This window comes from Cupriavidus pauculus, from assembly GCF_002858765.1.
GTDB classification, from domain to species: domain Bacteria; phylum Pseudomonadota; class Gammaproteobacteria; order Burkholderiales; family Burkholderiaceae; genus Cupriavidus; species Cupriavidus pauculus_B.
Genome location: NZ_PJRP01000006.1, coordinates 56,091 through 113,063, shown reverse-complemented (window position 1 = coordinate 113,063; position 56,973 = coordinate 56,091). Strand labels below are relative to the sequence as shown.

The following is a 56,973-nucleotide window of genomic DNA, read 5'->3' as shown; positions in this document are numbered from 1 at the left end:
TGCTGGCGCGGAATTGAAGAATCGGCCATGGCGGCAGGCTACTCCCTGATGCTGGTCACGAGCAACTACGAACCGGCCCGCGAACGCGAACGCGTCGAATACCTGTTGCGCCACCGCGTCGACGGCATGGTCCTGACCGTGGCCGACGCCAGCAACAGCACCGTACTAGACCAACTCGACCGAGAATCGGTGCCTTATGTGCTGGCCTACAACCAGGTGTCGCGCGACGCCGCAGGGCATGGCCGGCATTCCGTCTCGGTGGACAACCAGACCAGCGCCTGCGAGGGTGTGAACGCGCTGATCGCTGCGGGCCACCGGCGCATCGCCGTGATTTCGGGCGCCTTTACGGCATCCGACCGCGCCCGGCAACGCTTTGCCGGCTATGCCGATGCCATGCGCGACCACGGCCTGCCGATACGCGAACCGGTCAACCTGCCGTCCCACACGGCCAGCAACGCGCCGCAGATCCAGGCGCTGATGGCCCAGCCCGACGCGCCCACCGCATTCTTCTGCACCAACGACCTGCTCGCCATCGGCGTGATTTCCGATCTCAAGCGCCTGGGCCTGCGCGTGCCGCGCGATGTCTCGGTACTGGGCTACGACGGTATCGCCCTGGGCGCGCTCGTGGAGCCGCCGCTGGCCACCGTGGTGCAGCCCAATGCCGATATCGGCACGCAGGCCATCACGCAGCTGTTGCACCGGCTGGACGTTGGCTCGGCCGGCGCCGATGGCAACGCCACGCTGCTGCCGCACGCATTACGTATCGAGGGCACCGTCAGCGCGCCCGCAGTTCCTGCCTGATCCGACCGACCACCGACTGACCGACTGACCTAACCAGGGAGCCTTACATGTCGACGCAATCCTTCTGGCGCCGTCCGCTGCGCTGGCTGGCCACCGCCGCCGCTGTCGCCACCATTTTTGCCGCCTTCAGCCAGGGCGCCGCCGCGCAGACGGCCATCTGCTACAACTGCCCGCCCGAATGGGCCGACTGGGCCGCACAGATCCGCGCGATCAAGGAAAAGACCGGCGTCACCGTGCCGTTCGACAACAAGAACTCGGGCCAGTCGCTGGCGCAACTGGTGGCCGAAAAGGCCGCCCCGGTGGCCGACGTGACCTACCTGGGCGTGACGTTCGGCATCCAGGCCAAGGCTGATGGCGTGACGCAGCCGTACAAGCCGGCCCACTGGAACGACATCCCCGACGGCCTGAAAGACCCGCAAGGCAACTGGTTCGCCATCCACTCGGGCACGCTGGGCTTCATGGTCAACGTCGACGCGCTGCGCGGCAAGCCCGTGCCGCAGTCGTGGGCCGACCTGCTCAAGCCCGAATACAAGGGCCTGGTGGGCTATCTCGACCCGGCCAGCGCCTTTGTCGGCTATGTGGGCGCCGTGGCCGTGAACCAGGCCATGGGCGGTTCGCTCGACAACTTCGGCCCGGCCTTCAAGTACTTCCGCGACCTGCAGAAGAACCAGCCCATCGTGCCGAAGCAGACCGCCTACGCGCGCGTGCTGTCTGGCGAGATCCCCATCCTGCTGGACTATGACTTCAACGCCTACCGGGCCAAGTACAAGGACCGCGCCAACGTGGCCTTCGTGATCCCGAAGGAAGGCACGCTGGTGGTGCCCTACGTGATGAGCCTGGTCAACAACGCCCCGCACGCCGCCGATGGCCGCAAGGTGCTGGACTTCGTGCTGTCCGACCAGGGCCAGGCGCTGTGGGCCAACGCCTACCTGCGTCCGGTGCGCAATGTGCCGATGCCGGCCGAAGTGCAGTCGCGCTTCCTGCCCGCCGCCGACTACGCCCGCGCCAAGCCGGTGGACTTCGGCAAGATGGCCCAGTCGCAGAAGGCTTTCAGCGACCAGTACCTGAAGGAAGTGCGCTAAGCCAGCCGGCCCGCACCCCCATCATGACCCAGCGATCCCCCGCCCTCTTCCTGTTCGCGCTGCCCGCGCTGCTCGTGTTCCTGGCGTTCTTCTGCCTGCCGATGGCACGGCTGATCGAAGTCAGCCTGACCGGCAGGGACGGCGCGGGGGTCTACTGGACCGTGCTGACCAGCGCCCGCTATCTGCACAGCCTGATGGTGACCGTGGTGCTGTCCGCGCTGGTCACGCTGGCCACGCTGGTGATCGCCGGCATCGCCGGCACCTTCCTGCAGCGCCACCCGGTGCCGGGCAAGCCGGTGCTGGTGGCCATGCTGACCTTCCCGCTGGCCTTCCCCGGCGTGGTGATCGGCTTCATGGTCATCATGCTCGGTGGCCGCAACGGCCTGCTGGCCAGCATCGGCGATTTGCTCACGGGCGAGCGCTGGACCTTTGCCTACGGGCTGGCCGGACTGTTCGTCGGCTATCTCTATTTCTCGATTCCACGCGTGATCCTGACCGTGATGGCCGCCGTGGAAAAGCTCGACCCGTCGCTGGAGGAAGCCGCGCGCTCGCTGGGCGCCAGCCCCTGGCGCGTGGTGCGCGACGTGATGCTGCCCGCGCTGATGCCAGCCATGCTGTCCAGCGGCGCCATCTGCTTTGCCACCAGCATGGGCGCGTTCGGCACGGCCTTCACGCTGGCCACGCAGCTCGACGTGCTGCCGCTGACGATCTACAACGAATTCACCAACTACGCCAACTTCGGCATGGCCGCCGCGCTGTCGATCCTGCTTGGCGTGGTGACCTGGGCCCTGCTGGCGCTGGCCCGCTGGTACTCCGGCGATACCGTCGCCGCCACCGCCTGAGAGGCCATCCGGTCAAACGCACATTGCCGAGGACTATCGATGACCGCCCAACCCCGCCGCGCCGGCTACTGGCTGCAACTCACGCTGACCCTGCTGGTCTGCGCCTTCATGACCGTGCCCGTGGTGCTGTCCGTGCTGGCCGGACTGACCAACAACATCTTCGTGGGCCTGTCGAGCGGGCTGACCACGCGCTGGCTTGAGGAAGTCTGGTCGCTGTATCGCAATACCATCTTCCTGTCGCTGGGCATCGCGCTGGCCTGCGTGGCCTGCACGCTGGTGATCGGCGTGCCCGCCGCGTACTACATGGCGCTGCGGCGCAACCGCGTCACCCGGTTGATCGAGGAACTGCTGATGCTGCCCGTGGCGCTGCCCGGGCTGGCCACAGCGCTGGGCCTGATCCTGCTCTACGGCAGCTGGCAGGGCCTGCGCACGAGCTGGGTGTTCATCCTGATCGGCCACGTGGTGTTCACGCTGCCGTTCATGGTGCGTGCCGTGCTGGCCATCCTGTCGGCCATCGACATCCGCACGCTCGAAGACGCCGCCGCCAGCCTGGGCGCCACGCGCCTGCAGCGCTTCTTCACGGTGGTGCTGCCGAACTGCCGCCAGGGCATCCTGGCCGGCGCGCTGATGGTGGTGACGCTGTCGGTGGGCGAGTTCAACCTGACCTGGATGCTGCATACCCCCACCACGCAGACACTGCCCGTGGGCCTGGCCGACAGCTACGCATCGATGCGCCTCGAAATCGGGTCTGCCTACACCATCGTGTTCTTCGTCATGATCATTCCGATGCTGGTGTTCATGCAGGCCGTCAGCGCGTTGGGGGCCCGCACGCGCCGCCACGCGACCGTTGCCGAACCCGTCCAGGACGCACCCGTCGCCCTGCCCCAGACCGCCCCCACCGTAGCCGAAAGCCGCCATGCATGAGCCCACCCCCATCCGCCTGCGCCAGTGCGCCAAGACGTTCGCAGACGGCACGCTGGCACTGCAGCCGCTGGACCTGGATATCGGCGCCGGCGAAACCGTGGTGCTGCTGGGGCCGTCGGGCTGCGGCAAGACCACCACGCTGCGCATCATCGCCGGGCTGGAGCAGCCCGATGCCGGTGGCGACGTCTTGTTTGGCGACACGCGCGTGACCGACCAGCCCATCGAGCAGCGCGGCGTGGGCATGGTGTTCCAGAACTACGCGCTGTTCCCGAACATGAGCGTGGCCGAGAACATTGCCTACGGCCTGCGCGTGCGGCGTGTGGACGGCGCCGTGTGCCGCCGCCGCGTGGACGAGATGCTGGCCATGATGCATCTGGAGCCGTTTGCGGACCGCCGCATCGACCAGTTGTCGGGCGGCCAGCGCCAGCGCGTGGCGCTGGCGCGCGCCATCGCCGTGCAGCCGCGCGTGCTGCTGCTGGACGAACCGCTGACCGCGCTCGATGCCAAGCTGCGCGATGCGCTGCGCGCCGACATCAACCAGTTGCTGCGCAGCCTGCACATCACCGCCGTGTACGTCACGCATGACCAGGCCGAAGCCATGGCGCTGGGCGACCGCATCATCGTGATGGACAAGGGGCGCATTGCCCAGACCGGCACGCCGCAGGAAATCTACCGCGCCCCGGCCAACGCGTTCGTGGCCGACTTCATCGGCACCATGAACCACCTGCCGGGCACGGCCGAGGCGGGCCGCTGGCGCGTGCCGGGCGGCACGGTGCCGATGGGGCCGCCCGACGATGCGCCGACGACGTCGACCGCGCGCCTAATGTTCCGGCCCGAGGACGTAGCACTGGTGCACGCCGACGATGCCCATGTGGAAGGCACGGTCGTCACCGCGCTGTTCCTGGGCAACCACACGCGGCTGCTGGTGGACGTAGGCGCCACCACGCCGCTGATCGTCGACACCGCCCGCCGCGATGCCTGGGCCGCCGGCACCCGCGTGGGCCTGCGCATCGATACCCAACACCTGATTACGCTTTGCCAAGCCGCATGACCCTCGCAAACCCGGCGCCCTACCTGGTGGCGCAACTGACCGATCTGCACATCAAGGCCGGCGGCAAGCTGTCCTACCGCATGGTGGACACCGCCGGCGCGCTGCACACCGCCATCGACACGCTGCTGGCCGCCCCGCAACTGCCCGATATGGTGGTGGTCACCGGCGACCTGGTCGACTTTGGCGACGTCCACGAATATCGCTTCCTGCGCGACATCCTGCAGCGCCTGCCGATGCCGGTGAAGCTGCTGCCCGGCAACCACGACCACCGCTCGTCGCTGCGCAGCGTGTTTGCCGATCACGACTACCTGTTCGCCAATGGCGACGGCGAGGCGCCGGTGCACTACGCCATCGATGCCGGCCCGCTGCGGCTGGTGGCGTTCGACTGCACCGTGCCCGGCAAGCCGGGCGGCCGCGTCGACGCCGATGGGCTGGCCTGGCTCGATGCCGCGCTGTCCGCCGCGCCGCAGCGGCCGACGCTGGTCATGCTGCACCATCCGCCGTTCCATACCGGCATCGGCCACATGGACGTGCAGGGGCTGGACAACGCGGCTGGGCTGGAAGCGGTCATCGCCCGCCATCCGCACGTGGAACGCGTGATCTGCGGCCATCTGCACCGGCAGATCACGCGCCGCTTTGGCGGCACTATCGCCATGACAGCACCCGGCCCCGCGCATCAGGTGGCGCTGGACCTGGACCCGCAGGCGCCGTCGTGCTTCCGCATGGAGCCGCCGGGCTACCTGCTGCACTGGTGGCATCCGCTGCACGGCCTGGTCACGCATCTGGCCGCCATCGGCGACCACGGGGCGCGCCACCCGTTCTTTGACGCGGACGGCAAGCTGATCGACTGACAGCAGCGGCGCACGCACCGTGCGCGTTGCAGTGCCATTGGCGTACCATTGTCGGCTTCTATCGATTTACGGACCAATGTTCCGCCAGGCGGAACTCTGCGACACCCCGACATGGACCTGCTTCTGCTCAGCAACTCGACCTCGGACGAGGGCTACCTCGTTCACGCCGCCCAAGCCATCGCCGAACTGGCCGAAGGCCGCACAGACGCCCTGTTCGTTCCCTACGCGGGCGTGACACGCGACTGGGACGGCTACGCCGCCCAGGTGCGCGAGGCCTTTGCGCAGGGCGGCATCGCGGTGCAGTCGCTGCACGAGCAGGCCGACACCCTGGCCGCGGTCAACGCCGCCACGCTGATCGTGGTGGGCGGCGGCAATACCTTCCGCCTGCTGCAGGTGCTGCGCCAGCAGGGCCTGCTGGCGCCCATGACCGCCCGCGTGCGCAGCGGCGCCGCGCGCTATATCGGCTGGAGTGCCGGGTCCAACCTGGCCACGCCGACCATCCGCACGACCAACGACATGCCGGTGGTAGACCCGGGCGGCTTCGACGCGCTGAACCTGGTGCCGTTCCAGATCAACCCGCACTACTACAACCTGGAAATCGAAGGTTTCCGTGGCGAAACGCGCGACCAGCGACTGGCCGAGTTCACCACGCTGTCGCCGGACACCCCGGTACTGGGCCTGCCGGAAGGCAACTGGCTGCGCGTGTCGGACGACCGCTGCGTGCTGCATGGCCCGCACGCGGCGCGCTGGTTCCTCGACGCCACCACCTGGGACGTAACGGCCGGCCCGCTGTCGATTCCGGTCTGACCACACCGGCCTGGCTGGCCTGATTGGCCTGGGTCGGGACAAAAAAATACCCGCAGCCGGGAGGAGCGGGTATCAGAAGTGGTATGGACAAGTCGCGGAATTCGTCCACGGGAAAATGCTGGCACCGCCCAACTACGCTGCCAATAATCTTTCCGGACTAGAGGCCGATATCCATGGCATGGGCAGGCGCCGCCGATCCCCGGCGCGCCCCCAATGCTGGCGATGGACAACGCGCGTCGAATCCAGTCCAATCAATCCCAATGTCGCCCCCTGCACTTTGTGCATCTTTCCATGTCGCGTGCCCGACTTCTGCTGATCGATGACCACACCCTGTTTCGCACGGGGCTGAAGCTGCTGCTGGCCGACAGCCCCAGCGTGGCGTCGATCATCGAGGCCGGATCGGTCATGGAGGCCGTGCAGGCCCACGCCAGCCAGCCCGTGGACATCCTGCTGCTGGACATCCAGATGCCCGGCCTGAACGGCATCGAAGGCATCAAGGTGCTGCGCCGGCACTTTGCCGCGGCGCGCATCCTGATCGTCTCGGGCACCTCGCATATCGATGCGATTCCGGCCGAATCGCGTCGGGAGATCGCCGGATTCCTGCCCAAGTCGGCCGATGCGGTGGACATCGAGCGCGCCATCGCCTGCTGCCTGTCGGGCGGCACGCATTTTCCGGCCGATGGCAGCGGCTACGGCCCCGGCACGAGCAACCCTGCCTCCGGCAATGCCCCGGCCTACGAACCGAGCCAGCTCACGCCGCGCCAGCTGGAGGTACTGACGCAACTGAGCCTGGGCCGATCGAACAAGGTCATCGCCTATCACCTGGGCTTGTCCGAAAACACCGTGCGCGTGCACGTGGCGGCCATCCTGGACCATCTTGGCGTGGTCAGCCGCGTGGAGGCCATCCTCGAAGCGCAGCGCCGCGGGCTGGTACAGACGCTTCGCTGAGCGCCATCTCAACCCGCCCCGCCCGCCGCGCGACCATGGCGTTGCCCTTCCTTCCGCACTACGACGAGCCGCGGCTGCTGTCCGCGCAGATGGAACTGATCGACCAGAGTTTCGGCATGGCCATGCTGGGCTGCGCGCTGGCGGCGATCATCCTGGGCACCGGCCTGTCGCTGACCGACGGCCATCCCGGCGCGCTACCCTGGGCGGCGACGATGGCGGTGCTCTGTGCCGTGGCCCATTTTGGCCGGCTCGCCGTGCGCGACCGGCTGACCGAGGCGCGCTCCGGCCTGTATGCGCGCGGCATGACCGCAATGCTAGTCCTGATCGGCAGCCTGTGGGGGCTGGCAGGCTGGCTCTACCTTGATATCCGGTCGCCGGCCGTGGTGATCTGCGTGCTGTCGCTGATCGCCGGCATGAGCGCGGCAGCGCTGGCCGTGTTCTCGGCCTGCCTGCCCGTGGCGGTGGGCTTCTTCATCCCGGCCATCGTGCCGGTGTGGGCGGTCTTCATCGTCACGCGCGATATCGCCTACCTACCGATGTTCCTGGGCACGCCGCTCTACCTGTTCGTGCTGATCGTGTTCGCGCGCAACTACTCGCACATGGCGCGGCATTCGCTGGCGCTGCGCTTCGAAAATGTGGAACTGATCTCGCAGCTGCGCGACCAGACCGCCCGCGCCGGCCACGCCCAGCGCGAGGCCGAGGAAGCCAACCGGGCCAAGTCGGTGTTCCTGGCGTCGGCCAGTCACGACCTGCGCCAGCCGCTGCACGCGCTGGGGCTGTTCCTGGTGTCGCTGGGCCGTACTCCGCTGGACGCGCGGCAGCGCCAGTTGCTGGACCACATCGAGGCGTCGTCCGGCGCGGCGCGCGAAATGCTGAACACGCTGCTCGATTTCTCCAAGCTCGACGCCGGCGTGGTCACGTCGCGGCCGCGGCCCTTCCGGCTGCAGCCGCTGCTGCACAAGCTCGAAAACGAATTCGCCCCGCAGGCCAATGCGCGCGGGCTGGTCTATCGCACGCGCGATACCATGGTCACCGCCTTTGGCGATCCCACGCTGACCGAACTGATCCTGCGCAACCTGATTGCCAACGCCATCCGCTACACGCGCACCGGCGGGGTGCTGGTGGCCTGCCGCAAGCGCCGGTTCCATGTGTCGGTGGAAGTCTGGGATACCGGCATCGGCATTCCGGTCGTCCAGCATCGGGCAATCTTCCGCGAGTTCCATCAGCTGGGCAATCCCGAGCGCGACCAGCGCAAGGGGCTGGGCCTGGGGCTGGCCATCGTGGACGGCCTGGCGCGGACGATGCAGACGTCGGTAACGCTGGGGTCGACGCCGAACCGGGGCTCGGTGTTCCGCCTGCAGCTGCCGCTGGCGTGGACCGCGCCCGAGGAATCGGTCCTGCCCGGCGCCGCCACGCGCCTGGACGGGCTGCGCGTGCTGGTGATCGACGACGATCCGGCCATTCGGGAGGCCATGTCGGGCCTGCTGACGGTCTGGAACTGCCCGAACCGCACCGCCGAAACCGAGGACGAAGCCCTGGCGCTGCTTGCCGGCTTCGCGCCGGACCTGATCCTGGCTGACTACCGCCTGCGCGGACACCGCACCGGGCTGGAGGCCATTGCCGCCATCCGCGAACACACGGGCCGTGACCTGCCCGCCATCGTCATCACGGGCGATACCGCCGCCGACCGTCTGCGCAACGTCCACGCCGGCGGCACCGCCCTGCTGCACAAGCCGGTGGTGCCGGGCGAGCTGCATGCCGCGATTGGCGACCTGCTGCGCGGCGCCGACTGAAACCTGCCCCTGCCCGCCGTCGTGGCGGCCGTTGCGCTGCCACACCTGAATGGCATCGGCCCGCATGATAAGCACAGCCCCCATTCATGCATAAATAGTATGAATGAATCATTCCTATTAATTGGACTTAGGTCTGAGGCCCGCCCACACTCCAAAACAAAGCGGGCCTGATCGTTGTGATGCTTCGGCCACCGCGCCCGTCATTCCAGAACCATGACCCAAGCGAGGAGCCTTTCATGACCGCCTCACGTTCCGACCTGCCCAAGCATGACCTGCTGATCGACGGCAAGCGCCTGCCGCCTGGCACCGGCGAATACTCCACCGACATCAATCCCGCCACTGAGGCGCCCATTGCACTGGTGGCGCAAGGCAGCGCCGCCGACGTGGACACGGCGGTCAAGGCCGCGCGCACCGCGCTGAAGGGCTGGGCCGGCATGCGCGCGGCGGACCGCGCACGCATCCTGAACCGCTTTGCCGACCTGCTCGAAGCCCATGCAGAGGAACTGGTAGCACTGGAAAGCCAGGACGCCGGCAAGCCGCTGGCGTCCGTGCGCCGCCAGGACATGCCCGCCGTGATCGACACGGTGCGCTACTACGCGGGCTGGTGCGACAAGATCCACGGCAGCGTGATCCCGGCCCGCCCCGACGCGCTGACCTATACGGTGCGTGAGCCCGTGGGCGTGGTGGCGGCCATCGTGCCGTGGAATTTCCCGCTGATGATCGGCATGTGGAAGATTGCCCCGGCCCTGGCCTGCGGCTGCACGCTGATCGTGAAGCCTGCCGAGATCACCCCGCTGACCGCCCTGCGCGTGGCCGAACTGGCGCTCGAAGCCGGCGTGCCGCCCGGCGTGTTCAACGTGGTGACCGGCAAGGGCAGCGTGGTGGGCAACGCCATGGTGGCGCACCCGGGCATCGACAAGGTGACCTTTACCGGATCGCCCGGCGTCGGGCGCGGCATCATGCAGGGCGCGGCGGCCAACTTCAAGCGTGTGACGCTGGAACTGGGCGGCAAGTCGGCCAACGTGATCTTTGCCGACGCCAACCTGGACGCCGCCACGCGCGCGGCGGCCTCGGGCATCTTCTTCAACGCGGGCCAGGTGTGCTCGGCCGGGTCGCGCATCCTGGCGCAGCGCCAGGTGTATGACGAAGTGGTGGAACGGCTGTCCGCGCGCGCCAGGGCGATCCGCGTGGGCGACCCGGCCGCGCCCGATACCACCATGGGCCCCGTGGTGTCGGCCGCGCAGATGAAGACGGTGCTCGACTACGTCGACATCGGCAAGCAGGAAGGCGCCAGCGCGGTGACGGGCGGCGCACGCGTGGGCGAGCGCGGCTTCTTTGTCGAGCCCACCGTGTTTGCCAACGTGGCGCACGAGATGCGGATTTCGCAGGAGGAAATCTTCGGCCCGGTGGCCAGCGTGATTCCATTCGACGATGAGGCCGACGCGGTGCGCATTGCCAACGGCACCGCGTTCAGCCTGGCCGCCGGCGTGTGGAGCGCGGACATCCAGCGCGTACACAAGGTGGCCGGCGAACTGCGCGCCGGCACGGTCTGGATCAACACCTATGGATATACCGACGTGCGCCTGCCGTGGGGCGGCTCGGGTGACTCCGGCCTGGGCCGCGAGCATGGCGACGCCGCCATCGAGAACTTCACGGAGCCGAAGGCGATCTGGTTGTCGTTGCGCTAGGCGTCGTCAGGCATGGCCGCTACGGCGGCCGGCGCGACTCCGCATACCCCGCCCTGGCCAGGCGGGGTTCTTATTTGCGCGGCGGCGGTCAGCCGATCATGCGCATCGGCAGCAGCGCATACGCGAGCGTCAGCACGCCCACGATGGCCGGCGACACGTACTTCAGCGCAAGGCTCTGCGACTGTACGCCCAGATAGGCGTACATGCAGACAAGGATCATGGCGCAGGCAAAAACGAGCCCGTCATAGACTTGCATGGTTGGTGTCTCCCAGAGTTCGTTCTTCGACTACTTCTGTGATGACGGGCGTGCTTTTGGGGCGCCCGGGTACTGCCCACTGCAATCTATTTGCGCCGATGGTCGCGCCATCGATGGGGCGCGGCAATCATGGTAATCCCTTCGTTATTGGCGTTTGAACGATGCTGCGGCGCGGGATGCCGGGCGTTTTCGGCACCGCCTTGCACGGTTGCGGATGTCAAGGAGGAAAGTCCCGAGCCTCGGACGCTGGCGCCGGATGCCGATCGCGGTGAGACAATGCTGCGCGGGATGGCAGGCCGGCCGTGTTGCCGCAGTGCCATGACCGCCAATACACAAAAAGGGAGACAACCATGCACCGACTTGCCGTTCTTGCCGCTGTCCCTGTCGCGTTCGTAGCGACGTTCGCCGCCGGCTTCCTCACGGCTCATGTGGATCTGCCGCTGGCTCACGCGCAGACGCCGCCGTCCGCGCTGATGCCGCTGATCATCAACCTGGCAGCGATGAGCAACGACGACATCGGCCCGCAAGTGCCCAACATGGGCACGCTGCGCACCAAAGGGCTGGTGACGACGCCAAGCGGCACGGTTGCCGTGCAGTCGGGCAATGTGCCCAAGCACTATCACACCAGCGCCGACGAGATCCAGTACGTGATCGCGGGCAAGGGCACGTTCTGGCTGGGCAATGAACAGCACCAGGTGGGGCCTGGCGACCTGATCATCATTCCGAAGGGAGCCGCCCACGCGGGCTCGATCGCGGCCAGCGGCGAGTTCAGGTCGCTGGCCATCAAGCTGCCACCGCAGGCGCCGAACGATACCCACCTGCTGCCCTGACCGCGGGTCAGGGCCGGGCCCGGATCAATTGCGGGCCTCGCCCTGCCCTGTGGCGGCTTCGCCAGGCAGTAGCAGCACCACCAGCGCCGTACAGGCGGCAATGCAGGCCATCGCAAGAAAGAGCGAGGCAAAGCTCGACGCCTTGACGACCGGCCCCAGCAGCCAGACCGCCAGCGAACTGATGCCGAAGGAAACCGCCAGCCGCATGCCGGCGACGCGCGATCTCACGCTGTCGTCGACGTAGCGCACGATCATCGCGTCGGTGAACGGGATGCTGCCGAAGATGCACACCATGGCGCCCAGCAGCGCCACGAACAGCCACCATCCCTGCGCATGCGCGGCAAGGACCAGCCAGGGGATCTGCGCCAGGACCAGGCACAGGTACAGCCGCTTGAGCGGCACCGTGTCGATCAGTTTTCCAACAATCACCTGCGTGAACGACGCCAGCGTATAGATCACGGCCAGCAGCAGGCCGATCATGACCGGGTCATCGATCCGCCCGTTGAACCGCTCGGCCAAGAACTGCGTGTTGCCATTGGTGGTGAAGTTGAACAGCAGGCTGCCGGTGACGGCAGCCGCCGTCATCACGACCAGCGCCCGCGCCAGCAGCCGGGGCGGCAAGACCACCTGCGGCGGCTTGCGGCTGCGTCCCGGCGCCGGGCCTTGTGGCGCGCAGAGCCACGCAAAGGCAAATCCGCAGACGATGGAGATGACACCGGGCACGGCAAATGCCGCCCGCCAGCCCCAGGCCTGCACAAGAAACCCCGTGAGCAGCGCGGCGCCGGCCACGCCCAGATTGCCGGCCAGTCCGTTGAGTCCGATGGCCGAACCCGGCCGGCTCGCGCGCTGCACGAGCATCGGAATCCCCACCGGATGGTAGATCGACGCAAACAGGCCGATCAGGGCGAGGCCGCCCGCCAGTTGCCAGGGGCCTTGCGCCACGGCGGTCACCAGCGCCGCCAAACCCAGCCCGAAGAAGAACACCAGCATCATCTGCCGGCGGCCCCACATATCGCCCAGGCGGCCCGAAGGCACCGAGCCAAGGCCAAACAGGAAGAACGCCCCCACGCCATAGGGCATCAGGTCTTCCCAGCGGGCGAACCCGAACTCCGACGCGATGGTGCCCACTGCAGTGGCGAAGATCAGCAGGAACAGGTGGTCCAGCGCGTGGCCGACATTGAGCAGCAGCACCACCCGCAACGGGTGGTTCTCGATGGCCGCCTGGGCGGCCTGTGGCGCCTGGGTGGCGGGTGGTGCCTCGGTGGTTTTTTCAGCCGGCGACGTCGGCGAAAGCTCGGTATTCATTGGGTGTCTCCCCCGGGTTCATTTTTGGTCTTCTGAACGCCGTAGTCTGCCGGATGCCGAAGCCGTTGGCTTTCGCGTTTCCTGCGTCGACACTCGCAAAAGGGACACCTTGCCGTCGGCCTGCGCCCCTGGGTCAGACCAGCGAAAATGCCAGCGATGCGCCACCCACGCGGGCCACGAAGTCGCCGCCCGCCGCGACATCCACGGGCACGGAGAGCGTGCCGGTGGTCACCACCGCGCCAGCGGGAATCCTGGCGCCCTCGGCGGCCAGCCTTTCCCACAGATGGCCCAGCGACAGAAAAGGCTTGGTCCGGTCGTCGCCCGCCAGCGATTCGGCGATGCGCTCGCCGTCGCGCCAGATGCCTGCGTCGGCCTCGAACAGCGGATCGGCAGCGTGGTTGATCATGTCGCCACGAATCAGCGCATGAAAGCCCACGTTGTCGGCAATGAAGCTCGGCTGCCCCACCTCCTTGCGATCCACGAACCGGCTGCACACGACCTCTACCGCGACGGTCGCGCAATCGATCATCGACGCGGCGTCGAAGGCCTCGTCGGCCGGCGCCACCGCCCGTGCAAACGTGAACGCCGCTTCCACCTCGAGCGTCGCCTGACGGCCCGGCGGCAGCGTCACGACTGCGTTGGATTTGAACACGCGGCTCGGCGTCAACGTGCCGATGGCCGGCGGATTGGGCAGGTCACCGCGCAGGCCTCGCGGCGAGGCACCGGCGAGCTTCCAGCCCACTGTGCCCTCGCCAAGCTGCGCGACGAATGCAGCCTGCGTCGCATAACCTTGCGCCAGCGTCGTGGGACGCTCGGCCTCGGCCAGTTCTGTCAGCGCCTCGCCGGCGCGGCATGCCGCCGTCAGTTGGCGTGCGGGGATAGTGGGGTCGAAACGTGCTTCGCTCATCGTGATCAGGCCGGCGTGATAGTGAAATGACGGCACACTATGCCACACGGCCCGAGCGATGGCCGGCAGACCCTGCGGGTGCCGCGCTGCGCGTCAGCCTTCAGCCATGACTGCCCGGCGGCGCAAGCGTGTCGCGCTTGATCTTCTTGGCCAGCGACCACTTGTGCACTTCGGTCGGGCCATCGTAGATGCGGAAGGCCCGGAGCTCGCGGAAGGCCTGTTCGACGATGGTGTCGCGTGACACACCATCGCCGCCCAGAATCTGCACGCATCGGTCCGCCACACGAAACAACGCCTCCGACACCGCTACCTTGGCCATCGAGCTTTCCGCGGTGGCCAGCGACCCCGCGTCCAGCACGCCCGCACACCAGTCGATCATCAGCGCCGCCTGCTGCAGGTCGATCAGGTTGTCGGCCAGCATGAAGCCAACGCCCTCATGGTCGATCAACAGCTTGCCGAATGCCTTGCGCGTGGTGGCATAGCCGCGCGCAATCTCGTCGGCGCGGGCCACCGTGCCAAACCAGCGCATGCAGTGCGATAGCCGCGCCGGTGACAGCCGCACCTGCGCGTACCGGAAGCCCTCGTTGACTTCGCCCAGCACCTGGTCCGCCGGCACCCGCAGGTTGTCGATCAGCACCTGGGCGTGGCCGCCCGGCATGGAACTGTCGATCGTATCCAGCACCCGCTCGGTACGAATCGCCGGGTGCGGCAGGTCCACCAGAAACATGGTGGCCTGTGCGCGCTCGCCGCCGTCGTCGCTTCGGGCCATCACGATGCCCACCCGGGCGCCTTCGGCCCCCGTGATGAACTTCTTGCGGCCGTTGATCACCCAGTCGTTGCCGTCCCGCACGGCCCTCGTCTGTAGCATCGACGGGTCCGAGCCAGCGCCGCCATCTTCGGCCGGCTCGGTCATGAAAAATGCCGAACGCGCCTCGCCGCGCACCAGCGGCGCCAGAAACCGCGCCTGCTGCGCGGGCGTCGCTACCTTGCCGAGCAGGAACATGTTGCCCTCGTCGGGCGCCATGGTGTTGACCGCGACCGGACCGAGCGGCGACAGGCCCGACCGCTTCAGCACCGCAGCCGTCTCCAGCTGACTTAGATGCGAACCGTCGACAAGAATGTGCGGCGTCATGACGCCCGCAGCTCGCGCCAGGGCACGCAACTCATCGACCAGCCCAGCGGTCGGACCATGCGATTCACAGCGCGGATCCCGCTCGTACGGCGCCACGACGTCGCGCACGAAGCGCTCCACGCGGTCCGCGATGTCGCGGCTTCTTTCGGTGGGACAAGGCGTGAACATGTTCGTCTCCGCTCGGCGTTTAGCGCTGCCCGAAATGCGCGCTGCGGAACAGGTGTTCCAGCCCGCGCGGCTGCGAGCGCCAGTACTGCTTCGGCGCATCGACCTGGGCCCCGAGCTTGGCGGCGGCATGCCACGGCCAGCGCGGGTCATACAGCATCGCCCGGGCAATCGAAATCATGTCGGCCTCGTTGTTGGCGATGATCGCCTCGGCCTGCTCCGGCTCGGTAATCAGCCCCACGGCCAGCGTCGGCAGCCCCACTTCGGCCTTGACGCGCTGGGCATACGGCACCTGGTAGCCCGGTCCCAGCTTGATGGCCTGCTGCGGCGACACCCCGCCGGTGCTCACGTGCACCGCCGCGCAGCCGCGCGCCTTGAGCGCCTGCGACAACGCGATCGTGCCATCGATATCCCAGCCGTTCGGCACCCAGTCCGTCGCCGACACGCGCATCCACACCGGACGCTCGGCCGGAAACGCCTCACGCACGGCGTCGAACACTTCCAGCGGGAACCGCATACGGTTCTCCAGGCTGCCGCCGTATTCGTCGGTGCGGTGATTGGCAATCGGCGACAGGAACTGGTGCAGCAGGTAGCCGTGCGCGCCGTGTACCTCGATACCCTCGACGCCGATCCGTGCCGCACGCTTGGCCGCCGCCACGAAATCGTCGCGGATCTTCTGCATGCCAGCACGGTCGAGCGCCGTGGGCGCCACCTCGTCGACCGCATGGGGTATGGCCGACGGCGCCACGGTCTGCCAGCCGCTCAGGGCATCGGGGCGAATCTGCGCGCCGCCTTCCCACGGGGCCTGGCTCGACGCCTTGCGGCCCGCGTGGCCCAGTTGCACCGCCACGGCAATCGGCGAATACCGGCGCACCGCGTCGAGCACGCGGCCCAGCGCGGCTTCATTGGCATCGCTGTAAAGGCCAAGGTCGGCCGGCGAGATGCGGCCTTCCGGCGACACGGCAGTGGCCTCGACAATCATCAGGCCCGCGCCGGACAGCGCCAAGCTGCCCAGGTGGATCATGTGCCAGTCAGTGGCCGAGCCCTCTTCCGCCGAGTACTGGCACATGGGCGCAATGGCGATGCGGTTGGCGAGCGCGAGATTGCCGATCTGGTACGGATCGAAGAGATGAGACATGGGGAGTTCCTTGGAGTCCTGGGGCTCCCTGCGCGGGAGCGGGCAACGTCCCGGAGGATTGTAGACGCCGCCCGCGAACCTTGCTGACCCTGCCCCCGTCGTGGAATCTCCCGCCCGTCAGCGGCAGCCCGGGCTCAAGACGCCTCGACGATGTCGTCGAGCTTCCACTGCGTGTCGAACCACGGCTGCAATGGACCGTAGAGCCGGAAGATCGTGAACCAGCTCTTGCCCGGAATGGTCTGGATCCAGTTGGCCTGCTTGCCGGCCGGCGGTTGCGGGCCGAAGTACAGGTCGGCCGATCCGTCGGCATTCTTTACCAGCGACTTCTCGCTGGACAGGCTCGGGAACTGCTGGTCCGTCTGCAGCATCGAGCGCGTCTGGGTGTCGTAGACCACCACCGACCAGAAGTCCTTGACCGGCACGTTGGGCGGCACATGCAGGCGATAGGTCTTGGCGCCATCCAGCGGGTTGCCGGCGGCGTCGAGGTTCGATGCCGCGTACTGCGAGCTGATGCCGGGCATCGCCACCGCCATCGCCGGCGTGTCGATGGTGGCGGCGTAGAAGAACAGCGTGCGCGCGTCGAAGTTGCGCGCGCCGTTATCCAGCCATTCATAGCTGCCGCCGATGAACGGCGTGGTCCAGTGGCGGTCCGGGAAGATCAGCGTACGCGGGTCGCGATTGCGGAAGTCGATGGCGCGGGCCGTGGCGTTGCCCACCGCCACGCTGTCGGTCAGGATCTGCTTCATGCGTGCATCGGGCGCGAACGGCTTGCCCTTCTGCATGCCGATAGCCGTGAAGATGCCAGTCATGTCGGGCCCGTACGCGCCGGCCGGCTCTTCCTGGATGATCTGGTTGACCTCCTCATAGAATCTGAAGTTGTTGGCATGGACGGTGTTCATGACCTTGCCCGACAGGTTGATGAACGTCGTCTCCGGCGGCCGTGCCGCGTCGGCCAGCCGGTAGACCTTGAGCCCGGCCTTCAGGCTGGCCACGCCGGGGCGCGGATCGCCATGCTGCATGAACGCCCGGCCAAACAGCAGGTTGCCGTAGGTAGGACTCTTGACGATGTAGTAGCCGCTGGACGGCAACTGGCCCGTGTAGCCGGGCGGCACGAACAGGTACTTGCCACCCTTGCCCTTGTCCGGCCCCGCGTTGCCCATGTCCGTCACATAGCGGAACCAGAAATCGTCGACCACGCCAAGGATGTTCGGCGGGGTTTCCACCACCACGGGGCCGTCCTTCAGATCCATCCAGTTCCAGAAGTAGATGGTCTCGCTGTTCGGCGTCAGGTAGATCGACTTCGAGTCCATCAACTGCTCGTACACGCCCACCGTGCTACCCACCGCGCCCACGCTGCGCAAGCCGGTGCGGATGGCCACCATCGACGCCCCGGGCACGCCGTTCAGGAACGCCTCGACGCCACGCGCGAAATCGATGTTGTCGAAAACCTTCTGCGCCGTCGGGGCCGTCGGCACCCCATCGAAAAATTCCAGCCTGCCAATGCGGGTATCGACCGACGCCGGCGTGGTAATCTCCGGTGGGATCGGCGTGGTCATCTTGTAGGAAGACGGGGCTTGGGACGCACAGCCGGCAAGCCCCGTGGCAAGCAGCGCCAGGCTGGCCAGCCTGACTGTAATGGAATTCGACATGGAATCGGCACCTCGCAAGTTCGGATACTGGCGCCGAACATAGCGCAGCCGTCTCACTGCGTCGATTCGAAGTCTTCGTGGCCGACTTAAAAGATTTCGACGCCGGAAAGCACCGTCAGAACTTCGGAATCCGCAGCGTCTTGCTGATCATCAGCGAGCCGCTCAGCACGAACAGCAGCGACATTGGATGGAACGTGCCGGGGCCGATGGCCATCGCACCGGCCGGCAGGGCATCGCCGATCAGGCCATGCGAGGCGCACCAGGCCAGGATGCCGGTCAGCACCACGCTGGTGGGGATGGGCGTGCCCTCGAAATACTTGACCTTGCCCTGCTCCGAGCCTTCGGCCAGGGTCTCGGCCGTGACGTTGAAGCGGGCCAGTCGGCTGACGCCGCAGCAGACAAAATAGATCAGCGCGACAAGGTCCCAGCCGCCGCGCATGCCGGCCGCAAACGCCAGCGTGGCCGGGCCGACGCCGAACGAGATGATGTCCGACAGCGAATCCAGTTCACGGCCCAGCGCCGAATGGGCGTGGCGCCAGCGGGCGATGCGCCCGTCCAGTACGTCGAAGATGAACGCGGCCGGCGCCAGCGCCGCCGCGATATAGAAATAGCTGAGAGACGGTGCAGCGACGAAATACATCGCGTAGAACACCGAGCCCATGCCGCAGGCCGCGTTGGCCAGCGTGAAGAAATCCGCCAGCTGCAAGTCGCGCAGCATCGAAAAATGCCGGGGGCGCTGCTGAGGGGTCGACATGCGGCGGGCTCCTTTGGCGCGTGGGCGCCTGCGTCAGGTGCGTGGGACGATCAGCGGCGATCGGGGCCGCTCACAGCACCGTGTTGACGTGGTGGACGGCCGGCGGCGCGGCAAAGCAGTCGCTGACCAGGTTGCGCCATTCCTGGAATTCGTCCGATTCACGGAAATGGACCATATGATCTTCCACGGTCTCCCAGGCCACCACCAGCGCGTACTGCGACGGCTGTTCGATCGAGCGCTGCAGATTCAGGCCGTGGCAGCCCTTCGACCGCAGGAACAGCGGCTTGGCCTTGGCCACGTTGGCCTCGAACTGGGCTTCCATGCCGGGCTTGATCGTGATCTGTGCAATTTCGTGAATCATGATGGGTCTCTAGGGCGGTTGATATCGGTGGCTGTCTGACAGCACCGCGTGGCAGGGTGGCCGCACGCCGGGCGCGCGGCATCGCGTCTACCTTAGCAGATTTGCGCCGTCCGGCTTACTTGACCGTGTGGCGCGCCAGGCTTTGCATCAGGTAGACCACCACCAGCGCGTTGGCCGCCGCCAGCCCCACGTGAATCCACGTGGGATGCCGCACGGCCTCGTACAGCTCCACCGGAATGTAGATCCCGCCCGACCAGACGCCAAGCCAGTTGCCCCAGGCACGCCCGTGCCAGAGCCCGTAGGCCTCTGCAAAGCGCATCAGCGCGTACACGGCGGCCGACCCGCCGATCGCCCACAGGCGGCCATCACTGGGATTCGACAGCAGTGCCAGGAATACCTTTGGATAATGGCTGGCGGGATTCAGGTGAAAGCGGCCGACAATGGCTTCGGCCAGCGCCTGCGCGTCGGCATGCAGCAACGCCACCACGCCCAGTCCGGCCAGGATCACCAGTGCCCCCTTGGCGGCCTCGAACAGCGCGATGCTCTTGAGGCCCACTGCTTGGCTGACTTGCGCCATGGCGAAAAATGTTGAAGTCGACGAAGTCGCCATTGTGCAGCATCAACGTGCGTGGCGCTCCACCATCGGTCCGTTGGCATCGATGCCACCGCCCGCTTCCAGCGGCCCGTTGACCGTGAGCGGCCCGTCGACATAGAGATCGCCATGCACCACCATCGACCCATTCACTGTCAGCGGGCCGTGAAAGACCTTGAGCAGGCCGCGTTCCGGCGACATCGGATACCCACGTCCCGGCGACGCGAACCACGCCGCAGTCAGCGGGCCATTGGCATAGACGCTGCCATCCACGCTCAGCGTGCCGTTGACCGTGGCCGGCCCCTTTACCCTGGCGGAGCCGCCCACGGCGATGGAGCCGGTGACGGACTGGGCAGTGCAGACGACGGGCAGCAAGGTGCCGAACAGGACAACCGCCACGGCCATCCGGCGAAGGTTTCGCATATCGGCCCTCCCCAAAATAAAACTGGCACGATGTTTCCAGTGTAGTGACCTGGAAACATCGCGCCAGCGGAGTTTGGTGACCGAATGTTTGTTAACCGATTGTTTGCTCCCCTCTCCCGCACGGCGGGAAAGGGGTCGGGGGTGAGGGCGAGCGGCTGAATCTGCGACGGATCGACGTTTGAACCGCAATGCCCGCTACCCCAGCCCCTCTCCCTTTCATGGGTCTTTCATGGGCGAGGGGAGCCCATGTCGACTGCCCTCAGTTCTTTGCCACCGCCTCCGGCAACGGACCCCAGCCGCCGCCCAGGCTGCGCACCAGCGACACCGTCGCCGCCGCGCGCAGGCCGGCCACCGCGTTGGCATCGCGCTGCGACTGCAGCACGGTGCGGTCCGCGTCGATCACGGTCAGGTAGTCCACCGCGCCGGCGTCGTAGCGGCTGCGCGAGATGCGCTGTGCCCGCCTGGCGCCTGACAGCGCGCCGTCGAGCGCCGTGGCCTGCTGGCTGAGCCAGCGCACATCGGCCAGGCTGTCCTCGACCTCGCGGAACGCCACCAGCACGGTCTGCTGGTAGCGCGCCACGCTTTCCTCGTGGGCAGCGCGGGCACCGGCCAGGTTCGAGCTGTTGCGGCCGCCATCAAAGATGGTCTGCGCCACCGTCGTGCCGACGAGCGGTCCAAGCATCCACGTGCGCGACGACCACTTGAACAGGTTCGACAGGTCCGACGACTCGAAACCGAACAGCGCCGTCAGCGAGATGCGCGGAAAGAACGCTGCCTTGGCAATGCCGATGCGCGCGTTGGCGGCCGCCATCTGGCGCTCGGCCGCCGCGATATCGGGACGCCGCTCCAGCAGTTCCGACGGCAGCCCCGACGGCACCGCCACCGGCGCCGTATCGAACGGCCTGGCGGCCAGCCCGAACTGCGACGGCGCTACGCCGGTCAGCACCGCCAACGCGTGCTCCTGGTTGGCGCGGCGACGTTCGATGCTGGCCAGGTCGGCGCGCGCCGTGCCCAGTTCCGATTCGGCACGGGCCGGGTCCAGGTCGGTCGTCTCGCCCGCTTCGTAGCGCTTGCGCAGCAGCGACAACGAATCCTCGCGCAACTTGATCGTCGCGTTCAGCAGTTCACGGTCGCTGTCGAGCGTACGCAGTGCAAAGTAGGCTTGCGCCGTATCGGCCTGCAGCGCGAGCTGTACCGAGCGATACAGATCCTCGGCGCCCTTCTCTTCAGCACGGGCAGCGTTCACGCTGCTGGCCACGCGACCGAACAGGTCGAGCTCGTAGTTGGCGAACAGGCGCGCCTTGTACACGGTCTGCGGCGACATGCGCGTGCCGTCCGGCAGGCCCTGCGACGCGGCCGACGACTGCGTGCGCGTGGGGTCGAAGCCCGCGCTCAGCTGCGGGTACATGTCCGCCTCGGTGGCACCGGTGAACGCCCGCGCCTGCTTCAGGCGGGCCGCCGCGGCGGCCAGGTCTTGGTTATGCGCGTTGGCGGCGTCGATCAGGCGATCCAGCTCGGCGTCGCCGAACACCTTCCACCAGTCTCCACGCTGCTGGCCTTCGGCCGGCGCCGCCGTCTTCCACTGCGCGCCCTCGGCGGCTGCAGCATCGGCTTCCTTGAAGGTGGCGGCGGTGGGCGTCTCGGGCACCTTGTAGGTCGGTGCCAGCGAGCAGCCCGCCAGCACCAGCGCGGCGGCCAGGACGCCAAGCTTCGGCAGGTACTGCTTCATCACGATGTTGTTCATGTCTATCACCATCACTCTGCGGACGGCACGGCGTGCGATGCCGACACATCCGTCGCAACCGCTTCACGACGCTGCTTGCGGGTAGCCAGCAGACGCAGTGCCACGTAGAACACCGGCGTCAGGAACAGGCCGAAGAACGTCACGCCCAGCATCCCCGCGAACACGGCCACGCCCATGGCATGGCGCATTTCCGCGCCGGCGCCGGTCGAGATCACCAGCGGCACCACGCCCATGATGAACGCGAACGACGTCATCAGGATCGGGCGCAGACGCAAGCGGCTGGCTTCGATCGCGGCCTGCACCACGGTACGGCCCTGGTGCTCCAGCTCGCGGGCGAACTCGACGATCAGGATCGCGTTCTTCGCGGACAGCCCCACCAGCACGATGAAACCGATCTGCGTGAAGATGTTGTTGTCGCCACGGGTCAGCCAGACACCGGTCATGGCAGCCAGCAGGCTCATCGGCACGATCAGGATCACCGCCAGCGGCAGCGTCAGGCTTTCGTACTGGGCAGCCAGCACCAGGAACACCAGCAGCACGCACAGCGGGAAGATCCACACACCCGCGTTGCCAGCCAGGATGTCCTGGTAGGTCAGCTCGGTCCACTCGAAGCCGATGCCCTTGGGCAGCGTTTCGGCGGCAATGCGCTCGGCAGCGGCCTGGGCCTGGCCCGACGAGAAGCCCGGTGCCGGACCACCGTTCATGTCGGCGGCGGTAAAGCCGTTGTAGCGCGTGACGCTATCCGGACCGAAGCCCTGCTTGACCCTCACCAGCGACGACAGCGGCACCATTTCGCCGGAGCTGCTGCGTGCCTTCAGCTGCAGGATGTCCTCGGCATGCTGACGGAACTGCGCGTCGGCCTGCACCTTGACCTGATACGTACGACCGAACTTGTTGAAGTCGTTCACGTACGACGAGCCAAGATAGGTCTGCAGCGTCTCGAACACGTCGGTCACCGGCACGCCCAGCTGCTTGGCCTTGGTACGGTCAAGCTGCACGTCCAGCTGCGGCACGTTCACCTGGTAGTTGCTGAAAATGCCAGCCAGTTCCGGGGTTGCGCGGGCCTTGGTCATGAACGCGTTGGTGGCGCTGAACAGTTCGTCGTAACCCAGCGCGGCACGGTCCTCGATCATCATCTTGAACCCGCCGATCGTGCCCAGGCCCTGTACCGGCGGCGGCGGGAACACGGCGATGAACGCGTCCTGGATCGACCCGTACTGCTTGTTCAGGTCGGCGGCAATCGCATTGCCCGACAGCTCAGCGCTCTTGCGCTTGTCGAACGGATCCAGCGTGACGAACACGATGCCGGCGCTTGGGCTGTTGGTGAAGCCGTTGATCGACAGGCCCGGGAAGGCCACGGCCGATTCCACGCCCGGATGCTTGAGCGCGATGTCCGACATGCGGCGGATCACGTCCTCGGTACGGTCCAGCGTGGCACCGTCAGGCAGCTTGGCAAAGCTCACCACGTACTGCTTGTCCTGCGCCGGCACAAAGCCCTTCGGCACCATCTGGAACACGCCCCAGGTCGCCACCAGCATCACGGCGTAGACGCCGAACACCGAACCCTTGCGGCGGATCACGCCCTTCACGCCACGGCCATAGCTGTCCGAACTGCGGCCGAAGAAGCGGTTGAAGCGGGCAAAGAAGCCGCCGAAGACACGGTCCATGCCGCGCGTCAGCCAGTCCTTGGGCGCATCGTGGCCCTTGAGCAGCAGCGCGGACAGGGCCGGCGACAGCGTCAGCGAGTTGAACGCCGAGATGATCGTCGAGATCGAGATCGTCAGCGCGAACTGCTTGTAGAACTGGCCGGTCAGGCCCGTCATGAAGGCCAGCGGCACGAACACGGCGATCAGCGTCAGGGCGATGGCGATGATCGGGCCGCTCACTTCGCGCATGGCCTTGTAGGTGGCCTCCTTCGGCGACAGCCCTTCCTCGATGTTCCGCTCGACGTTTTCGACCACCACGATCGCATCGTCCACCACGATACCGATCGCCAGCACCAGGCCGAACAGGCTCAGCGCGTTGATCGAGAAGCCGAACGCATGCATCAGGCCGAACGTACCGACGATCGACACCGGCACCGCCAGCAGCGGGATGATCGACGCACGCCACGTCTGCAGGAACAGGATCACCACCAGCACCACCAGCGCGATGGCCTCGAACAGCGTGTGGACCACCGCCTCGATCGAGTGGCGCACGAACTGCGTGGGGTCATAGACGATGCTGTAGTCCACGCCTTCCGGCATGTTGGCCTTCAGCTCGGCCATGGTCTTGCGCACGTCGTTCGAGATCTGGATCGCGTTGGAACCCGGCGACTGGAAGATCGGCAGCGCCACGGCGGACTTGTTGTCCAGCAGCGAACGCAGCGCGTATTCCGACGCACCCAGTTCGATGCGCGCGATGTCCTTCAGGTACGTCACCACACCGTCGGGCGAGGTCTTGACGATGATGTCGCCAAACTCCTCCACGGTCTGCAGACGGCCCTGCGCGTTCACCGACAGTTGCAGGTCGGTGCCCGGCAGCGACGGCGACTGGCCGATCACGCCGGCTGCCACCTGCACGTTCTGCTCGCGGATGGCGCGCACTACGTCAGACGCGGCCAGGCCGCGCTCGGCGATCTTTTCCGGGTTGACCCAGACACGCATCGAGTAGTCGCCCGAGCCGAACATCTGCACCTGGCCAACGCCCTGGATCCGCGCCAGGCGGTCCTTCACGTTGATCAGCGCATAGTTGCGCAGGTACGTCATGTCGTAGCGGTCGTTCGGCGATACCAGGTGGACCACCATGGTCAGGTCAGGCGAGCTCTTGACCGTGGTGATACCCAGCCGGCGCACGTCCTCGGGCAGGCGCGGTTCGGCCTGCGAGACACGGTTCTGCACCAGCTGCTGGGCCTTGTCCGGGTCGGTGCCCAGCTTGAAGGTCACCGTCAGCGTCAGGTTGCCGTCGCTGTTGGCCTGCGAGTTCATGTAGAGCATGTCCTCGACGCCGTTGATCTGTTCTTCCAGCGGCGTGGCCACGGTCTCGGCAATCACCTTCGGGTTGGCGCCCGGGAACTGCGCGCGCACCACCACCGACGGCGGTACCACTTCCGGGTACTCCGAGATCGGTAACTTGAACATCGAGATGGCGCCGATCAGGAAGATCAGCACCGACAGCACGCCCGCGAAAATCGGGCGATCGATAAAGAATTTCGAGAGATTCATCTTGGTCTCGGCGAAAACAGTCCCCCTGGCCGTCCGCTCGCCGAGCGGACGCCATGTAAAACTTCAGGGGGAAATTTCAGTTCGGTGTGCTTGGGGCGGCGGGCGCTTAGCTCACCTTGGCCTTGTCGGCCTTACCCTCTTCCGCGGCCTGCTTGCGGTCGGGGGTGTTGCCGCGCGACTCAAGCTCGCTGCGATAGGCCATGGCCACGGGCTTCGGTGCCACGGTGTCGCCAGGGCGCACGCGCATCAGGCCGTTCACGACGATGCTCTCGCCCGGTTGCAGCCCCTTGCGGATCACGCGCAGCCCTTCGTACGTCGGTCCAAGCTCGACTTCGCGATACACGAGCTTGTTGGCCTTGTCGACCACGAGCACGAACTTCTTGCCCTGGTCGGTGCCGACGGCACGGTCGTTGACCAGCACGGCTGGGTGCGGCGAACCGCCACCGAGCTTGACCTTGGCGTACAGACCCGGCAGCAGGCGACCATCCTCGTTGTCGAACACGGCGCGCACGCGGATGGTGCCGCTGCGCGTATCGAGCCGATTGTCGATCGAGTGGATCTTGCCCTTGTGCGGGTTGCCGTCCTCGTTGGCCAGGCCCAGGAACACCGGCAGGTCGTTCTTGCCGCCGCTGGCGCCCGGCGCCGTGTAGCGCAGGTAGCTCTGCTCGTCGACATCGAAGCTGGCGTACACCGGCGAGACCGACACCACCGAAGTCAGCGGCGGCGATGCGGCGCCCGCGGCCACCAGGTTGCCCACGGTGATTTCCGCACGCGACACCTTGCCCGAGACCGGTGCAACGATGCGCGTGTAGCTCAGGTTCAGCTTCGCCACTTCCAGCGCCGCCTGCGCGCCACGCACGTCCGCCGACAGCTCGCTGGCGGCATTGATACGCTCGTCGAACTCGCGACGCGAGATCGCGTTGTCGTCCAGCAGGCGCTGCGCTCGGGCCTTCTCGGTCTGCGCATGCGAGGCACGTACCTGCGCCGCGGCCAGCGCCGCTTCGGCGCGTGCCACTTCGGCGGCGTACGGGCGCGGATCGATCGTGAACAGCGGGTCGCCCTTCTTCACGATGGAGCCTTCGCGGAAATGCACCGTTTCGATGGTGCCGGAAACGCGCGGGCGGATTTCCACGCGGTCCACGGCCTCGATGCGGCCCGAGAATTCATCCCATTCGGTGATGGTCTGGCCCACCGCTGCCGACACTTCCACGGCAGGCGCCGGGGGCGGCGTATTGGCCTGTGCTTCCCCGCCGTGCCAGGGTCGCAGTACCGAGGTTGCCACGCCCGCCCCAAGAATTGCCACGATGGCAAAGGCGATTAGCGTGCGTCGAGACTTGTTATTCATCTTTCTTCACTCCGTGTTTTCGTCGGATTTCTTCAACTGGAAAAGCAAAAATTCAGGCCGAACGCTGCCCGCCAGCCCAGGGGGCCGGAAAAACGGGAACAACAAGGGGTCCTCCGTCCGGAATCGGACAGAAGCAAGCCACTACTGGGGGCCAGCCTCAAAGGGCGCTAGCGGGAGAATCCGGCACCGCTACAGCATTCGCGGCGCCGGCCGGCGTTCGGACCGGATTACGAGGCGTCGTCGGCCTTGGCGAAACTTTCGCGCAGGAACCGCGCACCTTCTTTGACCCATGCCTGACACATCTCATGGGACTGTTCCACCCCGTCGCCACAGGCGCCGGGCATGATCAGGGCCCTGGCCGGGATGCCGGCCTTGGACAATTTCGTGGCGAAGGCCTCGCCTTCCGCACGCAGAGCGTCTTTTTCCGCCACCTGCACCAGCGTCGGCGGCAATCCCGCCAGCCGCGATGCCAGGGCCGGGGCCGCATACGGATGCACGCTCGCGGCCGGCGTCGGCAGGTAGTCACGATAGTTGCACGCGAGCTTGCGCAGCATTTCCATCGGCACCTGCCCGGCGGACGACGCGTGCTGCAGGCACGGATCGGTCACGGGCCGGATCAGCCACTGGCCAGCCGGCTGCGGCAGGCCGCGGTCACGCAGCATCTGCGCCGTGGCGATGGCCAGGTTGCCACCGGCTTCCTCGCCCACCAGCGCAAAGCGCAGCTTGTCGACCTTGAGCTTCCGGGCCTGCTTGAGCACCCACGACACCGTGTTGACGGCATCCTCGGGTGCTGCCGGGAACGGGTTCGCGGGCGCCAGCGAGTAATCGGGCGTCACCACCACGGCCGGGACCGACTCCGCCAGATCCCGCGCCAGTTCCTTCGCGGCTTCGACCCCGCCGTCGACAAAGCCGCCGGCATGCAGGTAGAGCATCCATGGCAACAATGGCGCACCGGCGCTCACGGGCCAATAACCTGCGGGGTAACACACGCAGACCTTCATTTCGCGATCGCCGCTGGCCACCACGTGCTGGATCACGATTGCCTCGCCCTGTTCTGCGGCCGGTTGTACGGCGGAACTACGGGGAGTCGTGGTCTTGGTCATGGTTGGCACGGCAGCCGGCAAAGGCCGTCGATTACTGTATTGCGATGCAGCGAATTATGGTGATTGACAACGATGGGATAAAGCTGGCTATTGCCAATGCACTGTTTCTGCGTTGGAATAATCACCGAAGTGAACCCACATGGCTTGAAATGGATACCTGAAATGTGATTCACTCCGGTCCTTCGGCATCTGCGCACTTGGGGAAACAGCGCAAACGCCGGCGCCCCAACACTCCACCCGTCCCCGCTCCGGCCGCCACTGGCGGACCGCCGGCAGCAAATCCAGGCCGCGCACTTGACATGCAGCGGACCCGATCCCGCCAGACATCCTTCGGAACGTAGCCCGGTCTTACTCCTTTCGAAAGCAACATCATGGATCGTCTTGTCTCAATGCAGGCATTCACGCGGGTGGTGGATGTCGGCAGCTTTGCGCGCGCGGCGGAGTCGCTAGACCTGCCCAAGGCCACGCTCACCCGGCTGATACAAAACCTGGAAACCCATCTTGGCGTCAAGTTGCTGCACCGGACCACGCGCCGGATCAGCGTAACCACCGACGGCGCTGCCTACTACGAACGCTGCGTCCGCATCCTGGCGGATGTGGAGGAAGCGGAACAGTCGCTGACGCGCCACAACAACTCGCCGCGCGGCACGCTGGCCGTGGATACCACCAGCGGGCTGGCGCAACTGGTGTTGATGCCTCAACTGCATGACTTCTTCAATGCCTATCCCGAACTGAAGCTGGAACTGACCATCAACGGCAAGCCCATCGACCTGCTCAAGGAAGGCGTGGATGTGGTGCTGCGTGTGGGTGCACTCGACGAGGCCATGGTGGCACGGCGCATCGGGCAGGTGAAGCTGGCGTTCTATGCGTCGCCGATCTACCTGCGGCGTTTTGGCACACCACACGACCTGACCGAGCTGTCGCAGCACAAGGCCATCAACTTCCTGTCGAACCGAACCGGCCGCGAAACGCCGTGGACGCTGATCCGTGGCGGGGAAAGTACCGAAGTGCTGCTGCCTTCGGCGATCTCGACCAACGATGCCGACGTGTACCTGGGTTGCGCGGTGGAAGGCCATGGCATTGCACGCATCTCGCGCGCCATGGCCGAGCCGTATATCCACAGCGGGCGGCTCGTGGAAGTCATGGCCGACTGGCAGACCGACGAACTGCCGATTTCTGCGATGTATCCGCAGAACCGGCACCTGTCGGCCAAGGTGCGCGTGTTCGTGAACTGGGCCGCCGAGATCTTCTCGCGGCATCCGCACTTTGGCGCGGCGCCGCAGCAGTTGGCGGCGTAGGGTTGGCCGATGGTTTTCTCCCTCTCCCGCGCGCGGGAGAGGGGAGAAAACCCTACGCCTCCCGACCTCAATTCTTCCCGATCTCCTGCAGTATCCGCGTCATCAGGTACAGGCGCGGCACGATCGAATCCAGCTCCACGTACTCGTCGCGCGCGTGATAGCCGAAGCCCGACAGGCCAAAGCTTTCCAGCACCACCGCCTTGCCCGAACGCCCTGCGAAGCCCGCATCGGTGCCGCCACCGGTGCCGGGAATCAGGATCAGCGACCGGCCGTCCATCTCCGCATAGATCTGCTGGGCCCGCGCGGCCAGTTCCTTCGAGCGCGTATCGGCCACGAACGCCGGGCGCCCCTCTTCCATCGCAATCGTGGTCTTCGTATCGGGGATCAGATGGCCTGCGTCGACCTTCTGCTGCAACGCCGTCTGCAGCTTCTGCGCGGCACCGCTGGCGGTCACGCGCACGTCGCCCACGGCGCTGGCCGTCTCAGGGATCTGGTTCAGCGGGCCGGTGGTCTTGGCCTGCGTCCAGTTCATCTGCGCGCCCGGTATCGTCTTGGCCAGGTCACGCGTTTCCTGCATCTGGTAGGCCAGTTCCAGCAGGGCATTGCGGCCCAGTTCGGGGGCGGCGCCCGCGTGGGATGACCGGCCCTTGACCTGCATCGTCGCCGTAGCGGTGCCGGCGGCGGCCAGCAGCAGCGATTCGGATTTCGCCACGGCCTTGGCCACGTTGGGCTCGCACGACAGCACCACGTCGTGCTGCGCGGCCAGCGTGGCAATGGTCTCGCCCGAGCCCAGCGAGCCGATTTCCTCGTCCGGGTTGAGCAGCACCGTGATCTGCGCGTAGTCCTTCCAGCCCTGCGCCTTGAGGATTTCCAGCGAATGCAGGATCACCGCCAGCCCACCCTTGTCGTCGGCGATGCCGGGGCCGTAGAGCCGGTTGCCGTCCTCGCGGATCGGCTGCGAGGCCAGGATGCCGGCCGGGTACACCGTGTCCATATGGCCGATCAGCATGATCCGGCGCTTGCCGGTGCCAGTCAGCGTGGCCTTGATCATCGGCGCGGCGCTGGTGGTCATCGACAGCCGTTCCATCTTCGCGCCCATGGCCTGCAGCCGCTGCGACGTGTAGTCGGCCATGCGCGCCAGCCCCTGCATGTTGGCGCTGCCGGATTCGATCGTCACCATGTCCTTGAGCGACTGCACCACGGCGGGCTGCGCGGCGCGTGCCGCGTCGAGCAGCGCCTGGTCGGGGCCGGCGGCCAGCGCGGCACCGCAGGCCGTTGCGGCGGCCAGGGCGATGGCGGTGGCGCCGGCCAGGCGGCGAAGGGAAAGCAGCATGCGTGTCTCCTGTTCTCAGTTCTCGTTTTAGGAGCTCCAATGTATCGCTTGCGCTATCTGGGAGGGAGGTTCAATATCGCCAATCCTCATGCCAATCCCGCCACAACATCCCCATGCCCCCGCCGGCCGCATCCCTGCACGTCAAGCTGCTCTGGTTGCCCGATGCCATGCCCGGCACCTTGTTCGGCGCGCTCGATGTCCTGCGTACGGCCGCAGGCGTGGCGCAACTGCAGCAGCCCGGCGCGCCGTCCGGGCTGACGTGGGAGATCATCGGCGCCAACGGGCGCCCGCTGCCCGACCCGCTGCCCGGCCTTTCCACGTCGCGCCGGGGTGCCCCGCGACAGGCCCAGGCGCTGATCGTGGTGCCCGGCCTGATGGCCGCCAGCGCGCCGCACCTGGGCGAACTGGCCACCGCCGATACCGCCACGCAGCGCCTGCTTGCACGCCATGTGGATGCCGGTGGCTGGGTGGCGTCGATCTACACGGGCGTGGCCTTCCCGCTGATGCTGGGGCTGCTCGATGGCGCGCGCTGTGGGGCGCCGTGGATGTTCCAGAGCTGGTTCGCGCAACGCTTTCCGGCGTGCGACCTGTCATCGGATGAACCCATGGGGCTGCATGGGCAGGTCTTCCATTGCGTGGCGCCTGCCCTGCAGACGGAATTCATGCTGCGCGTGCTGGGCCACCTGCATGACCCCGATCTGGCCCAGACGGTGGCCCGCCTGCTGCTCTACCAGCCCGAACGCCAGCAGTGGGTGCCGGAGCTTGTTTCGCAGCGGTGGCTGGGCAAGACCGCCGACAGCCCGGTCTATCGCGCCATCGGCTGGTTGCAGGCCCATGTCGGCGAACCCTATCGGCTGGCCGCCGTGGCGCGGGCCGCCGCGGTCAGCGAACGGACACTGCTGCGCCATTTCCGCCAGGTGACCGGGCGCACGCCATTGGATTACCTGCACCGGCTGCGCGTGGAGCGCGCCCGCGTGCTGCTGGAAGTCACGCTGCACGGCACGCAGGCGATTGCCGAGGCCTGCGGCTACAGCGATGCCGCCGCCTTCCGGCGCCTGTTCCAGCGAACCATGCAGATGTCGATGTCGGAATACCGCTCGCGCTTTGCGTTGCGCACGCGGCGCCGCTACTGGCGCGTGGAAGACCAGGCGGCGCGCGTCGATGCTGGCACCCGTGGGTGAGTGCCAGCCGTTTCCGTTCCTTCAGCCGTTTCAGCTACTCAGGGCGATATGGTTGATGACGTTCTCCACGCCTTGCACGTACCACGCGTCGCGCTCCACCTGCTTGCGCGCCCCATCGCTGGACGCATAGCCGTCGAGCGTCACAACCCGGCCCTCGGTACGCACGCGGATGCGCGCGGCGTCCACGAACGGGTCGGTTTCCAGCACCAGTTGCAGCGCTTCGCTCAGTTCCTCGTCGCTGTCGGCCTCGGCCGGCGCCACCACGATGTCGTTGATGACGTTGCGACAGCCGCGTGACCACCATGCCAGCACGCCGGCCAGGCGCATGTGCGACAGGCTGATCACCTGGCCGCTCAGCATCACGGCACCGTCGTGGACCGCCACTTCGATCCAGCCGCTGCGCTCGCCCACGGCTTCGCGCACGGGCTCCAGCTGTCCTTTCACCTTCGCGCAGAGCTTGCAGTTACGAAAGTCGATCGCATTGAGCAGCCGCTCGCAAACGGCGGCGCGCACGTCGCCATCGCCCACCATCGGGCCGGCATGGGCAATGCGCAGATGATCGATCACTGTGGAAACGCCGTCCACACGGCGCAACTGGGCCGTGGCGCGCGTCTTGTCCATGACGTCGGCCACTTCGCCCTCCAGAATCAGGGCCCCGTCGGATAGTCGCAGGTGAATGGTGGGATGGATCTGGTGGCCCTGATATGGCACATGCGCCAACGCGGCTCGCGCCTGCGTCAGCACTGCTTCGCTACTCAGCATGATGTGTGTCTCCCCATTTGACGTGGAGATGGGTGGGAAGCGCGCCCCTGCCTGCAAGCACGCGCGGCGCGGTACGGCTGACCTGCCCCGTGGTGCCGCGCCACACAGGCATTATAGGAAGCGCCCCCGGCAAAGTCGCCGTGCTTCGGACCCCGACCCGACGTTGCCGTTTCAAACGTCTGTTGCGCGCCTGGCGGTGTCTGCCGCAGGTGCGCGCAAGGCCCTGCCAATCGGCTGCAAAGTCAGAAGCGGCGCGGGTTTCGGGCAGTCGGGGCGCGTTCAGCGGCATTGAAATCACACGCCGTGCGCATTAAGCGTCGCTGAACATCGTAAAAGCGGATGCCAAGTGATGCAGCCATCGCTACCATCGAGTCGTCGGCTACCACGGAGATGCTCATGACACCGTCTTGCCGCTTTGGCGTTCCGCTTCGACTGGCCGTTTTTGCCACGCTGGCCTCGTCGCCCGCATGGCTGGGCGCAGCCACCAAGACCACCACGTTCGCCGTCCGGCTGACGCTGACGGCCGACTGCACGATCAGCGCCAGTGACCTCGACTTCGGCTCGCAGGGCGTGCTGGCCGCCAATGTGGACCAGACGTCGAGCCTGGCGGTCACCTGCAGCAACAGCGCACCGTACCAGGTAGGGCTCGACGGCGGCACCGCGGCGGGCAGCAGCATCGCCAACCGGCTGATGGCCGGCACGGGCGCCGCGACGGTCCAGTACCAGATCTACCGCGACAGCAGCCGCACGCAGATCTGGGGCAACACGCCGGGCACCGATACGGTTGGCGGCACCGGCAGCGGATCCGCCCAGGCCATCACGATGTACGGCCGCGTGCCGCCGCAGGCCACGCCTGCCGCCGGCACCTATACGACCACCGTCACCGCCACCGTCAACTTTTGATGCCACGCGCCGCCCGCTGGCGGCGCCGGACGTCCGCCGCATGGACAGCCCTTGCGCTGGCCATGCCCGGCCTTTGTCCGCCGGCGCACGCGACTTCGCTGCAGATCACACCGGTGCGGGTCGACCTGCCTGCCGGGGCCGGCGCGGCCGCGCTGACCCTGCGCAATGCCGACAGCAAGCCGATTCACGCACAGGTGCGCGTATTCCGCTGGACCCAGGCCGATGGCGACGATGTGCTGGCGCCTACCGACGAAGTGCTGGCCAGCCCGCCTATCGTGCGTATCGCCGGCAACGGCGAGCAGCTGATCCGCGTGGTACGCCCCCAGCCGGGCACGTCAGCCGGCGAAACGGCCTACCGCCTGCTGATCGACGAACTGCCCCAGCGCGATGCGCCGCCCAGCCCCTCGGGCGTGCGGGTGCAGCTGCGCTATTCGGTGCCGGTCTTTGCCGGCACGCCCGCCGGGCCGCCCGCCGCGAGGCTTGCCCTGGTGCTATGGCGCGACCAGGGCCAGTGGCGCCTGTCGGCACGCAACGATGGCGCCAGCCATGCCCGGCTCAGCGATGTGGCGCTGATCTCGGCCAGGCAGCGCATCCGCGTGGCCGAGGGGTTGTTCGGTTATGCCCTGCCAGGGGCCACGCGCATCTGGGACATCCGCCTGCCAGCCAGCTTCACGCCGGCAGCCGACCTGCGGCTGGACGCAGCCGTCAATGGCGAACCGGTGTCGCTGCCCGTGACGCAGCGGCAGCCAGAACCGGACCAATGACATGGAATCCACCACCATTGCCCCCTTGCCGCGCCCTGCCATGGCGGCTTGCGATGGCCGCCTGCATGCTGACCGCCGCCCTGGAGAACACCAGGCTCCTTGCGCAGACCATCGACAAGGTACCCGGCCACACCGCCTACCTCGAAGTCATGGTCAACGGCGAGTCAACCGGCAGCGTCGCCCGCTTCGCGGACCGCGGCGGCATGCTGCTGACGCCCCTCGACGAGTTGCGCGACCTGGGCCTGCAGGCCGATCCGTCGCTGGCCGATACGCAGGGCCTGGTGCCGCTGGACCGCCTGCCGGGCGTGACCTGGCGCTATGACCCCGCCATGCAGCGCGTGTACCTTACCGTCGACGACAGTTCGCGCATTCCCACGCAACTGGGCGCCCGCAATCGTGCGCGGCCTGCAGTCACGCCGGGCACCGGCTTCGTGCTGAACTACGACGCCTATGCCCAGCCCGACACCGGCCAGCAGCTCGGCCTGTACAGCGAGCAGCGGTTCTTCCACCCCGGTGGCGTGCTTGGCAACACCGGCGTCGCCACCGTCTACGACAACGCCACGCGCTACGTGCGCCTGGACACCAACTGGACCCACGCCGACCCCAACGGCATGCAATCGATGCTGATCGGCGACACCATCACCGGCGCCCTGCCCTGGTCGCGTCCAGTGCGGCTGGGCGGCTTCCAGCTTCGGCGCAATTTCGGCCTGCGGCCAGACCTGATCACCTATCCGCTGCCGGCACTGGCCGGCTCGGCGGCCGTGCCGGGCGCGGTGGACCTGTACATCAACAATGTGCGCCAGTACTCGGGCCAGGTGCCGACCGGCCCCTTCGTCATCAACAATGCCCCGGCGCTCAGTGGCGCGGGCCAGGCCACCATCATCGTGCGCGACGCGCTGGGGCGCGATGTCAGCACTACGGTGCCGCTCTACGTGGATGCGCGCATGCTGGCGCCGGGCCTGTTCGACTATTCGCTCGAAATCGGCTTCCTGCGCGCGCAGTACGGCGTGGATTCATTCCGGTACGCATCGGCGCCCGCCGCCAATGGGTCGATACGGTACGGGCTCAGCGACAGGGTCACGCTCGAAGGCCGCGGCGAAGTATCGCGCGGCGTGGGCATCGCCGGCGGCGGCGTGTTGTTCAAGCTGCCGGTGACCGGCGTGCTCAACCTGTCCGCAAGCGCCAGCGGAGCAGGCGGCGGGCAGCTTGGCCTTGGCTACCAGTGGCGTACGCCGCGCTTCAGCGTCGACCTGCAGGGTACGCGCACTTTCGGCGACTATGAGGACCTGGCTGCGAGGTCGGGGGCGCCGATGCCGCGTGCGCTGTACCGCGCAACGGTGTCGGTGCCGGTGCGGCGCAACGGCAACATCGCCGCCAGCTATGTCGACCTGTCCGATCCTGTCTACGGCACGTCGCGCATCGGCTCGCTGGCCTGGACGGCGCAATGGGGCCGTCGCACGTCGGTCACGGCCAGCACCTACCGCGACTTTGCGGCGGGGTCGTCGTACGGCGCGTCGCTGACGCTGACCTGGCTGCTCGACAGCGACACCACGGCGTCGGCCACGGTGGGCCGCGACAACGGCCGCCCGACGCTGATCGGCGCCGTGAGCCACACCATCCCGTACGAGGGCGGATGGGGATGGCAGGTGGTTGGCCAGCAAGGCGGCGACACGTGGCGCGGCGCCGCGCAGGCCAATTTCCGTGGGCGCTATGGTGACGTCTACGGTGCGGTGCAGGACCTGCAGGGCCGCGTGACCACGCAGTTCGGCGCCAGCGGGTCGCTGGTGGCCATGGACGGCACGGTCATGGCCGGCCGACGAATCGACCAGAGCTTCGCGCTGGTGTCGACGGGCGGCGTAGCCAACCTGCCCGTGCTGGTGGAAAACCGCCGCATCGGCAACACCAACGGCAGTGGTCATATCCTGGTGCCGAACCTGCTGCCCTACGATGCCAACCGCATCGAGATCGATGCCCTGGCGCTGCCCGTCAACACGCGGCTCAGCTCCACGCGGCTGTCGATTGCCCCGGCGCTGCAGTCGGGCGCGCTGGCCACGTTCCGCATCGAATCGTTCCGGGGCGCGCAGGTCGTGCTGACCGACGCACAAGGCGAGCCGTTACCAGCCGGCACCACGGTCATCCACCTCGAAAGCGGCGCACGCACCGTGGTGGGCTATGACGGCCTGGCGTTCTTCGACACCCTCGGCGACGACAGCACGTTCCACGCCGAAACCGACACCGGCGTCTGCACCGCACGGCTCACCTACCGGCAGACGACAGACTCGCTGCCCAGGCTGGGCCCGATCCCATGCGAGGCCGGCGCCCCGTGATGCGGCTGCTGGCCGCCCTCCTGCTGCTGACAGCCTCCGGCGGCGCCTGGGCGGTCTGCACTGTCACCACGCCGTCGCTGGCATTCGGCAGCTACAGCCCGGTCAGCGGCAACGTGGCCGACGTCCAGGGATCGATCACGGTGTCGTGCTCGGGCATCGCCTTGTCGGCCCGAGTACGGGCATGCGTCAATATCGGCACGGGCTCGGCCGGCACGTCGGTCTCGCCGCGCGTGCTGGCCAGCGGCACGCAGACGCTCAGTTTCAACCTCTACTCGGACAGCGGACGCACCCAGGTCTGGGGCTCACGCACCACGGGCGCCACTGCTCCGCCTGTGACACTCGACTTCGGTGCGCTGCTCGGCAACGGCAGCGCCACCGTCAACTACTATGGCCGGGTGCTGGCCAACCAGACCGGTGCGGGCACCGGAACCTATGCGTCGCAGTTCACGGGGCTGAATGCCGAAGTTACCTATGTGGAATACCTGCTGGCCCCGCCCGACTGCAGCACACTGGCCACCAACAGCCTGCCGATCACATTCACGGCCAGCGCCACCGTGGCCAGCGATTGCAATATCACGGCCACGCCGCTCGATTTCGGGTCCATCGGCGTGCTGTCGGGCAATCACGACGCCGTCAGCACGCTGACCGTGCAATGCACACGCAACGCGGCCTATACCATCGCCCTCAATGCGGGCATCGGCAACGGCGCAAACGTGTCGTCCCGCAAGATGACGCGCACGGGCGGCTCGCAGACCGTGAACTACCAGCTTTACTCGGATTCGGCCCGCACGGTGCCCTGGGGGGATGGCACGCGCGGTACTTCAACGGTGGGCGGCACGGGCACCGGCACCGCAAACACCATCAGCGTCTACGGCCGTGTGCCGCAGCAGAACACGCCGCAGCACGGCGCGTACACGGACACGGTGACGGCGACCATTACCTATTGACCGTCCGTGGCGGCCCACGGACGATAGTCGGCATTGCCACGCCCCGGAGCCCCCATGTGCGTCAATTACGCCCCCGTCCAGAAACGCATCCTGCGCGAGATCTTCGGCGTGGAGCCGCCGCCGGGCCTGTATCCCGAGGAGACCTGGCCCGACTATGCCGCGCCCATCGTGCGCCAGAACGCCTCTGAAGCGGCCTGGGAAAGCGTGCTGGCATCGTTCAGCATGGTGCCAAAGGCCACCATCCCGCCTGGCACGCGCTACTACCCCACCGCCAATGCGCGCGTGGAGACGATCGGGAAGCTGTCGTCCTTTGCCAGGTTCTGGAAGTCGTGCCAGCTGGCGCTGGTGCCCGCCACGGCGTTCTACGAGCCGAACTATGAAAGCGGCAAGGCGGTACGGTGGAAGATCGGCCTGCCGGGGGGCGAGCCGTTTGCCATCGCGGGGCTGTGGCGAGCCTGGCCGGGCGGGGGCGTGTCGTTCACGATGCCGACGGTCAACGCCGACCAACATCCGCTGATGCAGCGGTTTCACAAACCGGGGGACGAGAAACGCGGTGTGGTGATCCTGCCGCGTGAAGACTGGGACGAATGGCTGGTATGCCGCGATCCCGAGGTAGCCAGGACGCTGCTGCGCCTGCTGCCTGCCGAAAGACTGGTGGCGGAGCCGGCCCCGTTGCCGCCGCGCGGGACGACAAAGGGGCCTCCGCCACCCTCGGACTAGCGCATCCGGTGACGATCAGAATGCGGCGCGGGCCTGGATGTAGACCATGCGCGGCGCGCCCACCAGGCGGCCGGCATTGCTGTCGGTGGTACGCGTGTAGTAGCGCTTGTCGAACAGGTTGTTGATGCCGACGGTGATGTCGGTGTTCTTGCGCTGCGGCAGCTTGAACATCGCCTGGATGTTCCACGTACGGAAGCCCGGGATCAGGCCGTTGCTGCCGTCCGCGCTTTCGGCCACCGTGTTGGCCAGATCCGCGTACTGCTTGCTCTGGTGCGTGGTGGACACGTTGAACGTCCAGCTGCGCCAGTCGTAGCGCGCGCCAATCGTGTCGGTCGTACGCGAGTAGAACGGCACGTCCAGGCCGGCCGTGGTGCCCGACTTCTGGATGGCGCGCGTGTACGTGTAGTTGGCGTACAGGTTCAGGCCGCCCAGCAGGCTGGCGCGGTCGAACGAGTAGTCGATGGCCGCTTCCACGCCGTCGTGGTCGGTGGCGCCGATGTTCTGGAACGTGGCCGGAAACAGGCCCGGCACCTGCAGGATCTGGTTGTCGAACTTGATCTTGAACGCGGTCAGCTCACCCTTGATGTGGTTGTCGGTCCAGCGCGTACCCACTTCAAACGTCTTGGCCACTTCCGGCTGCAGCGGATTGTTCGGCGTCTGCGAGTTGAGCTGCGTGTTCTGCACTGGGCCAAACGACGTGCTGTAGTCGGCAAAGACCGTCCACGCGCTGTTCACCAGGTACGACACGTTGACCGACGGCAGCGCCTTGTTGTTCAGGCTGTCCCACTGCGTCGCGGTGTTGCGCTGCTGGCGCGTGGTGTCGATATGCTCGAAACGCACGCCCGGCACGATGCGCCAGTTGCCGTACGCGATGCGGTCGTCGATGTAGACGGCATGGGCATCGGTGGCATTGTCGAACGTGGTGGTCGGGCCGTTCACGCCGGTCAGGCGGTTCGTGCTGAACTGGTTGTCGTCGCCGCGCTCGCGGATGTAGCGGTAGCCGACCGTCACGTCGTGCGTGGTCGGGCCTACGCCAAAACGCTGCGTAAAGCGCGGCTCGATGCCGAACGTGGTGTAGTTGCGCGGCTGGTGCGCAATCACGGTAGCGCTCTGCTGCAGCGTGCTCTGCCGGTAGCTCTCGTTGAAGAACGTGCGGATCTCGAATTCCTGGCTCGTGGAAATCGTGTTCACGTAGCCGAGGTCGAAACCGTAGCGGTTGCCGCTCCAGTAGTCGTCGGGACGCGTGTTCTGGAACGGATCGGCGTTGTACTGGGCCACGCTCAGGCCGCCCGGCGTCTTCGACTTGACGTCGTAGTACGACAGCTTGCCGTAGACCTGCGACGTCGGCGTGATGTCGTACGCGAACTTCACGGCCAGGTCGTTGACGTTGTCGTCGCTGCCCTGGCGCCATTCGCGACCGGTCATGCCCGAGTACAGCAGCGCAACGCCCAGGCCGCTGTCGAGCGTGGTCCCCACGAACGCGTTGTACTGGGTGTTGCTGCCACCGCCCTGGGTGTAGATGTTCTCGCGCACCGAGGCTTCGCCGCTGAACACGCCCGGAATCGGCTTGGTGTTGAAATTGATGATGCCGCCCACGTTCTGCGGGCCATAGCGCACCGCACCGCCGCTGCGCACCACGTCGATCGACTCGATGTTGCCCAGGCTGACCGGAGCAAACGACAGCTGCGGCTGCCCGTACGGCGCCACGGCCATCGGGATGCCATCCAGCAGCACGGTGGAACGCGGCGTGTAGCGGCCAGTCAGGCCCCGCACGCCGATATTGAGCGACACGGCGCTGCCGGCCGTGCCGGAGTTGTCGGTCGCCTGCACGCCGGGGATGCGGCGCATGACATCGCCAATGCTCTGCGCGCCGCTTTGTTCGATCTGCTGCTCGCTGACCACCGTGCGTGCGCCGGGGAAGGTCTTCACGCTGTTCTGCAGCCCGGTGCCCAGCCAGTTACCGGAAACCTGGACCGTTTCGAGCACCTGGCCTCCCACTCCCCCCTGCGAAGCCGCGGTGTCCTGCGCCGCGGCCCATTGCGGCGTCAGGCACAGCATCGAGACGGCAAGCGCCGTGGCGCACGGGGCAAAGTGGGGCGCGGCAGATGGCAGGCCGCGACGGCTCGAATTCATGGTCTTCCCTTGTATCAAGAAACTGACGAAGGCCATGAATGTAAGTGATAACGGTTCTCGTTTGTAGCTAGATTAACGAGAGGAGCACCAAATGTATCTCGACTACGACAATGTGTTGCCCATACACGACATTTTGTCGACAACTACCCTATGTTGAGCGCTCAAGACACCCAGTTCGCACCATCAATCTCCAATCGCTGCACCCCGCAATTGGGTGATCCCGGCGCCCTACCGATTGAGGGTGTGCGCCTTAGGGGCGGGCACCCATACTGACCAGCCACCGGCCAGAAGAGCCGGACCAACCTGGGTCAGAACATGAATGCAGTCTCATTTGTCGGATACGCGCTCGCGTTTCTGGCGGTGATCATCATCGCCGCCCGCTGGATCTACCGAAATCACCCTGCCCTGCGGGATGCCGATCCGGTGCCTCCCGATCGCCGCGAAGGGGGCGCCCATCCGCCGCGCGGCGGCTCGTCCCGCGACTGATCCGCGCTCTGTCGGGGAACTGCCACGCTTCATCGTTGCCTGAACCTCTTGCGCCCGCGCCACGCGGCGTGCACGCTCGCGCCTGTGAGCCACAAGAAAAAAGGGAACAAGACATGGCAACTTCCAACAAACTGCCGGCCTGGACCATCTGGTCCCCGCTGGCCGCCTGGGCCGCCTTTGGCCTGGGCCTTGCAATGACGGGTCAGGCCTGGCTGATCGCACTGATGTCGCTCGCATTGGCCGGCGCGGTGTTTGCCGCCGTCCACCATGCCGAGGTGGTGGCTCACAAGGTCGGCGAGCCGTTCGGCACCCTGGTGCTGGCCATCGCGGTCACGGTGATCGAAGTGGCGCTGATCGTGTCGGTCATGCTGTCATCCGGCCCCGAAAAGGCCGGCCTGGCGCGCGATACGGTCTTCGCGGCGGTCATGATCATCTGCAACGGCATTGTCGGCATCTGCCTGTTCGTGGGTGCACTGCACCACCGCGAGCAGGCCTTCCAGGCGCCTGGGGCCAATGCCGCCATGGCCATCCTGGTCACCCTGCTTGGGTTGACGATGGTGCTGCCCAACTTCACCAGCACCACGCCGGGCCCGGTGCTGTCGTCGTCCCAGCTGGCGTTTTCAGGCGTGATGTCGCTGCTGCTCTACGGCTGCTTCGTCTTCGTGCAGACCGTGCGGCATCGCGACTACTTCCTGGTGGAAGGCAGCCACGACGAAAACGTGCATGCGCCGCCGCCGCCCGCACGCGTGGCGGTGACCAGCAGCGTGCTGCTGGTCGTATGCCTGGTGGCCGTGGTGGCACTGGCCAAGCTGCTGTCGCCTTCGGTAGAGAAGGCCGTGGCGGACGCCGGCTTGCCGGCAGCGGTAGTTGGGGTGGTGATCGCGGCGCTGGTGCTGCTGCCCGAGGGGCTTGCCGCGCTGCGCGCCGCGCGGTCGGACCGCATCCAGACCAGCCTGAACCTGGCGCTGGGCTCAGCGCTGGCCAGCATCGGCCTGACCATTCCCACGGTAGCCATCGTTTTCATCACCATCGGGCAGCCGCTGGAACTGGGCCTGAGCGCCAAGGAAATGGTGCTGCTGTTCCTGACGATGATCGTGGCGTCGCTGACGCTCGGCATGGGCCGCACGACCATTCTTCAGGGGGTGGTCCACATGGTGATCTTCGCGGCGTACCTGTTCCTGACCATCGTGCCGTAGTCGCAGTGGGTGGTCGCCTGACTCCCCTCTCCTGCAAGGCGGTGTTCAGACCGGACACATAGGTGACAGGTGTGCGAGGACATGGTTGACACTTCCGGACGGTTTGCCGTCCGGAGGTTCAAACCATGCCTTGGAACACACGAGACACTATGAGCCTGCGTCTGGAATTCATTGCGTTGGCCACCCAGCCCGGCTGCAATCGTCGCGAGCTGTGCCGGCGCTTTCACGTCAGTCCGCAAACTGCCTATAAATGGCTTGCACGCCATTCGAGTGAAGGCACGGATGGTCTGCGCGATCGCTCCAGGCGTCCGCAGCAAAGCGTACGGGGGCCGGGATCGAGAGGCAGGTGGTCCAGCTGCGCGAGCAGCATCCTGCGTGGGGCGGACGCAAGATCAGCCGGCGCCTGGCCGATCTTGGCCTTGCCGATCCACCGGCACCGAGCACGGTTACCTCCATCCTTCATCGCCACGGATTGATCCCCGAACACGCCACGGGCCAGCACTGCGCGTGGCACCGCTTCGAACATGCCGGCCCCAACGAACTGCTGCAGATGGACTTCAAGGGCTATGTGCGCAATGAGCGCGGTCTGTGTCATCCGCTGACGCTGCTCGACGACCATTCGCGCTATGTCCTGTGCCTGGATGCGTGCGATGACGAACGTGGGACGACGGTCCAGCAGTGCCTGGCAGCGGTCTTTCGGCGCTATGGCTTGCCGCGGCGCATGACCATGGACAACGGATCGCCATGGGGTGGCGACGAGGAGGGGCTGGGATATACGCGGCTGACGGTATGGCTGCTCAGGCTGGGAATCCGGGTCAGCCACTCGCGGCCCTATCACCCGCAGACCCAGGGCAAGGACGAGCGGTTCCATCGCACGCTCAATGCGGAATTGCTGCAGTACCGCCGCTTCGCGGACAACACCGACGCGCAACGCGCATTTGACCGGTATCGGGCCATCTACAACCATGAGCGCCCGCACGAGGCGCTGGGAATGGCGGTGCCGGCTACGCGCTACCAGGTCAGTCCGGTGCCGTATCCCGAAAGCCTGCCCGAACCCGAATACCTGCCGGGCGACCGGATCTACAAGGTAGACAGCGCGGCCCGGATCATGATCGGGCACCGACGCGTGAAGATTGGCAAGGCCTTCATTGGCCAACGCATTGCCCTGCGCGAAACACGGCACGATGGCATCTATGCCCTCTGGTTTGGCGCCATCCGGATCGGACAGATCGACCTGAGCGCCCCGCAGGGCACTCAGATCTCGACGGCCCCGACCTAGAATGTGTCAACCATGTCCTCGCACACCTGTCACCTATGTCCCCGGTCTGAACAGGCGGGAGAGGGGGGAAACAAATCAGGCTAGTTCTGCCCCAGAAAGCCGATCACCGCGTTGCCGAACGCTTCCGGCAGTTCCCAGTTGGACAGATGCGCGGCCGGCAGCGCCACGTACCGGGCGCCCGGAATGGCTTCGGCCACCTCGCGGCCCTGTGCCGCCGTCGTCGCCAGATCGTGCTCTCCGGCAATCACCAGCACGGGCGCGTCGATGGCGGCCAGCAGGCCACGCAGGTCGGCATCGCGCACCGCCGCACAGTTGGCGGTGTAGCCGGCGGCGCTGGCGCTCTCCAGCATGCGCCGCACCGGCGCCATCTCGTCGCGGCGCGTCAGCAGGTAGTGATCGGTGAACCAGCGCGCCAGCACGCCATCGACGATGGCAGTCATGCCGTCGCGATGTACCGTGGCGATGCGTGTATTCCAGACCGATTCCGGCCCGATCAGCGCGGCCGTGTTGGCCAGCACGAAGCGCCCGAAACGGGCCGCATGGTGGCGCGCCAGGTACATCCCCGTCATCCCGCCCATCGACAGCCCGCAGAAGTGCGCGCGGTCGATGCCGGCATGGTCCAGGATCGCCACCACGTCGCCGGCCAGATCGGCCATCCCGAACGATGCGAACGCCGCCGGCAGCGCCGAACGGCCATGGCCACGCGTGTCATACCGCAGCACCCGATAGTGCCGCGTCAGCGCCGGCATCTGCGGGTCCCACATCTCCAGCGTGGTGCCGAGCGAGTTCGACAGCACCAGCACGGGCTTGCCGGCGTCGCCCTCGATGACGTAGTGCAGCGGGCGGGCCGGCGCCATGGCCACCGTCCGCTCAGTCGGCATGGATGCCCCGTTCGCGGATCAGCGCGCCCCACTTGACCGTTTCCTTGGCCAGGTGGTCCTTCAACTGCGCCGGGGTACTGCCGATCGGCTCCGCGCCGATACCGGCCAGGCGCTGCTGCACGGCCGGCTTCTTCAGCGATTCGAGCATGGCCTTGTTCAACGTGTCGATCACCGCCTGCGGCGTCTTCGCCGGCACGAACGCGGCAAACCACGGCGACAGCTCATAGCCGGGCACGCCCGCTTCTGCCACGGTCGGCACATTGGGCAGCGCCGACGACCGCTTGCTGGTGGTCACCGCAATCGCCGTCAGCTTGCCGCTGTCGATATGCGGCTTGGCCGACGTGATGCTGTCGAACATGTAGTCCACCTGGCCGCCCAGCAGGTCGGTCATGGCCGGACCCGATCCCTTGTACGGGATATGCAGCAGGTCCACGTGCGCCATCGACGTGAACAGCTCGCCGGCCAGATGGATCGACGTGCCGTTGCCGGCCGACGCATAGGTGTACTTGCCGGGCTTGGCCTTGGCGCTGGCGATGACCTCGGCCACCGTCTTCTGCGGATTCTTCGCCTTGTTGGCGACCAGCACGTTGGGCACCACGGCCAGCAGCGACACTGGCGCGAAGTCCTTGATCGGGTCGTAGCTGAGCTTGCCGTACAGCGCCGGGTTCACGGCCATGCCGTTGGCCACGATGATGATGGTGTAGCCGTCGGCTGGCGAGCGCGCCACCATTTCGGCGCCGATATTGCCGCCCGCACCGGGGCGGTTCTCGACCACGATGGCCTGGCCCAGCGACTTCGACATGTCTTCACCCAGCGTGCGCGCGATGTTGTCCATCGCACCGCCCGCGGGGAACGGCACCACCCAGCGGATCGGATGGTCGGGATAGGCGGCGTGCGCCGGCGCGGCTGCGGCAAACAGCAGCGATGCGGAAATGGCGAATGCGGCGGGCATGCGCGCCGACCGTTGCAGCAAGGACTTCATTGTCTCCGTTCCTTCTTTTCTGGTTGCCGATCAGCGGATCGACGACGGGTGCTTTGCCAGCGGCGTGACGTGGATCTTCATGTACGGGAACAGCGGCAGGCTGGCCAGCAGCGTGTGCAGTTCGTCGTTCGATTCCACATCGAACACGCTGTAGTTGGCGTATTCGCCCACCACGCGGTACAGCGCCTGCCACTTGCCCTGGCGCTGCAGGTCCTGCGAATAGGCCTTCTCGCGGGCCTTGATCTCGTCGGCCGTATCGGCCGGCAGGTCGTGCGGAATCTGCACGTCCATCCTGACGAGGAACAACATGGGATGTGTCTCCGGTTTGAATGGGTAATCGGCTCAGCCGGCCTTGCGGCGATAGTGGCGGAGCTTGTCTTCGTCGATGGCCAGGCCCAGCCCCGGACTCTGCGGCAGGTGCAGCGCGAAGTCCTTGAACACGGGGCGGTCCACCACGATGTCGTCCTTCACCAGCAGCGGGCCAAACAGCTCGGTGCCCCATGCCAGTTGCGGCAGCGTGCAGAAGCCGTGCGCGGCGGCGATGGTGCCCACGGCGCCTTCGAGCATGGTGCCGCCATAGAGCGCGATGCCCGCCGCGTCGCCCACGGCAGCCGTGCGCAGCATGCCGAAGATGCCGCCCGACTTGGCAATCTTCAGCGCAAACACGTCGGCTGCGCCCAGGCGGGCCAGCTCCATCGCGTCCTCGGGCCCGGTCACGGCCTCGTCAGCCATGATCGGCACCACGAAGCGCGCCGCCAGCCGCGCCAGCGCGGCGCGGTGCTCGCGCGGGGTGGGCTGCTCGATCAGGTCGATGCCGGCCGCTTCGAGCAGGGCGATGCCGGTGGCCGCCTCGGCTTCGTTCCACGCCTGGTTGACGTCCACGGTCACGCGGGCACGGTCGCCCAGGGCGCGCTTGATGGCGGACACGTGCGCCACGTCGTCGCGCACACTGCGGCGGCCGATCTTGAGCTTGAACGTGTTGTGGCGGCGTTCCTCCAGGAAACGCTCGGCTTCCTCGATGTCGCGGCCCGTGTCGCCGCTGGCCAGCGTCCAGAGCACCGGCAGCGTTTCGCGCACGGCGCCGCCCAGCAGCGTGGCCAGCGGCACGCCCAGGCGCTTGCCCTGTGCGTCGAGCAGGGCCGACTCCAGCGCCGACTTGGCGAACCGGTTGCCACGCGCCACCTTGTTCAGGCGCGCCATGGCGCCGTGTACGTTGGTGGCATCCTGCCCCGCCAGCGCAGGCGCCAGATAGGTATCGATCGTCAGCTTGATGCCCTCGGGGCTCTCGTCGCCATACGACAGGCCGCCAATGGTGGTGGCCTCGCCGATACCCTCCACGCCGTCGCTGCAACGCAGGCGCACGATCACCAGCGTCTGCTGCTGCATGGTGGTCATGGCCAGTTGGTGGGCCCGGATGGTCGGCAGATCGACCAGAATGGCCTCGATCGAAGAAATAGTCGTAGTCATACCTTTTCCATACAAAAACACGCGTTGGATTGAGTATGGACCTTGACCTGGCTGGCGTCCAAGACCGAAGATGTCTCGATTCATACCTGCTGGGTATGCTTCGGCATACCACCCCGCCTGCCATGGAACTTCGCCATCTCCGCTATTTTCAGACTGTCGCCCAGGAACTGAATGTGACGCGGGCGGCAGAAAAGCTGCATATGGCCCAGCCGCCGCTGTCGCGGCAGATCCGGCAGTTCGAGGAAGAAGTGGGCGTGGCGCTATTCGACCGCGTGGGCCGCGGCCTGAAGCTGACCGAGGCGGGCCGCTTCCTGCTGGAGCAATCGCTGCAACTGACGCAGCGGCTGGAAGAAACGCTGGAAGGCACGCGCCGCATTGGTCGCAACGAAAAGCGCTGGTTCGGCATCGGCTTCGTGCCGTCGGTGCTCTATGGCGTGCTGCCCGAGCTGATCCGCGAATTGCGTGGCGATGACAGCGAGGTGGAAGTCGGCCTGACGGAGATGATCACGGTCCAGCAGCTTGAGGCGCTCAAGTCCGGCCGCATCGACCTGGCCTTCGGGCGGCTCACGTTCAATGACGCCGCCATCGTCCAGCAGGTGGTGATGGCCGAGACCCTGGTGGCGGCCATGCCGGTCACTGCCCCGCCACCCGCGGCGCCGCTGGATGCCGCGGCGCTGGCGCGCCAGCCGCTGATTCTCTACCCTGCCCGGCCGCGCCCCAGCTACGCCGATCACGTGCTGTCGCTGTTCCGCTCGCAGGGCCTGCAGCCGCGCGTGGTACAGGAGGCCAACGAACTGCAGACGGCGCTGGGCCTGGTGGCCGCGGGCCTGGGCATCACGCTGGTGCCGTCGTCGGTGCAGCGGCTGCATCGCGACGACGTGCGCTACGTGCCCATCGATGCCCCCGGCTTTATCTCGCCGGTGATCATGAGTTACCGCGCCGGCGATACGTCGCCACACCTGGCGCGTGCCATCGCGTGGGTGACACGCCAGGCGCGGCCGTAGTCGGCCGTAGTCGGCTGAAGGGGCTGAAGGGGCCTAAGCCGACACCAGTTTCGACCGGGCCGCCACCTTCCTGGCTTCCTTGCGGCGGCCATACCAGCCCCCCACCACCAGCAGCACGGCCACGGCGATGATGTCGCCGGTCAGGGCCACGGGCCGCGTGGGACGCCCGCCCGCAAAACCATAGGTCAGGCCCTCGATGCCAACCGACACCACGGCGCCCAGCACGAAGCAGAACAGGCTGTGGCGGCCGATCTGCACCACCGGCCCCATGAAGCGGGCCAGCTGCTCGACCCACCCGGCGCGCACGGCCAGGTACACCAGCCACGCCAGGCCCAGGAAGCTGACCACGCGCAGCGCGGCCAGGCTTTGCTTGGGCAGCGGGAAAGCCATCGTCGGAATCCATGCCGGCAACCACGACTCGTACAGGTGCGGCCGCATCCACAGGTAGGCCGCGGCCATGCAGAGCAGCGCCACCACCACCGCACCGGTCGTAAAGGCGCGGCGCACAATGGTCTGCTGCGGCAGGACGAAATCGGGACGCAGCCGCGCCAGCAAGCCCATGGCGAACATCAGCTGCCAGGCAAACGGGTTGAAGCTCCAGCCGCGCGGCTCGCTGCTGGGCAGCAGCGGCAAAAGCGCAGGCGACATGATCCAGAGCGCCACGCTGCCACAGATAAACGCCAGCGGCTGCGCGCGGGCCCATCGGATGGCCAGCGGCGCCAGGCCGATGAACACGGCGTACATCGGCAGCACATCGGAAACGAACGGCTGGCGCGCCAGGCCAATGACCTGCAGCAGCGTGGCCACCGGCTGCGCCATGAAATCGGGGGCCTCCGTGGCGCGCACGGCCGGCGCGGGAATCTTGCACATCGCCAGGACAAAGCCGAACAGCAGCATCAGCACGCCGGTCAGCACGAAGGCCTTGTAGATCTCCCAGCTGCGGCGGCGCAGACGCTTGCCCGCGGCGCTGGCGCCGTCACGGGCTTCCATGGCCAGATAGGCCGCGCCGGCCGAGCAGCCGGCCAGGAAGACGAACACCTCGGCGGCGTCGAAAAGCTGGAAATTTCGGATCGTGTAGTCGGCCAGCACACTGCCGTTGACGTGATCGACCACGATGAAGAGCAGCGCGATGCCGCGAATCAGGTCGATCTCGGTGCGCCGCTGATTGTTGTTCACTGCGTTCACAGGCGTACATCCCAAGGCTTGCCTGCGGCTCAGGGGCGCCACGCGGCAATCACGGGTCGCATCTTACCGTGACCTCAGGGTTTACTCTGTATGGCAGTGTTTCAGCAAGTTACGCGATGCCAATACACGTCACTCAGGTGGCGTATGCGGCATGGAGCCGGGCCAGCGTGCGGCGGCCGGCGTCCACCACGGCCGCGTCATGTGTCGTTTGCGCACGCACGATCATGCCTTCGATGCACACGATGACCTCTTGGGCCACGTCGGCTGGACTGGCCAGCCCCAATTCGCCGGCGATCGCGGCGGCAAAATCCTGCAGCGATGCCTTGTGCGACACGGCCTGTTCCAGCAGCCGGGGGTCATCGCCGGCGCCGCCACCCGATTCCGCCACCATGTTGATAAAGGCGCAGCCCCGAAAGTCCTCGCCTTCAAACCACTCGCCCAGGGTATCGGCCAGCACATCGAGATTGGGCCGAGCCGCCAGGCGGCGTCGCACACCCGTTTCAAACCAGTCCATCCAGAAGTCGTGGCGACGCTGCAGGTATTCAAAAATCAGATCGTTCTTCGACGCGAAGTGTCGATATAGCGACATTTTTGCCACGCCCGATTCCGCGATGATGCGATCGATGCCGGTGGCGCGGTAGCCATCGCGATAGAACAGACGTGCGGCGGTGTCGAGAATGCGGTCGCGAGCGGAGGGGGTGGCCATGGCGGGGGTACAAGCTTCAGCGGAAAACACTGCCATTATAGTAGACAGGTCTGTCTCCGCCGCAGCGCGAGACCGCTGCGCGGCCGTTCACCGCGCCCCATCCCGATCCGGCATCCGGGGTGTAAAGCAACGCTGCTGGATATCGCCCCGCCGCGCCACCAGCATGGTGGACTCCGGAATCTCTTCCCAGACGCCCTGCACGTCGATCAGCGGCTCGGACAACACCAGGAATGCATCGTCGCCAGCGGCGATGATGCGCGGGTCGTCGGGATAGAGCGCCCGCAACTGGCGAAACGACGTGCTGTGGAACAGCGAGCGGGAGTCGCGTTCACTCGAATAGCGCGCCGCCACGATCTGCTGGCCGTCGGTCACGCAGACGGTCATGTTGATCGGGTGCTCGATATCGTGGCGGTGCCCGACCGACTCGATCAGCCCCACCATCTGCTCCAGCGCCCCCTGCGGATCGCGTTCCAGCCCGAATGTCAGCGCCAGGAAGAACATCACCTCGGAATCGGTCGAGCCCTCGATCCAGCGAAACAGATGTGGCGCCACGGACATCATCAGGTCGCGCCGCACCAGCGGGTAGTCGCGGATAAGCCCGTTGTGGGCAAACAGCCAGCGGCCGAACCGGAACGGATGGCAGTTGGTCTCCTGGGTCGGCGTACCCGTCGCGGCCCGGATATGCGCGACGAACAGCGGCGCCCGGACCGCCCGCGCCGCCTCGCGCAGGTTGGTGTCGCTCCACGCCGGATGCAGGCATCGATAGCGGAACGGCAACTCGGAGTGCCGCCCGTACCAGCCGACGCCGAAGCCATCCCCGTTGGTCGTGGTATGCCCGAGCCGGGAATTCAGGCTCTGGTCGATCAACGAATGCTCGGGCTGAAACAGCACTGCCTCCATCGGAACGGAACGGCCCGAATAGGCCAGCCAGCGGCACATGATGCCTCCTCCAGTCTGTGGGTGCGGGATCTTCACTTCAGCATAGCAAGTGGCCCGCCAGGATGCTGTTGCAGCGCAATTCGGTGCGGACACCTGTGGCAATTCCTACATCGGCTGCCCGGGGGCGCGCTTCGTTTCCGCCACGACATGCGCCGGATCGGTCACCTCGACGGCCATTGGCGCGCCAAAAACGGCCGCGCGCCGCCGGGCACCATTCGTGCTACTTGCCCGAAATGGAGCACGCATGGACCACCGGAAACCGCCTACGGCTGCTGGAGAACGGCGACGAATACTTCCCGCGCCTGATCGCGGCCATCGGGGCAGCGCGCCGCAGCGTGCTGCTGGAAACCTTCATCCTGTTCGAGGATGACGTGGGCAGGCAGCTTGGCGATGCGCTTGAGGCAGCGGCGCGCCGTGGTGTCGCGGTCGGCATGACGGTGGACGGCTTCGGCACGGCCGACCTGTCGCCCGACTACATCGCCAGGCTGGCCGCGGCCGGCGTCGCGGTGCGGGTGTTCGCACCGGGGCGCCGGCTGCTGGGCAAGCGCACCAATCTCTTCCGGCGGCTGCACCGCAAACTGGTGGCCATCGACGGCGAACTGGCCTTCGTGGGCGGCATCAACCTGTCTGTCGAGCATCTCGTGGAGGCCAGCCCGTTGGCCAAGCAGGACTATGCCGTCGAGGTGCAAGGCCCGGCCGCCCGTGTCATCCATGCGTTCATGCTCGAAGCCAGCGGCGACCCGCCCGCCAGGCAGCCACGCGCAGCCGTGCGGCGCATTCCACCGCCCCACCCCACCGACCCGGCTCCACCCGGCAGCGTGCTGTTTGTCACGCGCGACAATCAGGCCCACCGCAATGACATCGAACAGCAGTACCTGGCGGCGATTCGCACCGCACGACGCCAGATCGTCATCGCCAACGCCTACTTCCTGCCGGGCTACCGGCTGCTGCAGGCCATCTGCAATGCAGCGCAACGGGGCGTCGATGTGCGCCTGGTACTGCAGGGCCGGCCGGACATGCTGTGGGTCAAGCGCACCGTGGACATGCTTTACGCGCACCTGCGCGAATCCGGCGTGCGCATCTTTGAATACTGCGAGCGGCCCAACCACAGCAAGGTGGCCGTGGTGGACGACGACTGGGCCACGGTGGGATCGAGCAACCTCGACCCGCTGAGCCTGTCGCTGAACCTCGAAGCCAACCTCGTGATCCGCGACACCGCCTTCGTGGCATCGCTGCAAGACAACCTGCGCAACCTGATGTCCGGACGCTGCACCGAGGTCTGCGCCGCGTCGCCAGCGCGCGGGGCCTGGTGGCGTGGCATCGCCACACCGCTGATCTTCCACTTCCTGCGCAAGTTTCCGGCTTGGGCCGGATGGCTGCCGGCCCACACACCGAAAATCGTGTCGCCGGTGGTGGCATCCAGCACCACACCGCCGGAACCGATCGTGCGCCACACCCAGCAGGACGGTCCAGGATGACCGTCGCCAGCCTGCGCCGCGGCCTGCGGCGCCATATCCGATGGTCCATCGTCAAGCGCGTGGCGGGGCTGGTGTTCGTGGCACTGGTGATCTACCTGATCTACCGGAGCCTGAGCGGGGTCGACTGGACGCAGGTCCTGCAGGCGCTGAAGCGGTACGACGCCGCGACGCTGCTGCCGGTGCTGGCGCTGGCCTGCGTCAGCTTCTCGCTGCATGCCTCGTTCGACCTGCTGGGGCGCCGCTACACCGGGCATCACCTGTCCACGCCGCGCGTGATGCTGATCGCGTTCATTGCCTATGTCTTCAACCTCAACGTCGGGGCGATGGTAGGCGGGCTGGGCATGCGGCTGCGGCTCTATTCGCGCGCGAACGTCAGCGGATCGCAGGTGGCGGGCATCTACACCATCGCCATCATCACCAACTGGACGGGCTACATGCTGCTGGCCGGCGGCGTGCTGGCGCTTGCCCCGCCATCGCTGCCGGCGGACTGGGGCATCACGCCATGGATGCTGCGCGCCGTGGGCGTGGCGATGCTGGCATGTGGCCTGTCGTACTGGCTGGCCTGCGCCAGGGCCAGGACGCACAGCGTGCGGTTCGGCCGACACGTGTTCCGGTTGCCGGGCTTCCGCTTCGCGCTGCTCCAGACGGCGCTGTCGATCACCAACTGGATCGTGCTCGCCTGCATCATCGATCTGCTGCTGCCAAGAGAGGTCAGCCTGCCCCAGGCGCTGGCCGCCCTGCTGGTGGGCGCCGTGGCGGGCGCGCTGGCGCACATCCCGGCCGGCATCGGCGTGCTCGAAAGCGTATTCGTGGTGCTGCTGCGCCCGGTGGCCCCCGAGCACATGGTGGTGGCCGCCCTGATCGCCTATCGGGCCTTGTACTACCTGCTGCCGATGGTGTTCGCCACGTCGGCCTACGCGTGGACGGAACTGCGCGGCGCGCGGGGCAAGCCGGTACAGGCCCAATAGAAAAAGGGCAGGCAGCGCGCCTGCGCCACCTGCCCTTCCGTCATCAACGTTTCATCTTCAATCGTCAGGCCGCCACCTTCAGTTGCGTCAGCTTGGCCTCCGCGTCGCGCAGCGCGGTACGCAGGCCCTCTTCCACCACCGGATGGTAGAACGGCATGGCCAGCATCTGCGAGATCGTCAGGTTCTGCTGGTACGCCCACGCCAGCAGGTGCGCGATGTTCTCTGCGCGCGGCCCGATCCATTCGGCGCCCAGGAAGCGGCCCGTGGCCCGGTCGGCATAGATGTGCATCAGCCCCCGGTTCTTCAGCATCACGCGGCTGCGGCCCTGGTCCTCGAAGCTGACTTCGCCGGTCACGAAGCGGCCCTGGATCAGGTCGGCATGGCGCTTGCCCACCATGGCGATCTGCGGGTCGGAGAACACCACGGCAATCGGGGCGCGGCGCGTCAGCAGTCGCAGCTTCGGCCAGTGCGCGGCGTTTTCGCCGGCGATCCGGCCTTCGTCGGCCGCTTCGTGCAGCAGTGGCAGCACGTTGTTGGCGTCACCGGCAATGAACACTGGCGCATCGCCACACTGCAGCGTGACCGGATCGAACACCGGCACCCCACGGGCGTCGAGTGCCAGCGCCGTGTTTTCCAGCGCCAGGTTGTCGACATTCGGACGACGCCCCGTGGCAGCCAGCACGTAGGCAAAGCGCTCGGTCACCGGCTTGCCGTCCTCGCCCTGGAACGTGATCACCGCTTCATCGCCCTCGCGGCGCATATCGGTCACGCTGGCATCAGGCAACAGCGGGAATTCCGCATGGAACGTCTTCGCCGCGTAAGCCCGGATGTCAGGATCGGACAACGGGCCCACGCCCCCGCCGACGCCAAACACGCGCACGCGCACGCCCAGCCGGGACAACGCCTGGCCCAGTTCCAGCCCGATCACGCCCGGCCCGAACACGGCCACGCTGGCGGGCAGGTCCTGCCACGAAAATACATCGTCGTTGATGATCAGGCGGTCACCGAACACAGTGAACGACGGCGGCACAGCCGGCCGCGAGCCGGTGGCGATCACCACGCGGCTGGCCCGCACCACGGTATTGGCGCCCACCTGCAGCACCGTGTTGTCGATGAACTGCGCATAGCCGCGCAGGCGGTCTTCCTCGGGAATATTGTCGACGCCGCGCACCACGAAACCCACGAAGCGGTCGCGTTCGCTGCGTACGCGGTCCATGACCTGGCGGCCGTCGATGCGGACCGGCCCGTCCACGTGTACGCCAAACGCGGCGGTGTGGCGCGCCTCGTGGGCGGCCTCGGCTGCGGCGATCAGCAGCTTCGACGGCATGCAGCCCACACGGGCGCAAGTGGTGCCATACGCGCCACCTTCGATGACCACGGCACGCTTGCCGGCGGCGATGGCGGCGCGATACGCTGCCAGCCCGGCGGTTCCTGTGCCAATCACTGCGACGTCGGTCTGAATCGTTTTCATGTGCGTTTCCTGTTCGTCAATCTGCTTTGCTTCAATCGGCGGATGGGATGGCACCGTCCTTGCCATGGCGCGGCCAAGGCGATGCCATCGGGTCCGGCGACTGCCGGCCCGCGCCGCCGGTTGCCGGCGGCGGATTGGGGGGGCGAGTGCCAGGGGAGAAAAAGGTGCCCAGGACACCGGCCGGGGGAGCCGGGCCCGGGCGGGAGGATCAGGCGGCAGCCAGGTACTGTTCCAGCGCGGCGGCGCCGCCCACCAGCTTGCCGTTGATGAACACCTGCGGGGCGGTCATCTCACCGGACATGGCGCCCAGCACCTTGCCGCGGATCTTGTTGTCCAGCGGCACGTCGATATACTCGTAGCCCTTGTCCTGCAGCAGTTGCTTGGCTTTGGCACAGTGCGAGCAGCCGACTTTCGAGAACACCACCACCTGGTCGGGACGCTTGGCGTCCGGCTGGATGTAGTTCAGCATCGTGTCGGCGTCGGACACCTTGAACGGGTCGCCCGGCTCTTCCGGCTCGATGAACATCTTGTCCACCACCCCGTTCTTCACGACCATCGAATAGCGCCAGCTGCGCTTGCCGAAGCCCAGGTCGGCCTTGTCCACCAGCATGCCCATGCCGTCGGTGAATTCGCCGTTGCCGTCCGGGATCATCACGATGTTCTCGGACTCCTGGTCCTTGGCCCACTCGTTCATCACGAAGGTGTCGTTGACCGACACGCACAGGATCGTGTCCACGCCAGCCGCCCGGAACGCCGGGGCCAGTTCGTTGTACCGCGGCAGGTGGGTCGACGAACACGTCGGGGTGAAGGCGCCCGGCAGCGAGAACACGGCGACGGTCTTGCCGTTGAACAGTTCGGCCGTGGTCACGTCCTTCCATTCGTTGTGTTCGCGTACACGAAACGTCACATTGGGAACGCGTTGGCCTTCACGGGATTGCAGCATCGGAATCACTCCTTGGGTTGGTTTGGGCGCCACGTGATGTGGCGATGGAGTGGATTGTCGCGGTCTGAATGTGATCCGTAAAATTCATTGTCTCAACCGGATTGATTGATAATTTCTATGATAAATCAGGAAAATCCGATTGTTTTTGACTATCGGGCAGGGTTTTGAATGCTTCCGCTCGCACATGGGCGTCGCTATCATGCGGGCACACAAAAACCATGAAGGGACAACCGCTCCATGACTCGCCTGCCCATCCGGCTACCCGCCGCGACCCTGCTGGCCGCCACCCTGTTCGCCCTAGGCGCCACCAGCGCCACGGCGGCCCCGCTGGCCAAGCCCGAACTCGACCGGCTCGTGGCCAGCACCACGGCCGCCCCGCCCGCCAGCTTCAACGCGTTCCTGGACGCCGCCGTCAAGGCCGACCCGAAACTGGCCGGCTCGGTACGCGCCTATCGGGCCAAGCGGCCGCTCAAGGGCGACGACCTGGTCAACATCGGGCGCCTGCTGGGCGTCTACAACCGCGTGCATAACCAGCAGGCGGTACTCGACAGCATCACCGAGATGGTGGCGCTGCGCACCGTGCGCGACGACAAGGTGCCGCAGCACGAAAACCCGGCCATCGTCGAGTTCGGCAAGGTCGTCGAGCGCATGGCGAAGGACTTCGGGCTGCAGTTCCGCAACGTCGACAACCGTGTGTTCGAGGTCACGCTGCCGGGCCAGGGCAAGGAGACGTTCGGCATCCTCACGCACGCAGACGTGGTGCCCGTGGTGGCCGACGAATGGGTGCTCGACGACGGCACGAAGCTCGACCCGTTCAAGGTCACGCGCGTGGGCGACTACCTCTACGGCCGGGGCACCATCGACGACAAGGGATCGATTGCCGCAGCGCTCTTCGCCATGAAGACCGTGCGCGAAAGCGGCGTGCCGCTGGCGCGCACGATTCGCCTGATGATCGAGACCACAGAGGAAACCGGCGGCGACGGCATGAAGTACTACCGCGACAAGACCGCCCTGCCCGAGTACAACATCGTGCTCGACAGCAAGTACCCTGCCGTGGTGGCCGAAAAGGGCTCCGGCGCGCTGACCGTGCGCTTTCCTGACCAGCCCGCCGACGGCAAGCAGGCCGCCATCGTCGCGATGGCTGGCGCCGCGTCGGCAAACGCGATTCCGCAGACGGCCACCGCACGCATTGCCGGCGGCGACCTCAACGCCGTGGCCACGACGCTGGAGCAGGCGCGGGCGGCCTTCATCGCCCAGCAAGCCGCGCAGGGCAAGTTTGCCATCGACATCGCACGCAACGGCGACGCCATCGATGTGAAGGTCACCGGCTCGTCGGCCCACGGTTCGCGCCCCGAGGAAGGCGTGAACCCCGTGCCGCGCCTGGCGATGTTCCTGCAGGCGTCGGGCGTGCCGTTCGCGGACAACCAGTACGCGCGCGCCACGCGCTACCTGACCGATCTCTACGGCACGGGCTACCTTGGCGAGAAGATGGATGTGGGCTATCGCGACGACTTCATGGGTCCGCTGACGATGTCGCCGACGCTGATCCGCGAGCGCAACGGCAAGCTGGAGGTCACGGCCAATGTGCGCATGCCGCGTGGGTCCACGCCCGACGCGCTGCGCGCGAAGATCGCCGAGCGCATCCAGGCGTGGGGCGCGCAGACGCATACCACGCTGGAGATCCAGCACGATCAGGGCGACTGGATGGCCCGCGACCCCAAGGGGGCGTGGCTGTCCACGCTGCTGAACATCTACGGCGACACCACCGGGCTCGAAGCCAAGCCGGTGCCGACAGCCGGCAGCACGACGGCCAAGCTGATGCCGAACGCCATCAACTTCGGCCCGGCCATGCCCGGCAAGAAGTACACCGCGCACAACGCCAAGGAGTACAAGGAAGTCTCCGACCTGAACCTGGACATGCAGATG

50 protein-coding genes and 1 pseudogene (2 of these 51 running past the window's edge) are annotated in these 56,973 nt (G+C 66.8%); 25 read left to right on the top strand and 26 right to left on the bottom strand.

Annotation, left to right across the window (positions count from 1 at the left end; all coding sequences use genetic code 11):
• The 10 genes from CYJ10_RS14785 to CYJ10_RS14740 all read left to right on the top strand — a co-directional run.
• Positions 1-801, top strand: partial view of a substrate-binding domain-containing protein gene (locus tag CYJ10_RS14785; RefSeq protein ID WP_101682251.1) — the 3' portion only. It extends 288 nt beyond the left edge of the window; the window shows 801 of its 1,089 coding nt (coding positions 289-1,089); the start codon falls outside the window, past its left edge; its stop codon occupies positions 799-801.
• Positions 802-848: 47 nt separating this feature from the next.
• Positions 849-1,883, top strand: coding sequence for an ABC transporter substrate-binding protein (locus CYJ10_RS14780; protein ID WP_101682250.1), 1,035 nt, complete (start codon positions 849-851; stop codon positions 1,881-1,883).
• A gap of 23 nt (positions 1,884-1,906) precedes the next feature.
• Positions 1,907-2,725 carry an ABC transporter permease gene (locus tag CYJ10_RS14775; RefSeq protein ID WP_101682249.1) on the top strand — a complete coding sequence of 273 codons (819 nt, stop codon included), beginning with the start codon at positions 1,907-1,909 and terminating at the stop codon, positions 2,723-2,725.
• A gap of 39 nt (positions 2,726-2,764) precedes the next feature.
• Complete coding sequence (locus CYJ10_RS14770; RefSeq protein ID WP_101682248.1) at positions 2,765-3,649, top strand: ABC transporter permease; 885 nt, start codon at positions 2,765-2,767, stop codon at positions 3,647-3,649.
• Positions 3,642-4,700, top strand: coding sequence for an ABC transporter ATP-binding protein (locus CYJ10_RS14765; protein WP_101682247.1), 1,059 nt, complete (start codon positions 3,642-3,644; stop codon positions 4,698-4,700). Before CYJ10_RS14770 ends, CYJ10_RS14765 begins: the two co-directional genes overlap by 8 nt.
• On the top strand, positions 4,697-5,551 hold the full coding sequence (locus CYJ10_RS14760) for a phosphodiesterase (RefSeq protein ID WP_101682246.1): 855 nt from the start codon (positions 4,697-4,699) through the stop codon (positions 5,549-5,551). The genes CYJ10_RS14765 and CYJ10_RS14760 overlap by 4 nt, the downstream gene beginning before the upstream one ends.
• A 111-nt stretch (positions 5,552-5,662) precedes the next feature.
• Positions 5,663-6,358: a dipeptidase PepE gene (gene pepE, locus CYJ10_RS14755; protein ID WP_101682245.1), complete on the top strand. Its 696-nt coding sequence runs from the start codon at positions 5,663-5,665 to the stop codon at positions 6,356-6,358.
• A 291-nt stretch (positions 6,359-6,649) separates the two neighbouring features.
• The gene (locus tag CYJ10_RS14750) at positions 6,650-7,306 is read left to right on the top strand and encodes a response regulator transcription factor (protein WP_101682244.1); all 657 of its coding nucleotides are present in this window, start codon (positions 6,650-6,652) and stop codon (positions 7,304-7,306) included.
• A gap of 35 nt (positions 7,307-7,341) precedes the next feature.
• Positions 7,342-9,099 carry an ATP-binding response regulator gene (locus tag CYJ10_RS14745; protein ID WP_101682243.1) on the top strand — a complete coding sequence of 586 codons (1,758 nt, stop codon included), beginning with the start codon at positions 7,342-7,344 and terminating at the stop codon, positions 9,097-9,099.
• Between the two features lie 236 nt (positions 9,100-9,335).
• Entirely contained in the window at positions 9,336-10,787 is a 1,452-nt protein-coding gene (locus CYJ10_RS14740; protein WP_101682242.1) for an aldehyde dehydrogenase family protein, read from the top strand.
• Between the two features lie 88 nt (positions 10,788-10,875).
• Here the strand turns inward: CYJ10_RS14740 and CYJ10_RS34140 are convergent, their stop codons facing one another.
• A complete protein-coding gene (locus tag CYJ10_RS34140) occupies positions 10,876-11,043 on the bottom strand; it encodes a hypothetical protein (protein WP_180862940.1) in 168 nt (55 codons plus the stop codon).
• A gap of 350 nt (positions 11,044-11,393) precedes the next feature.
• Between CYJ10_RS34140 and CYJ10_RS14735 the strand changes: the two genes are divergently transcribed.
• Entirely contained in the window at positions 11,394-11,873 is a 480-nt protein-coding gene (locus CYJ10_RS14735; protein ID WP_101682241.1) for a cupin domain-containing protein, read from the top strand.
• Between the two features lie 24 nt (positions 11,874-11,897).
• Here CYJ10_RS14735 and CYJ10_RS14730 read toward each other — a convergent pair whose 3' ends face one another.
• The 13 genes from CYJ10_RS14730 to CYJ10_RS14670 form a co-directional block, all read right to left on the bottom strand.
• Complete coding sequence (locus tag CYJ10_RS14730; protein WP_101682240.1) at positions 11,898-13,178, bottom strand: MFS transporter; 1,281 nt, start codon at positions 13,176-13,178, stop codon at positions 11,898-11,900.
• A gap of 133 nt (positions 13,179-13,311) precedes the next feature.
• Positions 13,312-14,085 (bottom strand): hydratase, encoded by a 774-nt coding sequence (locus CYJ10_RS14725; RefSeq protein ID WP_146002041.1) that lies wholly within the window; start codon positions 14,083-14,085, stop codon positions 13,312-13,314.
• Between the two features lie 100 nt (positions 14,086-14,185).
• Positions 14,186-15,385, bottom strand: coding sequence for an acyl-CoA dehydrogenase family protein (locus tag CYJ10_RS14720; RefSeq protein WP_101682238.1), 1,200 nt, complete (start codon positions 15,383-15,385; stop codon positions 14,186-14,188).
• Positions 15,386-15,404: 19 nt separating this feature from the next.
• The gene (locus tag CYJ10_RS14715; protein ID WP_101682237.1) at positions 15,405-16,520 is read right to left on the bottom strand and encodes an NADH:flavin oxidoreductase/NADH oxidase; all 1,116 of its coding nucleotides are present in this window, start codon (positions 16,518-16,520) and stop codon (positions 15,405-15,407) included.
• A gap of 134 nt (positions 16,521-16,654) precedes the next feature.
• Positions 16,655-18,169, bottom strand: coding sequence for a DUF1254 domain-containing protein (locus CYJ10_RS14710; RefSeq protein ID WP_101682236.1), 1,515 nt, complete (start codon positions 18,167-18,169; stop codon positions 16,655-16,657).
• Between the two features lie 115 nt (positions 18,170-18,284).
• A complete protein-coding gene (locus tag CYJ10_RS14705) occupies positions 18,285-18,923 on the bottom strand; it encodes a CDP-alcohol phosphatidyltransferase family protein (RefSeq protein WP_101682235.1) in 639 nt (212 codons plus the stop codon).
• Between the two features lie 70 nt (positions 18,924-18,993).
• Positions 18,994-19,284, bottom strand: a complete 291-nt coding sequence (locus CYJ10_RS14700; RefSeq protein ID WP_101682234.1) for an antibiotic biosynthesis monooxygenase family protein — start codon at positions 19,282-19,284, stop codon at positions 18,994-18,996.
• A 115-nt stretch (positions 19,285-19,399) separates the two neighbouring features.
• Positions 19,400-19,861, bottom strand: a complete 462-nt coding sequence (locus CYJ10_RS14695) for a DUF2127 domain-containing protein (protein WP_101682233.1) — start codon at positions 19,859-19,861, stop codon at positions 19,400-19,402.
• Between the two features lie 42 nt (positions 19,862-19,903).
• Complete coding sequence (locus CYJ10_RS14690; protein ID WP_101682232.1) at positions 19,904-20,299, bottom strand: hypothetical protein; 396 nt, start codon at positions 20,297-20,299, stop codon at positions 19,904-19,906.
• Positions 20,300-20,558: 259 nt separating this feature from the next.
• Entirely contained in the window at positions 20,559-22,043 is a 1,485-nt protein-coding gene (locus CYJ10_RS14685; RefSeq protein WP_101682442.1) for an efflux transporter outer membrane subunit, read from the bottom strand.
• Between the two features lie 11 nt (positions 22,044-22,054).
• Positions 22,055-25,246, bottom strand: a complete 3,192-nt coding sequence (locus tag CYJ10_RS14680) for an efflux RND transporter permease subunit (RefSeq protein WP_101682231.1) — start codon at positions 25,244-25,246, stop codon at positions 22,055-22,057.
• 106 nt (positions 25,247-25,352) lie between these two features.
• The gene (locus tag CYJ10_RS14675; protein WP_101682230.1) at positions 25,353-26,591 is read right to left on the bottom strand and encodes an efflux RND transporter periplasmic adaptor subunit; all 1,239 of its coding nucleotides are present in this window, start codon (positions 26,589-26,591) and stop codon (positions 25,353-25,355) included.
• A 227-nt stretch (positions 26,592-26,818) separates the two neighbouring features.
• Complete coding sequence (locus tag CYJ10_RS14670; RefSeq protein ID WP_101682229.1) at positions 26,819-27,694, bottom strand: alpha/beta hydrolase; 876 nt, start codon at positions 27,692-27,694, stop codon at positions 26,819-26,821.
• 371 nt (positions 27,695-28,065) lie between these two features.
• Here CYJ10_RS14670 and CYJ10_RS14665 point away from each other — a divergent pair, with 371 nt between their 5' ends.
• Positions 28,066-28,992, top strand: a complete 927-nt coding sequence (locus tag CYJ10_RS14665) for a LysR family transcriptional regulator (protein WP_101682228.1) — start codon at positions 28,066-28,068, stop codon at positions 28,990-28,992.
• Positions 28,993-29,059: 67 nt separating this feature from the next.
• On the opposite strand, the gene CYJ10_RS14660 is transcribed toward CYJ10_RS14665, so the two are convergent.
• Entirely contained in the window at positions 29,060-30,325 is a 1,266-nt protein-coding gene (locus tag CYJ10_RS14660; RefSeq protein WP_101682227.1) for a glutamate carboxypeptidase, read from the bottom strand.
• 113 nt (positions 30,326-30,438) lie between these two features.
• Here CYJ10_RS14660 and CYJ10_RS14655 point away from each other — a divergent pair, with 113 nt between their 5' ends.
• The gene (locus CYJ10_RS14655; RefSeq protein ID WP_101682226.1) at positions 30,439-31,506 is read left to right on the top strand and encodes a GlxA family transcriptional regulator; all 1,068 of its coding nucleotides are present in this window, start codon (positions 30,439-30,441) and stop codon (positions 31,504-31,506) included.
• 30 nt (positions 31,507-31,536) lie between these two features.
• Here the strand turns inward: CYJ10_RS14655 and CYJ10_RS14650 are convergent, their stop codons facing one another.
• A complete protein-coding gene (locus CYJ10_RS14650) occupies positions 31,537-32,268 on the bottom strand; it encodes a BON domain-containing protein (RefSeq protein ID WP_101682225.1) in 732 nt (243 codons plus the stop codon).
• Between the two features lie 396 nt (positions 32,269-32,664).
• On the opposite strand from CYJ10_RS14650, the gene CYJ10_RS14645 reads away from it, so the two are divergent.
• The 5 genes from CYJ10_RS14645 to CYJ10_RS14625 all read left to right on the top strand — a co-directional run bounded on the left by CYJ10_RS14645 (position 32,665) and on the right by CYJ10_RS14625 (position 37,929).
• Positions 32,665-33,171 carry a Csu type fimbrial protein gene (locus CYJ10_RS14645; RefSeq protein ID WP_219621469.1) on the top strand — a complete coding sequence of 169 codons (507 nt, stop codon included), beginning with the start codon at positions 32,665-32,667 and terminating at the stop codon, positions 33,169-33,171.
• A 62-nt stretch (positions 33,172-33,233) separates the two neighbouring features.
• Positions 33,234-33,935: a fimbrial biogenesis chaperone gene (locus CYJ10_RS14640; RefSeq protein WP_101682224.1), complete on the top strand. Its 702-nt coding sequence runs from the start codon at positions 33,234-33,236 to the stop codon at positions 33,933-33,935.
• A gap of 65 nt (positions 33,936-34,000) precedes the next feature.
• Positions 34,001-36,262: a fimbria/pilus outer membrane usher protein gene (locus tag CYJ10_RS14635; RefSeq protein ID WP_180862939.1), complete on the top strand. Its 2,262-nt coding sequence runs from the start codon at positions 34,001-34,003 to the stop codon at positions 36,260-36,262.
• Entirely contained in the window at positions 36,262-37,209 is a 948-nt protein-coding gene (locus tag CYJ10_RS14630) for a Csu type fimbrial protein (protein ID WP_101682222.1), read from the top strand. The genes CYJ10_RS14635 and CYJ10_RS14630 overlap by 1 nt, the downstream gene beginning before the upstream one ends.
• 54 nt (positions 37,210-37,263) lie before the next feature.
• Complete coding sequence (locus CYJ10_RS14625) at positions 37,264-37,929, top strand: SOS response-associated peptidase (protein WP_101682221.1); 666 nt, start codon at positions 37,264-37,266, stop codon at positions 37,927-37,929.
• A gap of 15 nt (positions 37,930-37,944) precedes the next feature.
• On the opposite strand, the gene CYJ10_RS14620 is transcribed toward CYJ10_RS14625, so the two are convergent.
• A complete protein-coding gene (locus CYJ10_RS14620; RefSeq protein WP_101682220.1) occupies positions 37,945-40,062 on the bottom strand; it encodes a TonB-dependent receptor family protein in 2,118 nt (705 codons plus the stop codon).
• 315 nt (positions 40,063-40,377) lie between these two features.
• On the opposite strand from CYJ10_RS14620, the gene CYJ10_RS34135 reads away from it, so the two are divergent.
• The 3 genes and pseudogenes from CYJ10_RS34135 to CYJ10_RS14610 all read left to right on the top strand — a co-directional run bounded on the left by CYJ10_RS34135 (position 40,378) and on the right by CYJ10_RS14610 (position 43,023).
• Complete coding sequence (locus CYJ10_RS34135; RefSeq protein WP_180862938.1) at positions 40,378-40,548, top strand: hypothetical protein; 171 nt, start codon at positions 40,378-40,380, stop codon at positions 40,546-40,548.
• 113 nt (positions 40,549-40,661) lie between these two features.
• Positions 40,662-41,744: a calcium:proton antiporter gene (locus CYJ10_RS14615; RefSeq protein WP_101682219.1), complete on the top strand. Its 1,083-nt coding sequence runs from the start codon at positions 40,662-40,664 to the stop codon at positions 41,742-41,744.
• 125 nt (positions 41,745-41,869) lie between these two features.
• Positions 41,870-43,023, top strand: a pseudogene (locus CYJ10_RS14610) (IS481 family transposase).
• Between the two features lie 80 nt (positions 43,024-43,103).
• Here the strand turns inward: CYJ10_RS14610 and pcaD are convergent.
• The 4 genes from pcaD to CYJ10_RS14590 are packed head-to-tail and all read right to left on the bottom strand — an operon-like array spanning position 43,104 to position 46,353.
• Complete coding sequence (pcaD, locus tag CYJ10_RS14605) at positions 43,104-43,904, bottom strand: 3-oxoadipate enol-lactonase (RefSeq protein ID WP_101682218.1); 801 nt, start codon at positions 43,902-43,904, stop codon at positions 43,104-43,106.
• Complete coding sequence (locus CYJ10_RS14600) at positions 43,894-44,886, bottom strand: tripartite tricarboxylate transporter substrate binding protein (RefSeq protein WP_101682217.1); 993 nt, start codon at positions 44,884-44,886, stop codon at positions 43,894-43,896. Before CYJ10_RS14600 ends, pcaD begins: the two co-directional genes overlap by 11 nt.
• A 30-nt stretch (positions 44,887-44,916) precedes the next feature.
• Positions 44,917-45,195 carry a muconolactone Delta-isomerase gene (catC, locus tag CYJ10_RS14595; RefSeq protein ID WP_101682216.1) on the bottom strand — a complete coding sequence of 93 codons (279 nt, stop codon included), beginning with the start codon at positions 45,193-45,195 and terminating at the stop codon, positions 44,917-44,919.
• Between the two features lie 33 nt (positions 45,196-45,228).
• The gene (locus CYJ10_RS14590) at positions 45,229-46,353 is read right to left on the bottom strand and encodes a muconate/chloromuconate family cycloisomerase (protein WP_101682215.1); all 1,125 of its coding nucleotides are present in this window, start codon (positions 46,351-46,353) and stop codon (positions 45,229-45,231) included.
• Between the two features lie 122 nt (positions 46,354-46,475).
• Here CYJ10_RS14590 and CYJ10_RS14585 point away from each other — a divergent pair, with 122 nt between their 5' ends.
• A complete protein-coding gene (locus CYJ10_RS14585; protein ID WP_101682214.1) occupies positions 46,476-47,357 on the top strand; it encodes a LysR family transcriptional regulator in 882 nt (293 codons plus the stop codon).
• Positions 47,358-47,390: 33 nt separating this feature from the next.
• Here the strand turns inward: CYJ10_RS14585 and CYJ10_RS14580 are convergent, their stop codons facing one another.
• The 3 genes from CYJ10_RS14580 to CYJ10_RS14570 form a co-directional block, all read right to left on the bottom strand.
• Positions 47,391-48,533, bottom strand: a complete 1,143-nt coding sequence (locus CYJ10_RS14580) for an OpgC domain-containing protein (protein WP_257993339.1) — start codon at positions 48,531-48,533, stop codon at positions 47,391-47,393.
• 142 nt (positions 48,534-48,675) lie between these two features.
• Positions 48,676-49,248: a TetR/AcrR family transcriptional regulator gene (locus CYJ10_RS14575; RefSeq protein WP_101682212.1), complete on the bottom strand. Its 573-nt coding sequence runs from the start codon at positions 49,246-49,248 to the stop codon at positions 48,676-48,678.
• 87 nt (positions 49,249-49,335) lie between these two features.
• On the bottom strand, positions 49,336-50,187 hold the full coding sequence (locus tag CYJ10_RS14570; protein ID WP_101682211.1) for a class II glutamine amidotransferase: 852 nt from the start codon (positions 50,185-50,187) through the stop codon (positions 49,336-49,338).
• A 233-nt stretch (positions 50,188-50,420) separates the two neighbouring features.
• Between CYJ10_RS14570 and clsB the strand changes: the two genes are divergently transcribed.
• Positions 50,421-51,665, top strand: coding sequence for a cardiolipin synthase ClsB (gene clsB / locus CYJ10_RS14565; protein ID WP_101682440.1), 1,245 nt, complete (start codon positions 50,421-50,423; stop codon positions 51,663-51,665).
• A complete protein-coding gene (locus tag CYJ10_RS14560; protein ID WP_101682210.1) occupies positions 51,662-52,633 on the top strand; it encodes a lysylphosphatidylglycerol synthase domain-containing protein in 972 nt (323 codons plus the stop codon). The genes clsB and CYJ10_RS14560 overlap by 4 nt, the downstream gene beginning before the upstream one ends.
• 64 nt (positions 52,634-52,697) lie before the next feature.
• Here CYJ10_RS14560 and CYJ10_RS14555 read toward each other — a convergent pair whose 3' ends face one another.
• Positions 52,698-54,104 carry a dihydrolipoyl dehydrogenase gene (locus CYJ10_RS14555; RefSeq protein WP_101682209.1) on the bottom strand — a complete coding sequence of 469 codons (1,407 nt, stop codon included), beginning with the start codon at positions 54,102-54,104 and terminating at the stop codon, positions 52,698-52,700.
• A 208-nt stretch (positions 54,105-54,312) separates the two neighbouring features.
• Positions 54,313-55,047 (bottom strand): glutathione peroxidase, encoded by a 735-nt coding sequence (locus CYJ10_RS14550; RefSeq protein ID WP_101682208.1) that lies wholly within the window; start codon positions 55,045-55,047, stop codon positions 54,313-54,315.
• Positions 55,048-55,284: 237 nt separating this feature from the next.
• Here CYJ10_RS14550 and CYJ10_RS14545 point away from each other — a divergent pair, with 237 nt between their 5' ends.
• Positions 55,285-56,973: the 5' portion of a dipeptidase gene (locus CYJ10_RS14545; RefSeq protein WP_101682207.1), read on the top strand. Its footprint extends 48 nt past the window's final position; 1,689 of the gene's 1,737 nt are visible here — the first part of the coding sequence; it begins with the start codon at positions 55,285-55,287; the stop codon falls past the right edge of the window.

Excerpts from the sequence above, each read along its gene's own strand:
- CYJ10_RS14690 (WP_101682232.1), bottom strand. The coding sequence starts at position 20,299 with ATGCGAAACCTTCGCCGGATGGCCGTGGCGGTTGTCCTGTTCGGCACC.
- catC (WP_101682216.1), bottom strand. The coding sequence starts at position 45,195 with ATGTTGTTCCTCGTCAGGATGGACGTGCAGATTCCGCACGACCTGCCG.
- CYJ10_RS14560 (WP_101682210.1), top strand. The coding sequence starts at position 51,662 with ATGACCGTCGCCAGCCTGCGCCGCGGCCTGCGGCGCCATATCCGATGG.
- CYJ10_RS14655 (WP_101682226.1), top strand. The coding sequence starts at position 30,439 with ATGCCCCCGCCGGCCGCATCCCTGCACGTCAAGCTGCTCTGGTTGCCC.
- CYJ10_RS14640 (WP_101682224.1), top strand. The coding sequence starts at position 33,234 with ATGCCCGGCCTTTGTCCGCCGGCGCACGCGACTTCGCTGCAGATCACA.
- CYJ10_RS14600 (WP_101682217.1), bottom strand. The coding sequence starts at position 44,886 with ATGAAGTCCTTGCTGCAACGGTCGGCGCGCATGCCCGCCGCATTCGCC.
- CYJ10_RS14765 (WP_101682247.1), top strand. The coding sequence starts at position 3,642 with ATGCATGAGCCCACCCCCATCCGCCTGCGCCAGTGCGCCAAGACGTTC.
- CYJ10_RS14770 (WP_101682248.1), top strand. The coding sequence starts at position 2,765 with ATGACCGCCCAACCCCGCCGCGCCGGCTACTGGCTGCAACTCACGCTG.
- clsB (WP_101682440.1), top strand. The coding sequence starts at position 50,421 with ATGGAGCACGCATGGACCACCGGAAACCGCCTACGGCTGCTGGAGAAC.
- CYJ10_RS14745 (WP_101682243.1), top strand. The coding sequence starts at position 7,342 with ATGGCGTTGCCCTTCCTTCCGCACTACGACGAGCCGCGGCTGCTGTCC.
- CYJ10_RS14660 (WP_101682227.1), bottom strand. The coding sequence starts at position 30,325 with ATGCTGCTTTCCCTTCGCCGCCTGGCCGGCGCCACCGCCATCGCCCTG.
- CYJ10_RS14740 (WP_101682242.1), top strand. The coding sequence starts at position 9,336 with ATGACCGCCTCACGTTCCGACCTGCCCAAGCATGACCTGCTGATCGAC.
- CYJ10_RS14685 (WP_101682442.1), bottom strand. The coding sequence starts at position 22,043 with ATGAACAACATCGTGATGAAGCAGTACCTGCCGAAGCTTGGCGTCCTG.
- CYJ10_RS14625 (WP_101682221.1), top strand. The coding sequence starts at position 37,264 with ATGTGCGTCAATTACGCCCCCGTCCAGAAACGCATCCTGCGCGAGATC.
- CYJ10_RS14725 (WP_146002041.1), bottom strand. The coding sequence starts at position 14,085 with ATGAGCGAAGCACGTTTCGACCCCACTATCCCCGCACGCCAACTGACG.
- CYJ10_RS14620 (WP_101682220.1), bottom strand. The coding sequence starts at position 40,062 with ATGAATTCGAGCCGTCGCGGCCTGCCATCTGCCGCGCCCCACTTTGCC.
- CYJ10_RS34135 (WP_180862938.1), top strand. The coding sequence starts at position 40,378 with ATGAATGCAGTCTCATTTGTCGGATACGCGCTCGCGTTTCTGGCGGTG.
- CYJ10_RS14705 (WP_101682235.1), bottom strand. The coding sequence starts at position 18,923 with ATGTCGACCCCTCAGCAGCGCCCCCGGCATTTTTCGATGCTGCGCGAC.
- CYJ10_RS14670 (WP_101682229.1), bottom strand. The coding sequence starts at position 27,694 with ATGACCAAGACCACGACTCCCCGTAGTTCCGCCGTACAACCGGCCGCA.
- CYJ10_RS14710 (WP_101682236.1), bottom strand. The coding sequence starts at position 18,169 with ATGTCGAATTCCATTACAGTCAGGCTGGCCAGCCTGGCGCTGCTTGCC.
- CYJ10_RS14780 (WP_101682250.1), top strand. The coding sequence starts at position 849 with ATGTCGACGCAATCCTTCTGGCGCCGTCCGCTGCGCTGGCTGGCCACC.
- pepE (WP_101682245.1), top strand. The coding sequence starts at position 5,663 with ATGGACCTGCTTCTGCTCAGCAACTCGACCTCGGACGAGGGCTACCTC.
- CYJ10_RS14650 (WP_101682225.1), bottom strand. The coding sequence starts at position 32,268 with ATGCTGAGTAGCGAAGCAGTGCTGACGCAGGCGCGAGCCGCGTTGGCG.
- CYJ10_RS14635 (WP_180862939.1), top strand. The coding sequence starts at position 34,001 with ATGCTGACCGCCGCCCTGGAGAACACCAGGCTCCTTGCGCAGACCATC.
- CYJ10_RS14645 (WP_219621469.1), top strand. The coding sequence starts at position 32,665 with ATGACACCGTCTTGCCGCTTTGGCGTTCCGCTTCGACTGGCCGTTTTT.
- CYJ10_RS14715 (WP_101682237.1), bottom strand. The coding sequence starts at position 16,520 with ATGTCTCATCTCTTCGATCCGTACCAGATCGGCAATCTCGCGCTCGCC.
- CYJ10_RS14775 (WP_101682249.1), top strand. The coding sequence starts at position 1,907 with ATGACCCAGCGATCCCCCGCCCTCTTCCTGTTCGCGCTGCCCGCGCTG.
- CYJ10_RS14570 (WP_101682211.1), bottom strand. The coding sequence starts at position 50,187 with ATGTGCCGCTGGCTGGCCTATTCGGGCCGTTCCGTTCCGATGGAGGCA.
- CYJ10_RS14550 (WP_101682208.1), bottom strand. The coding sequence starts at position 55,047 with ATGCTGCAATCCCGTGAAGGCCAACGCGTTCCCAATGTGACGTTTCGT.
- CYJ10_RS14680 (WP_101682231.1), bottom strand. The coding sequence starts at position 25,246 with ATGAATCTCTCGAAATTCTTTATCGATCGCCCGATTTTCGCGGGCGTG.
- CYJ10_RS34140 (WP_180862940.1), bottom strand. The coding sequence starts at position 11,043 with ATGCAAGTCTATGACGGGCTCGTTTTTGCCTGCGCCATGATCCTTGTC.
- CYJ10_RS14590 (WP_101682215.1), bottom strand. The coding sequence starts at position 46,353 with ATGACTACGACTATTTCTTCGATCGAGGCCATTCTGGTCGATCTGCCG.
- CYJ10_RS14750 (WP_101682244.1), top strand. The coding sequence starts at position 6,650 with ATGTCGCGTGCCCGACTTCTGCTGATCGATGACCACACCCTGTTTCGC.
- CYJ10_RS14575 (WP_101682212.1), bottom strand. The coding sequence starts at position 49,248 with ATGGCCACCCCCTCCGCTCGCGACCGCATTCTCGACACCGCCGCACGT.
- CYJ10_RS14735 (WP_101682241.1), top strand. The coding sequence starts at position 11,394 with ATGCACCGACTTGCCGTTCTTGCCGCTGTCCCTGTCGCGTTCGTAGCG.
- CYJ10_RS14615 (WP_101682219.1), top strand. The coding sequence starts at position 40,662 with ATGGCAACTTCCAACAAACTGCCGGCCTGGACCATCTGGTCCCCGCTG.
- CYJ10_RS14555 (WP_101682209.1), bottom strand. The coding sequence starts at position 54,104 with ATGAAAACGATTCAGACCGACGTCGCAGTGATTGGCACAGGAACCGCC.
- CYJ10_RS14695 (WP_101682233.1), bottom strand. The coding sequence starts at position 19,861 with ATGGCGCAAGTCAGCCAAGCAGTGGGCCTCAAGAGCATCGCGCTGTTC.
- CYJ10_RS14720 (WP_101682238.1), bottom strand. The coding sequence starts at position 15,385 with ATGTTCACGCCTTGTCCCACCGAAAGAAGCCGCGACATCGCGGACCGC.
- CYJ10_RS14730 (WP_101682240.1), bottom strand. The coding sequence starts at position 13,178 with ATGAATACCGAGCTTTCGCCGACGTCGCCGGCTGAAAAAACCACCGAG.
- pcaD (WP_101682218.1), bottom strand. The coding sequence starts at position 43,904 with ATGCCGACTGAGCGGACGGTGGCCATGGCGCCGGCCCGCCCGCTGCAC.
- CYJ10_RS14630 (WP_101682222.1), top strand. The coding sequence starts at position 36,262 with ATGCGGCTGCTGGCCGCCCTCCTGCTGCTGACAGCCTCCGGCGGCGCC.
- CYJ10_RS14585 (WP_101682214.1), top strand. The coding sequence starts at position 46,476 with ATGGAACTTCGCCATCTCCGCTATTTTCAGACTGTCGCCCAGGAACTG.
- CYJ10_RS14760 (WP_101682246.1), top strand. The coding sequence starts at position 4,697 with ATGACCCTCGCAAACCCGGCGCCCTACCTGGTGGCGCAACTGACCGAT.
- CYJ10_RS14665 (WP_101682228.1), top strand. The coding sequence starts at position 28,066 with ATGGATCGTCTTGTCTCAATGCAGGCATTCACGCGGGTGGTGGATGTC.
- CYJ10_RS14700 (WP_101682234.1), bottom strand. The coding sequence starts at position 19,284 with ATGATTCACGAAATTGCACAGATCACGATCAAGCCCGGCATGGAAGCC.
- CYJ10_RS14675 (WP_101682230.1), bottom strand. The coding sequence starts at position 26,591 with ATGAATAACAAGTCTCGACGCACGCTAATCGCCTTTGCCATCGTGGCA.